This window comes from Brevibacillus sp. HB2.2, assembly GCF_013284275.1.
Lineage (GTDB): Bacteria > Bacillota > Bacilli > Brevibacillales > Brevibacillaceae > Brevibacillus > Brevibacillus brevis_D.
This window is the reverse complement of record NZ_JABSUV010000035.1, coordinates 1-55622: the sequence shown is the minus strand read 5'-3', so window position 1 is coordinate 55622 and position 55622 is coordinate 1. Positions and strand designations below refer to the sequence as shown.

The following is a 55622-nucleotide window of genomic DNA, read 5'->3' as shown; positions in this document are numbered from 1 at the left end:
AGTGGCGAATCCATCCGAGATATTTTTGGCAGAGCGTCCATTTGGTGTTGCGGGTTCCACAGTCGTAGCCAGTATGGAGGGCACACGTCCTGTTTTGGTTGAGCTGCAAGCTCTCGTTGCCCCGACCAGCTTTGTAACCCCACGGAGAACGGCAACAGGGGTCGATCATCAGCGTGTGGCGATGATCATGGCGGTGTTGGAAAAGCGCATGGGCATGATGCTACAAAATCAGGATGCTTATGTAAACGTAGCAGGTGGGGTCAGATTGGATGAGCCAGCGGTTGATTTGGCGATTGCCGTAAGCATTGCAAGCAGTTTCCGTGACCACGCTACCAATCCGCATGATGTCGTTATCGGAGAAATTGGCTTGACTGGTGAGGTGCGCGGTGTCTCTCGTATTGAGCAACGAGTACGAGAAGCCCATAAATTAGGCTTTAAGCGTGTCATCATACCGGAGAAAAACATCCGCGGGCTGGATGCGCCAGCAGATATTCAAGTAATTGGTGTGAGCAATATCGCCGATGCGTTGAACGAGGTGATAAGGAGGTAGGAGTGGGCATGCAGGGGAACATCAAAAGAACTCCGCAAATCGGTGATGTGCTTCGTCTCGTGGCACCCGGCACACAGCTTCGTGAAGGGTTGGAAAATGTTTTACGGGCCAAAACAGGGGGCTTGATCGTTATTGGGTGCGGTCCGGAGATGAAGTCGATTGTCGATGGCGGTTTTTCCATCAATTGTGATTTTTCTCCTGCCCATTTGTATGAATTAGCGAAGATGGATGGGGCGATTATAGTAAGTGAAGACGCAAAACGCATCCTGTACGCGAATACGCAAATCTTCCCACCCTCCTCAATCCCCACGAGCGAGACGGGCACACGGCATCGTACAGCACAACGTACGGCCATTCAAACGAATCATCTGGTCATTGCTATCTCCCAGCGTCGCAATGTGATCACGCTGTATCAGGGGAGTTTCCGGTATGTCTTAAGCGAAATCAGCGTCATTCTGGCCAAGGCGAATCAAGCTGTATCTACCCTTGAGAAATACAAGGCCGTCCTTGATCAAACTTTGACGAATCTCGGTGCGTTAGAATTTGAGGAGCTCGTTACTTTGCATGAAGTTGCCTCGGTTTTGCAACGGATTGAGATGGTGTTACGTATTAAGACTGAGGTCTCCAAGTACATATGTGAGCTAGGGGTAGAAGGAAGGCTCGTCAGTATGCAGTTGGAGGAACTGGTTTCAAACATTGAGGAAGAGGCCCATATGCTTATTCGGGATTATTCCCGAGATCCATCCTATTCACCTGATCTTGTACTGCGGGACATGAAAAAATTGAACTCAGAGGAAATGCTGGAGCTCACTTCTTTTTTACGAACGCTGGGGTATTCCTCTAATGCCAGTATGCTCGATGAATCCGTTTCCCCTAGAGGTTATCGGATCCTGTACAAGATCAGGCGTCTGCCCGTTACAATCATCTCGAATCTGGTAGAGCATTTTCATCATCTGCCACGAATCATGATGGCAACGATTCAGGAATTAGACGAAGTGGAAGGCATTGGTGAGGTTCGAGCGAGAGCGATTAAAGAGGGACTGAAACGGATTCAAGAACAAGTGTTCATTGACAGGCACATTTAAAGTAGAATAGGATAAAGGCATTATTTGTATTCAGCATTTGCCTAAGGGACTTGGATGAAAACAAGGTCAACAGGGTAACCTGCTCCTTACGCAAAAGAAATCAGGAGGTAGTCTATGTTCGTGAAATCGTTACCGAACATACTAACCGTAAGCAACTTGTTTCTGGGAGTTTTAGCAATTATTCTTGCGTTTCGAGGCGATCAATACGTCGAATATGCAGCGATCACAGTGATCATTGGTATGCTGGCAGACGGGCTGGATGGACGTGTAGCTCGTATGTTGAACGCCCAAAGTGAGTTCGGGAAGGAATTGGATTCCCTTTCTGACGTTATTACTTTTGGGATTGCGCCGGCGTTCATTATGTATGTTGTCGTCTTGCAACACTTTGATTTGCTTGGGATTCTCATTACAGCCATTTTTCCGATCTGTGGTGCGCTGCGTTTGGCGCGTTTTAACGTACAGGCCGGGGTTCCGGGGTATTTCATCGGTTTGCCGATTACGGCAGCGGGGGGCGTACTGGCTACGCTCGCACTCTATCACCAAGTATTCACTCCGGTATTGCTTGCCGTAAGTATGTTGCTGCTTGCCTTTTTGATGGTATCAAAGGTCAAGTATCCTAACTTTAAAAAAGTGGGGATTCCAAAGTCTGCTTACTGGATCACACCCATTATCATCGCGATTGTGGTTATTGTAGCGATTAAGTATCCGCAGCAGTTTCCAAAAATTGTCTTCTTGCCACTTGCTTTTTATGCACTGTACGGAATAAAAAAAAACGTTGACTTTCTCGTCAAAAAATTACGGAAGCGTAAAAACAAAGAGGAAGAATCCGTTCCGTTTGAATAGTTTCGGCATAAAAAAACCCACACTTCAATGTGCGGGTTTTTCTTTTTTGTATGCAACTTTTTTTAGGGTTCATTCGTAATACGAGTAGCGGACTTTTAAGACAGATTGAAGACACCCAAAGTATTCAATCGGTTGGATTCCTTCTGAAGGACATCTTCTAGCTTAATGTCAGTAATATTGCACAAGGCAGTGAGGTAAAAGAGGTTCTTGCCAAGCTCAGCAGTAACTACATCGCGACAATGCTCGCACAGCGGTCCGTTAAAGTGGGTGTCCAAATGGGACTTGTTGTCCTCCAGGTTCTTGTTTGAATCGTATGTCTGTTTTTTGGCAACCACTTCGACACAGCCGCATTCGGTGATGGCTTTTGTCAGTGAACGGTTAATGCGGGATGCCGTTTCCTGAACTTTGGACATGACGTCCAGTACGCTACGATGTCTAATCAAAAGCTCGGATACTTGCGTTTGAAAGTCGTCTATGTTTCGATTGTCCATCTGGTTCACCTCTGCTTTAGGCTGTTGGTATCGTCATAATTTTCTCTCATTACGATACTGACATTATAAGAAGGGAGTCAGCTCCCTGTCAATTTAACATCGAAGGAAACGAGTGTTCCCGGGTTGACGAGAAAATGACAACTGTGTTAAAATTTTTGGCTATTTGACATGGCAAAATCTTTTTTGCTATAGTGAGGGAAAGTAAGATGAAGCATTATAATGATTTGGAAAAAAATAGGTTTTTACTCTTAAGCTTCTGTCTATATTAGTAAAAGGAGGTGAAGGCATGTTACGCCGAGTAGGAAAATTCATTTTTGTTTTGATTGGTGCCGGATTGGGGTATCGATTTGGTGACGAATTGTTCTCGTTGCTCGACCCACTGTTAAACTTTGGTGTAGTAGCCGGATCGCAATATATTGGGGCTGTACTAGGTGCCATCTTGTTTTTCTTTTTAGCGAATTGGGTTGTGGATTATGTTCTGCGCATCGTTCGATGGGGTGAAGAGACACTCGTCAAAATGCCGGTTGTCGATGTGATGTTCGGAGCGATGGGGTTGATTAGTGGTCTTATTGTTGCATTCTTATTATTCCTGCCCATCAGTAAAATTCCGATTCCATTTGTGGGAGATCTTTTGCCGTTAATTGTTTCCGGGTTGCTCGGTTATTTGGGCTTCCAGGTAGGGTTTCGCAAGCGGGACGAGATTATGTCGGTATTTTCAATTGGACGTAAGGATAAGAAAAAGGATAGCGCAACAACTACCGTTAACCTGGAAAATAAAATCCTCGATACCAGTGTCATCATTGACGGACGCATCGCAGATATTTGCCGTACCGGCTTTCTGGAAGGGGTTCTGGTTATTCCGGGATTTGTGCTAGAGGAGTTGCAGCATATCGCCGATTCCTCCGATGTACTGAAGAGAAACCGCGGTCGTCGGGGTCTGGATATCTTGAACAAGATTCAAAAAGAAATGAAGGTAAAGGTTCAGATTTGGGAAGGCGATTTTGAAGAAGTATCCGAGGTGGACAGCAAGCTGATCAAGCTCGCAAAGCTCATTAACGGAAAGGTCGTAACAAACGACTTCAACCTGAACAAGGTATGTGAGCTGCAAGGTGTTGCGGTATTGAACATCAATGATTTAGCGAATGCAGTCAAGCCTGTAGTTTTACCTGGAGAAGAGATGAACGTCCAAGTCATCAAGGATGGGAAAGAGCACGGTCAGGGTGTCGCTTACCTGGACGATGGCACGATGATTGTTGTAGAGGGCGGACGAGAATACATCGGAAACGACGTCGATGTTCTCGTAACGAGTGTGCTACAAACTTCAGCAGGACGAATGATCTTCGCCAAACCAAAGTTGCTGGAACGAGCGTTATAGAAAAGACAACAGGAGAGGGATGAATCAGTGAGTACGGGTGTCGTGATCGTTGCAGCCGGTTCGGGAAAACGAATGGGTGGGCAACGGAACAAGTTGTGGTTACCGCTTGCGGGCGAGCCGATCCTGGCTCATACGGTACGTCTATTTGCTACTCATCCCGACATTGATGAAGTCGTGCTGGTGGTGAGTGAAGCAGACCACGCAGAAGTAATGACCTTGATCTCGGCTGAAAAGCTGACGGTTGTGGTTACTATGGGTGGAGCAGAGCGACAGGACAGTGTGAGAAATGGCTTGGCTTCCCTATCCGCAAATTGCGATTACGTACTGGTTCACGATGCTGCCCGTCCTTTCGTCACTCGCAAACAGATCAGTGACATGATCAAACAGGTACAACAAGATCAGGCAACGATCATGGCAGTACCTGTCAAAGATACGATTAAAGTGGTGGGGGTAAATGGACTTGTAGAGTCAACCCCGGCACGGGAAAGCTTGTGGGCGGTTCAAACCCCACAAGCTTTTCGTATGTCTTTACTGCGAGAGGCACATCAGGCAGCAGGGGAAGCAGGGAAGCTGGGCACAGATGATGCGATGCTGGTTGAGTGGCTGGGTCATCCGGTATCGATTATGCAGGGAAGCTATGAGAACATTAAGATTACGACGCCAGACGATCTGTGGTTTGGTGAAGAGATATTGCGGAAACGAAAGGGAGAGTAGCTCATGCGTATTGGACAAGGTTTTGACGTGCATCAATTAGTAGAGGGGCGTCCATGCATTATTGGAGGCGTCACCATCCCGTATGAAAAAGGCTTGCTAGGGCATTCTGACGCGGATGTTCTCCTCCATGCGATTAGTGACGCGATTCTTGGAGCGATTGGTGAGGGGGATATTGGCCGTCATTTTCCAGATACAGACCCGGCTTTTAAGGATGCCGATAGCGTAAAGCTGCTGGAGCATGTATGGAAGTTGGTTCGGGAGCGTGGCTACCGATTAGGTAACGTAGATGCAACGATCATTGCTCAAGCGCCGAAAATGGCACCGTACATTCCGCAAATGTGTGAAGTCATTGCACGCGTGCTGGAGGCAGACGATCTCTCGCAAGTGAATGTGAAGGCGACGACATCCGAGAAACTCGGTTTTACAGGCAGAGGGGAAGGAATCGCTGCGCAGGCGGTATGCTTGCTTGTCAAGTAGAGGGGCAAGGTGTAACATAAAGCCTTAGATACGTTTTTACTTAGGTCAAGGTTATAGCCTTTTACATTCATAAGGATGGTGCTACCAATGGCGAAAGAAATTCGCACTCGTTATGCGCCGAGTCCTACGGGGCATTTACACATCGGCGGTGCGCGAACAGCGCTCTTTAATTATCTTTTTGCGAAACATCACGGTGGTTCGTTCATCGTTCGGATTGAAGATACGGACCAAACGCGCAATAAGGAAAATGCGGACGAAGAGCAAATGAAAAACCTGAAATGGCTCGGCGTAACATGGGAAGAAGGTACAGACGTTGGGGGACCATATGGACCGTACCGTCAAACAGAGCGCCTGGACATTTATCGGAAATATATCGATCAACTGCTAGCAGAAGGCAAAGCATACTACTGCTACGCGACAAAAGAAGAGCTGGATGCAGAACGTGAAGAACAGCTCGCGCGTGGAGAAACACCACGCATTCTGGAAAAGCACCGCCATGTAACGGACGAGCAGCGTGCTCAGTACGAAGCAGAAGGTCGAGTGCCATCCATTCACTTCCTCGTTCAGGATGATCGCGAATATGTCGTGAACGACCTGATTCGCGGCCAGGTAACATTCAACTCCAACGAGATGGGCGATTTCGTTATTTGCCGACCGGATGGGATTCCTACATACAACTTCGCTGTTGTAGTGGACGACTATTTGATGAAAATTAGCCACGTTATTCGTGGAGAAGAGCATCTGTCCAACACGCCTCGTCAATTGATGATTTACGAAGCGTTTGGATGGGAAGCGCCTGACTTTGCTCACTTGGCACTGATCCTCAACCAAGATGGCAAAAAGATGTCCAAGCGCGATGAGAGCATTCTTCAGTTCATTGAACAGTACCGTGACCTGGGCTTCTTGCCAGAGGCAATCGTGAACTTCCTTGTTCTCTTGGGATGGTCTCCAGGTGGCGAAGAAGAGATTTTCTTAATGGAAGATCTGATCAAGCTGTTCTCAATGGATCGCGTGAACAAGTCTCCAGCTGTGTTTGATGCAACGAAGATGAACTGGATGAACAACTTTTATTTGAAGCGTCAACCGCTGGATATGATTACAGACATGTGTATCCCGCATCTGCAAAAAGCTGGCTTCATCGAAGAGACTTTGTCTGCTGAGAAGCGCGAATGGGTTCGCAGTATCGTAGGCCTGTACCAAGAGCAAATGTCCTACTGTGCGCAAATCGTTCCGTTGGCAGCCCTTTTCTTCCTCGACGAAGTGGTGTACGATGAAGAAGCAACTCTGGTGCTGAAAGAACCGCAATTGCCGGAAGTACTTGCTTCCTTTGTGAAACACCTTTCTGCCCAGGATGCATATAATGTGGATGTTATTAAAGCGGTACTCAAGGACGTGCAAAAGGAAACGGGTCACAAAGGCAAGGCGTTGTTTATGCCGGTTCGCGTAGGAGCAACTGGCCAGGCGCATGGTCGTGATTTGGCAGAGACGTTGTATCTGCTTGGACGCGACAAGGTGATTGCACGTGCACAACAAGTAATTGCAAACGGTCAGTAAGTATTGGCTGGCTATCTTTTATAAATAAGGAATGCGACGATCAGGAGAAGTACAACAGTCTGCACATCTACAGAGAGGATGGATAGGTGAGAGCCATCTGATGTGTCCTGTATGGAAATGCCCCTGTGAGCAATGAGCTGAACCTATCTTTTTGAAAAGATATCAGTAGGCGTCATCGGCCTCCCGCCGTTATCGGGATATGAGCGAGATCGTTCGAGGTTGTTTGTTATGTCTTTGCAGCCAAGAGGATCTAAGCAGAGTGGAACCACGGTAAACCCGTCTCTGTCCCTTCGTAATGGAGGGGATAGGGACGTTTTTTTATTTTAGAGGAAGTTGAACACTCGGCAGGTAAATCAGGCAGGAGGTGCCACCCAAAAATGTTAGCACAGATGAGAGATGACATTCATGCTGTTTTTGAACGAGACCCGGCTGCGCGCAGTACGCTGGAAGTCGTCATGACCTATTCCGGATTGCACGCGATATGGGGGCACCGGATTGCCCACAGGCTCTGGAAAGCTGAGCTGTGTACACTCGCCCGAATTGTCTCTCAACTATCCCGCTTTTTCACGGGAATTGAGATTCACCCGGGCGCGACAATTGGCCGCGGCCTGTTTATTGACCATGGCATGGGTGTTGTGATCGGAGAGACGTGCGAAATCGGAGACAATGTAACGATTTATCAAGGGGTTACACTCGGGGGAACAGGTAAGGAAAAAGGAAAGCGTCACCCTACGATCGGCAATGATGTCATTATTGCTACGGGAGCAAAGGTGTTGGGCTCCTTCAAAATTGGCGATAATTCAAAGATAGGGGCTGGTGCCGTTGTTTTGCAGGAGGTACCGCCGAACTCGACCGTAGTAGGAATCAAGGGGCGTATCGTCATCCAGGATGGCAAGCGGGTCAAAAATGACCTGGACCATGTAAACATGCCAGACCCGGTAGCGGATACGATTCGCATGATGCAAAAGGAAATTGATCAATTACGCAAAGAATTGGAGCTTTTGAGGGAGGATAAAAAGAACGATGGGCATTCAGCTAACTAACACGATGACGCGGCGAAAGGAACCGTTTCACACATTGGAGCCAGGAAAGGTAAAAATGTACGTGTGCGGCCCGACCGTGTACAATTACATTCACATTGGAAATGCGCGCCCTGCCATTGTATTTGATACACTGCGTCGTTACTTGAAATATCGTGGCTACGAAGTGACATTCGTGCAAAATATTACGGACGTAGATGACAAACTGATTCGTGTGGCGAATCAGGAAGGTGTCACAGTCAAAGAAGTGGCGGATCGATACACAGATGCGTACAATGCTGATCTGAAATCACTGAACGTATCGCCACCGGATATTCAACCGCGAGTGATGCAGACCATTCCGGAGATCATTGAATTCGTTCAAGGGCTGATTGAAAAAGGCTTTGCCTACGAGAGTGAAGGTGACGTCTATTTCCGCACGGGGCGTTTTCAGGAATACGGAAAGCTTTCGCATCAACCATTGGATGATTTGCAGGCAGGTGCTCGTGTAGAAATCAACGAGAAAAAGGAACATCCCCTGGACTTTGTGCTTTGGAAAGCGGCCAAGACTGGAGAAGTTACTTGGGATAGTCCGTGGGGCGAAGGAAGACCGGGATGGCATATTGAGTGCTCGGCAATGGCCCTGAAGTTTTTAGGAGAGGAAATCGATATTCATGCAGGCGGAACAGACCTTGTGTTCCCTCACCACGAGAACGAAATTGCCCAATCGGAGTGCTTTACGGGTAAAGTTTTTGCTCGCTACTGGCTACACAACGGCATGCTCAATATCGATAACGAAAAAATGTCCAAATCGCTCGGGAATTTCTTGCTTGCACGCGATCTTTCGGAGAAATTCGGCGGTCAATTAATTCGCTTCTTTATGCTTCAGGGACACTATCGCAATCCGATCAATTTTAGCGAAGAGTTGATCGAACAAGCGGCCAATGGTTTGGATCGAATCACGACGGCGTATACGAATCTTTCCCATCGTCTGGATACCGCGCGAGCTGAAGAGCCGAATGATCAGGCACAGGAGCAGGCACGAATCATTGGAGAGCTTCGCGAGCGCTTCATTGCCGAGATGGATGATGATATCAATACAGCGAATGCTATTACCGTTATTTTTGATGTGGTGAAGGAAGCCAACCTTTACTTGCGTCATCAAAATGTAGGCGAAACCGAAGTTCGTGCATACATGGATTTATTGGTGGAGTTGACGGAGGTTCTTGGTCTTGACATTGCAGAAGAGCAGGAGCTGTTGGATAGTGAGATTGATGCGTTGATCGAAGAGCGCACAGAAGCTCGCAAAGCAAGAAATTTTGCGCGTTCTGACGAAATCCGCGATCTGCTTGCTGCAAAAGGAATCGTGCTTGAGGACACGCCACAAGGTGTTCGCTGGCGTCGAAAATAAGGGGCCGAAGAAAATAGATGCAAAAAGAAGAACTGACCCGAGATCCTAATCTGACAAATCCACTCGTGCTTGCCTTCCTCGGGGATGCTACCTATTCGCATTGTGTCAGGTATCATTTGATCGCCAAGGGGCTGGTTAAACCAAACCAGCTCCACAAGGCGGCCAACCGCTATGTTTCAGCGAAAGCACAGGCCAATGTGTTGTTGACGTTAATGCCCACATTGCCGGAGGAAGAATTGAATGTAGTGAAGCGGGGGCGGAATGCCAAATCCGGCTCCAGTGCCAAAAACGCCGATATTATCGACTACCGTCATGCAACGGCTTTTGAAGCATTGATCGGGTACCTGTACTTGAGTGGAAAAGAAGAGCGGATCGCTGAAATTGTGCAGCAGGCTTTTGCCATAGTGGAAGGAGAATCATGAAATGAGTGAAGAATGGATTCTGGGGAAAAACCCCGTCATCGAGGCTTTGCGATCAGGCCGTACGATCAATAAGATTTGGGTTGCAGAGGGAACGAATAAAAATCTGATGGGACCTGTCTTTGCCTTGGCAAAAGAACAGGGTGTCATTGTGACGACAGCGAACCGCAAAAAGCTGGATCAGCTCGTTTCGACGGACAACCACCAGGGTGTAGTGGCTTCTGTTGCTGCTTACGATTACGTAGAAGTAGACGATATTTTGAAGCGGGCAGAGGAGAAAAACGAGGCGCCGTTTATTTTGCTGCTGGACGAGCTGGAGGATCCGCATAACCTCGGTTCTATTATGCGGACAGCCGATGCAGTCGGGGCTCATGGTGTCATCATTCCAAAACGACGTTCAGTCAGTCTTACAGCAACAGTGGCAAAAGCTTCGGCAGGGGCGATCAACTACGTACCAGTAGCGCGAGTGACGAACTTGGTTCGTACCATGGAAGAGCTCAAAGAACGCGGTGTTTGGATCGCGGGAACAGACGCGAGTGCCAAGCAAGATTTCCGCCAGGGTGATTATACGATGCCGCTTGCAATTGTCATTGGCAGCGAAGGAAAAGGCATGAGTCGTCTCGTCCGGGAAAACTGTGATTTTCTGTACAGCCTTCCGATGGCGGGCAATGTTACCTCTCTCAATGCTTCTGTAGCAGCTGCCTTGCTGATGTATGAAGTCTATCGCTCCAGGAGTCCAATTCCGACGCGGGTGAAATAACATGGCGAAACGAAAAGCCAAGCAGCTGTTGATCGTAGATGGATACAATATCATCGGCGCCTGGCCCGATCTGCGCCTGTTGAAGGATCAAGAGCGGATGGACGAGGCGCGTGATCAATTAATCGCAAAAATGGCTGAGTACCAGAGCTACACTGGTGTGAAGGTCATCATTGTCTTTGATGCGTACAACGTACCTGGTATTGGCCGTCAAATGGAAGACTTCCAGGTTGAAGTTTATTTCACGAAAAAAAAGGAGACGGCAGACGAGAAAATTGAGCAATTAGTCTCCCAATTTCACAATAAAAATCGACAAATTTATGTGGCAACTTCTGACTATACCTCTCAACGTGTCATATTTGGGCAGGGTGCTTTGCGCAAATCAGCGCGGGAGTTGTTGCTCGATATGGAAAATGCGGGCAAGGAAATCAAGAAACAAGTCGAAAAAACGCAAGAAGAACGTTTCTCCACGCGGATTACGCTGAATGATGAAATAGCGAAAATATTCGAAAAATGGAGAAGGGAATAACTTGGATTCGGTTGACGCTTTTTTACGGCATCATGTATAATAACGCTATCTATTGGAGAAACCGGTTGGCGGAGGGATCATTTGTGAGTGTTGACCTCAAGGAGTTAAAACATGCCCAATATGAACTAATGACCGACGAAGAAGTAGTCGACCTGGTTCGCGATAATGACGCCGAAGCTTTGGAGTATTTGATCAACAAATACAAGAACTTCGTTCGTGCCAAAGCGAGATCCTATTTTCTTATTGGGGCTGACCGCGAAGACATCGTGCAGGAAGGGATGATCGGACTGTACAAGTCTATTCGCGACTTCCGAGGAGACAAGCTCACGTCGTTCAAGGCATTTGCCGAGCTGTGTATTACCCGTCAGATCATTACCGCGATCAAGACAGCGACACGCCAAAAGCACATCCCGCTCAATTCTTACGTCTCACTGGACAAGCCTATCTACGATGAAGATTCTGACCGCACACTCCTCGATGTGATCTCGGGAACAAAAGTGACCGATCCAGAGGAATTGTTTATCAATCGGGAAGAGTTCGATGATATCGAGGGCAAAATGAGTGAAATTTTGAGTGACTTGGAGCGTCAGGTTCTCATGCTCTATTTGGATGGGCGATCCTATCAGCAGATTGCCGTCGAGCTGAAGCGTCACGTCAAGTCTATTGATAATGCATTGCAGCGAGTAAAGCGCAAGCTAGAGCGCTATTTGGAAGGAAGAGAGATTCATCTGTAGAGAATCTCTCTTTTTATTTTGGAAGCAAAAGGACTATCTCTTGTCAAGTCATTTTGTTTGACATGGGTATTTCGGTATGATAAATTTATTTAGGTAGCCATAGACTCTTATCTCTCTGTTCTATGGTTACTTAGGTGAATGAAATGGTCTGGAAAAAGTAGCGGTTTTCCCGTACTATTTATCATCGGGGTACTTTTAACTAATAGCAGGTTTGAAATGAGATGGAGGTGGCAATAAATGCGAGTAAACATCACGTTGGCGTGCACCGAGTGTGGCGAGCGTAACTATATCTCCACAAAGAACAAGCGCACCACTACTGAACGTGTTGAACTGAAAAAGTATTGCTCCCGTGACAAGAAGCAAACCCTTCATCGCGAGACGAAGTAATGGTTGATGCGACGAAGTCAGGGGGTGGCAAAGTGGGTTTTTTATCACGAATTGGAGCCAGTTTTCGCCGTACCGGTGGTTTTTTTAGTGACGTAATGTCCGAGCTAAAGAAAGTCCGTTGGCCCAACCGTAAAGAATTGACGACCTATACACTCGTTGTTCTCGTCACGGTTGTGCTCCTGGCAATATTCTTCTTCGTCGTTGATTTGGGTATCTCGCGCTTGATCGATTTGATTCTAGGAACGTAATTATGCAAGTCTTAGGAGGGACGGACGGTTATCGTCCTGTTGGATATGGAAAAAGCATGGTATGTACTTCATACGTACTCAGGTTACGAAAACAAGGTAAAAACAAATCTGGAGAAGCGACTCGAGTCGATGGGCATGGAAGACAAGATCTTTCGCGTTCTTGTTCCCACTGAAGAAGAGGTGGAAACCAAGGATGGTAAAAAGCGCACCGTCACGAAAAAAGTGTTTCCTGGATACGTCCTTGTTGAAATGGTGATGACGGACGACTCTTGGTATGTCGTGCGCAACACCCCTGGGGTTACCGGCTTTGTCGGATCCACGGGTGCTGGCTCTAAACCGACAGCGCTGCGTCCTGAAGAGGCCGATACGATTCTCAAGCAAATGGGAATCGAAATTCCCAAGATCAGAGTCGATTTTGCTCTCCGCGATATGGTGCGCGTCACAGATGGTCCGTTTTCCAATCGCACCGGGGAGATTATCGAGATTTACCCGGACAGGCAGAAGGTTCGCGTGTTGGTGGACATCTTCGGTCGCGAAACACCGGTAGAGCTAGACTTTACACAAGTTCAACAATTGGATTAGGATTCAACTTGAAAAGTATCGCGCTATGTGGTACATTTCATTTTGTTTTAACAATCCCACAAAACTAATTTGGGGTTTCTTGCACTCTCACTATAGATCGAAAGTCTGTTACATACAGACTTTCAAAAAACGGTGGGAGGGGGCATTCCCCCGTAATAACCACATGTGAAGTAAGGAGGTGTGTTACGTGGCTAAGAAGGTTATCCGCGTAATTAAATTACAAATCCCAGCAGGTAAAGCGAATCCTGCACCTCCAGTAGGTCCGGCTCTCGGTCAAGCTGGTGTAAACATCATGGGATTCTGTAAAGAATTCAATGCTCGCACTGAAAGCGAAGTAGGTATGATCATTCCGGTGGAAATCACCGTGTTTGAAGACCGTTCTTTCACTTTTATCACAAAAACTCCTCCAGCTGCAGTTCTGTTGAAGAAAGCTGCTGGTATTGAGTCCGGTTCTGGCGTACCAAACAAAACAAAGGTTGCTACGCTGAAGCGTGATAAAGTTCGTGAAATCGCAGAACTGAAGCGTCCTGACCTGAATGCTGCATCCGTTGAAGCGGCTATGCGCATGGTAGAAGGTACAGCTCGTTCTATGGGTATCGTAATCGAAGACTAATTGTCTTGAGTGCAAGGGGGCACAGACGTTGTGCCCCCCTGTCTGTGGGAGGATCAACCGCTACGACCACATTGAAGGGAGATTTAATCATGGCGAAAAAAGGTAAGAAATATCAAGATGCTGTAAAGCTCGTTGATAAAAACAAAGTATACGAAGTAGTTGAAGGCGTTGAGCTGGTTAAAAAAGCAGCTACAGCTAAATTCGACGAAACCGTTGAAGTAGCTTTCCGTTTGGGCGTAGATCCTAAGCGTGCTGACCAACAAATTCGTGGCGCAGTTGTATTGCCACATGGTACTGGTAAAGTACAACGTGTTCTCGTATTCGCAAAAGGCGAAAAAGCAAAAGATGCGGAAGCAGCTGGCGCAGACTTCGTAGGCGATGCAGACATGATCGCAAAAATTCAAGGTGGCTGGTTCGACTTTGACGTTGTAGTAGCTACTCCTGATATGATGGGTGAAGTAGGTAAATTGGGTCGTGTACTCGGTCCAAAAGGCCTGATGCCAAACCCTAAAACCGGTACAGTTACTTTCGATGTAACCAAAGCGGTTAACGAAATCAAAGCAGGTAAAATTGAGTATCGTGTAGACAAAGCGGGTAACATCCACGCTCCTATCGGAAAAGCATCCTTCGATGCTGACAAACTGGTAGAAAACCTGGCTGCTCTGACTGAAGCACTGAACCGTGCGAAACCAGCTGCTGCTAAAGGTGTTTACATGAGAAACGTAACCCTGAGCTCCACTATGGGCCCTGGCGTACGTGTAGCTGTAAAATAATGACACTTGACTTCCTTTACGGGAGTTGTTAAGATAGTCCCTGTTGATGAAAAGAATATGCCGTAGACAGAAGGTGCGGTGCTTGTGAGAGTAACGCTTAATACCCCTCCGAGGCGTGTAATGTACGAATGAGGAAACGCTGTTTTCCTTTGACGATATAGCATTATGCCCTCGTGAGTCTGCGAGGGCATTCTTCATTTTCTAGGATTAGAGCACGGGAGGTGTAATCAATGGCAGAAATTCGTCCAACCGTTATTCGTGAAGAAAAGGTACAAGCGATCAACGAAATCGCAGCTAAGCTTCGCGAAAGCCAAACTACAGTGGTAGCTGACTACCGCGGTCTGACAGTAGCACAAGTAACTGAGCTCCGTAAGCAATTGCGTGAAGCTGGTGTTGAGTTCCAGGTGTTGAAAAACTCCCTGACTCGTTTGGCTACTGAGAAGGAAAGCCTGACTGAACTGGATCAATATCTGACTGGACCAAACGCTCTGGCGTTCTCCAAAGACGATATCATCGCTCCAGCGAAAGTTATCGCTGAATTCGCTAAGAAAAACGACAAGCTGGAAATCAAGGGTGGCGTTATCGAGGGTAAAGTAGTTGATGCTGAGCAAATTAAAGCTCTGGCTTCCCTGCCGAACCGCGAAGGTCTCTTGTCCATGCTTCTTTCCGTCCTGCAAGCTCCAATGCGCAACGTTGCACTGGCAGTCAAAGCAGTGGCAGAACAAAAAGAAGGTCAAGGCGCGTAATCGTCTGATCGGTTAATGTTTTACAAATACTATTCCTTGAATGGAGGATTTACAAATGTCTAAAGACCAAATCTTGGAAGCCATTAAAGGCATGTCCGTTCTCGAACTGAACGATCTGGTAAAAGCAATTGAAGAAGAATTCGGTGTAACTGCTGCTGCTCCTGTAGCTGTAGTTGCTGGTGGCGGAGCAGAAGCTGCTGCTGAGCAAACTGAGTTCACTGTTAACCTGGTAAGCGGCGGCGCTTCCAAAATCAACGTAATCAAAGTTGTTCGCGAGCTGACTGGCTTGGGTCTGAAAGAAGCAAAAGACCTGGTAGACAACGCTCCAAAAACACTCAAAGAGGGCGTTTCCAAAGACGAAGCAGAAGCCCTCAAAGCAAAACTCGAAGAAGCTGGCGCACAAGTAGAAGTAAAGTAAGTTAGCTTCCTTTAGGATATCCCCTTGCCTGCGGCAGGGGGATTTTCTGTAAGCTTTTGGTGTTAGATGTTTTCTTAAACGATGAGGAAGGGTGAATCACACGTGGCAGACCATTACTATACCAATCAACCGGGCGCTGCACATGATGAACAGCAATTTACGTTCAAACTCCGTGGTAATGAATTTCGTTTCATAACGGATGCTGGCGTTTTTTCCCGAGACCGGATTGACTTTGGAAGTGTATTGCTCATCGAGAACATGGAAATTAACAGTCATGCACGTGTACTCGATGTGGGATGCGGGTATGGTCCGATGGGATTGACGGCTGCCAAGCTTGCTGATCATGGTCGGGTGACGATGATCGACGTGAACGAGCGTGCGGTTAACCTGGCTCGTCGTAATGCAGAAGCAAATGGAATAAAAAATGTTGAGGTTCGAGTGAGTGATGTCTACAGCGGCGTGCAAGGTGAGCAGTTTGATGTCATTCTAACCAATCCGCCGATTCGTGCGGGTAAGGAAATCGTTCATCGCATTTTTGTTGAGGGATACGACCTGTTGGTAGAAGGCGGAGAAATGTGGGTTGTCATTCAGAAGAAGCAAGGCGCCCCATCTGCATTAAAGAAGCTGCAGGAAGTGTACCGCGAAGTAATAGAGGTAGATCGGGAAAAAGGCTATCACATATTCAGGGCTATCAAATAAGCAAGAAGAAATCATTAGAAAAGTTTTCTTGACGTGAATAATTGATTGTGATAGTATTATAAAATGTCAATATGGGATAAATGTCTATTTTTCAGCAATTCCCTGTCCATCAAGCGTTTCTACTTTTTTCCTGAGATAGGAATGTTTGGATGAAAACATGGGAATTCTTTTAAAATAGAGTTTCTCTGGGTTAAAAATGGTTGAAGCTGCTTTAACCCATTTTTATTTTTAGGCATTCGAATGCGACTGAAAGAAGTTGCCGAATGCCGAGTTTCTATGTGTGAAAACACAACCTGAGGGGTGAATAAGTTGGCAGGTAAAGTGATTCAAAGTGGCCGACACCGCCAGCGTCGTACGTATTCACGTATTAACGAAGTGCTGGGCCTTCCAAATCTCATCGAGATTCAACAAAAGTCCTACCAATGGTTCCTTGATGAGGGGCTCCGTGAGATGTTCCAAGACATTTCGCCAATCCAGGACTTCACAGGTAATCTCGTGCTGGAGTTTATCGACTACAGCTTGGGAGAGCCGAAGTACGATGTTGACGAGTCGAAAGAACGTGACGTCACCTATGCGGCGCCTCTGCGTGTGAAGGTACGTTTGTTGAACAAAGAGACGGGTGAAGTGAAGGAACAAGAAGTATTCATGGGGGATTTCCCGCTCATGACCGAAACGGGAACCTTCATTATTAATGGTGCTGAGCGCGTAATTGTCAGCCAGCTTGTTCGTTCCCCCAGTGTATATTACAACACCAAAGTGGACAAAAACGGCAAGCAGACGTTTACAGCTACAGTAATCCCGAACCGGGGTGCTTGGCTGGAGCTGGAGACCGATGCGAAGGACGTTATTTATGTCCGCATCGACCGTACGCGAAAAATCCCGGTAACGGTTCTTTTGCGTGCGTTGGGCTTTGGTTCCGACATCGAGATTCTCAACTTGCTGGGTGAAGATGAATACATCAAGAACACGCTGGAAAAAGACAATACGGATTCTACGGAAAAAGCGCTCATCGAAATCTACGAGCGTCTTCGTCCAGGTGAGCCACCAACAGTCGAAAATGCGAAGAGCCTCTTGATCTCTCGTTTCTTCGACCCTAAGCGCTATGATTTGGCTTCTGTTGGTCGATATAAAATGAACAAAAAGCTTCATTTGAAAAACCGTCTGTACAACCAACGTCTGGCTGAAACGTTGATCGATACGACAACAGGTGAAATTTTTGCCGAAGCAGGTCAAATGATTGACCGTCGTGTGTTGGAACGTATTGTGCCAGCTCTGGAAGGCAGCATCGGATTTATCGACGTTCGCACGCATGGCGGCGTTCTGGAAGATGAAGCAATCCATCTGCAATCTATCAATATTTTTTCTCCGATTGAAGATGGCAAGATCATCAAAGTAATCGGAAACGGAAATGTAGATAAGTCCTTCAAACATATTACGCCGGCGGACATCGTATCGGCGATCAACTATTTCATGAACCTGCTGCACAGTGTAGGCTCCACAGATGATATCGACCACTTGGGTAACCGTCGTCTGCGTTCCGTAGGTGAACTGTTGCAGAACCAGTTCCGTATTGGTCTGTCCCGTATGGAGCGTGTGGTTCGTGAGCGCATGTCCATCCAGGATCAAAACCAAATTACACCGCAAGCTCTCATTAACATCCGTCCAGTGATTGCCTCGCTGAAGGAGTTCTTTGGTAGCTCGCAGTTGTCCCAGTTCATGGATCAAACGAATCCATTGGCTGAGCTGACGCACAAACGCCGTCTGTCCGCACTCGGACCTGGTGGTTTGACGCGTGAGCGCGCGGGCTTCGAAGTGCGCGACGTTCACCATTCCCACTACGGTCGTATGTGTCCAATTGAGACGCCAGAGGGACCAAACATTGGTTTGATCAACTCCCTGTCGTCCTTTGCACGCATTAACGATTACGGATTCATCGAAACGCCGCGTCGTAAAGTAGATCCAGAAACAGGCTTCGTGTTGACTGATATCAGCTACTTGACTGCTGATGAGGAAGACGTGTTCAACGTGGCACAGGCGAATCAGCCACTTGATGAAGATGGCCGTTTCGTAAACGACATGGTAATCTGCCGTCGTAAAGGTGAGATCTTGAGCGTACCGCGCGACAAGGTAGACTTCATGGACGTATCGCCGAAGCAGGTTGTATCCGTTGCGACAGCGCTGATTCCGTTCCTCGAGAACGATGACGCCAACCGCGCACTGATGGGTTCAAACATGCAGCGGCAGGCCGTTCCGCTTTTGATTCCACAAGCACCGTTTGTTGGTACGGGTATGGAACATAAAGCAGCGCAAGACTCCGGGGTGGCGATCGTTGCCAAGCATCCGGGTCAAGTTGAGCGCGTAACGGCTCGCGAAATCTGGATTCGTCGTTACCAAGAAATCGACGGCAGAAAAGTTGCTGGCGATCTCGATAAATACAAAATGCACAAGTTTATCCGTTCCAACCAAGGTACCTGCATCAACCAGCGTCCAATTGTAAGCACTGGAGACTGGATTGAAAAAGGCGATATCGTTGGGGACGGCCCATCCACTGAAAAAGGTGAATTGGCTCTCGGTCGTAACGTAATCGTTGCGTTTATGACGTGGGAAGGATACAACTACGAAGACGCGATTCTTCTAAGTGAAAAACTTGTAAAAGATGACGTGTATACGTCTATTCATATTGAAGAATACGAGTCCGAAGCTCGCGACACCAAGCTGGGTCCAGAGGAAATCACTCGCGATATTCCAAACGTCGGGGAAGATGCTCTGAAAAACCTGGACGAACGCGGTATCATCCGTGTTGGTGCGGAGATTCAGGACGGCGACATTCTCGTTGGTAAGGTTACACCTAAAGGGGTTACTGAGCTGACAGCAGAAGAACGCCTCCTGCATGCCATCTTCGGTGAAAAAGCTCGTGAAGTTCGTGATACATCCCTGCGCGTACCGCATGGTGGTTCCGGTATCATCGTAGACGTAAAAGTATTTACGCGTGAGAATGGCGACGAATTGCCACCAGGCGTAAACCAACTCGTTCGCGTTTACATCGCCCAGAAACGGAAAATCTCCGTGGGTGACAAAATGGCCGGTCGACATGGTAACAAAGGGGTTATCGCCCGCATCATGGCGGAAGAAGATATGCCGTTCCTGCCAGATGGTTCTCCAGTAGAGATCGTACTTAACCCGTTGGGCGTACCTTCGCGTATGAACATCGGTCAGGTATTGGAGACTCACTTGGGTATGGCAGCGAAGCTTCTGGGTATCCACGTAGCAACGCCGGTATTCGACGGTGCACGTCAGGCAGAAGTATTCGAAACGTTGGAAGAAGCAGGTCTGGATCGTGACGGAAAAACGATCTTGTTTGATGGTCGTACTGGTGAACCGTTTGATCGCCGTGTAACAGTTGGTTGTGTATACATGCTGAAACTGGCTCACTTGGTTGACGATAAAATCCATGCTCGTTCTACTGGTCCTTACTCTCTTGTTACGCAGCAACCATTGGGTGGTAAAGCTCAATTCGGTGGACAGCGTTTCGGGGAGATGGAGGTTTGGGCATTGGAAGCATACGGTGCTGCCTACACCTTGCAAGAAATTCTTACTGTCAAGTCGGATGACGTCGTGGGCCGCGTGAAAACGTACGAAGCGATCGTTAAGGGCGAAAACGTTCCAGAACCAGGTGTTCCAGAGTCCTTCAAGGTATTGATCAAGGAACTGCAGAGCTTGGGTATGGACGTGAAGATTCTGTCCGGTGACGAGCAGGAGATTGAAATGCGTGAAATGGAAGATGAGGATGAAGGTAACGGTGAAAAACTGAACCTCGTTCTCGAAGGCGGAAGCTTGAACGAAGAGTAAGATTCCGGTACCAAGGGAGGTAACGCCCTGTGATTGACGTGAACAACTTCGAATATATGAAGATCGGCTTGGCTTCCCCCGATAAGATCCGTTCGTGGTCTTTCGGGGAAGTGAAGAAGCCAGAGACGATCAACTACCGCACACTGAAACCGGAAAAAGACGGCTTGTTCTGTGAACGCATCTTTGGACCAACCAAGGACTGGGAATGCCATTGCGGTAAATACAAGCGTGTTCGTTATAAAGGTGTAGTGTGCGACCGTTGTGGCGTGGAAGTAACCCGCGCCAAAGTACGGCGTGAGCGTATGGGGCACATTGAACTGGCTGCCCCAGTATCTCACATCTGGTACTTCAAAGGGATTCCAAGCCGTATGGGCTTGGTGCTCGACATGTCCCCTCGTTCCCTGGAGGAAGTAATCTACTTTGCTTCTTACGTAGTTACCGATCCAGGTGACACTCCTCTCGATAAAAAGCAATTGCTCTCCGAAAAAGAGTATCGCAATTATCGTGAGAAATACGGCCACTCCTTCCAAGCGATGATGGGAGCAGAAGCGATCAAACGCCTGCTTGCAGAAATCGATCTGGATAAAGATGTGGAAACGTTAAAAGAAGATTTGAAAACGGCACAAGGCCAGCGCCGCAACCGTGCGATCAAGCGTCTGGAAGTGCTCGAGGCATTCCGCAACTCCGGTAACCACCCGGATTGGATGGTTCTCGACGTATTACCGGTTATCCCGCCAGAGCTTCGTCCAATGGTTCAGTTGGATGGTGGACGTTTTGCCACTTCCGACCTGAATGACCTGTACCGCCGTGTAATCAACCGTAATAACCGTCTGAAGCGCTTGCTCGAACTGGGTGCGCCTGACATTATCGTACAAAACGAGAAACGCATGCTGCAGGAAGCAGTAGACGCGCTCATCGACAACGGTCGTCGTGGACGTCCGGTAACAGGACCAGGTAACCGTCCTTTGAAATCTCTCAGCCACATGCTGAAAGGTAAACAAGGTCGTTTCCGTCAAAACCTGCTCGGTAAGCGTGTTGACTACTCCGGTCGTTCCGTTATCGTTGTAGGACCTAACCTGAAGATGTATCAGTGCGGTTTGCCTAAAGAAATGGCACTGGAGCTCTTCAAGCCGTTCGTGATGAAAGAGCTGGTTTCCAAAGGCCTTGCTCACAACATCAAGAGCGCAAAGCGCAAGGTTGAGCGCGTTCAGCCAGAGGTATGGGATGTTCTCGAGGACGTTATTCGTGAGCACCCGGTACTGTTGAACCGTGCCCCCACCTTGCACCGTTTGGGTATCCAGGCGTTCGAACCAGTTCTGGTTGAAGGCCGTGCGATCCGTCTGCATCCACTCGTTTGTACAGCGTACAACGCGGACTTTGACGGTGACCAAATGGCGGTTCACGTTCCGTTGTCTGCTGAAGCGCAGGCGGAAGCCCGTATCCTCATGCTGGCAGCGCAGAACATCCTGAACCCGAAAGACGGTAAACCAGTAGTAACACCATCCCAGGATATGGTGCTTGGTTCTTACTACCTGACGCTAGAGCGCGAAGGCGACAAAGGCGAGGGTACGATTTATCGCGATCCTCACGATGCGATTGCCGCTTATCAGCAAGGCTTTATCAGCTTGCATACGCGTATCGTTCTGCCAGCGAAACGCCTGAACAAAATCAGCTTTACTGAGCGTCAAGAGAACGCGCTGATCGTAACGACAGTTGGGAAAGTGATTTTCAACGAGATTTTCCCTGCTGATTTGCCGTTCATTAATGCGCCAACTCGAGCTAACCTGCAAACGATGGTTCCAGATGAGTGCTTTATTTTTGATAAAGGTACGAATGTTTCTGAGTTCATTAAGAACCTCCCTGATCCAGGGGCTGTAAAAAAAGGCTTCCTAGGTACCATTATTTCCGAGTGCTTCCGCCGCTTCGGTACGATGAAAACGTCCATGATTCTCGACAGAATCAAGGAACTGGGCTTCACGTACTCGACGAAAGCAGGTATCACGATTGCCGTAGCGGACATCGCGGTACCAGGAAAGAAAAAAGACATCCTTGACGCTGCAGATGAGAAGGTAGCAACTGTTATGACGCAATTCCGTCGCGGTTTGATCACCGAGGACGAGCGCTATGACCGCGTTATTTCCATCTGGTCCAAAGCGAAGGATGAGGTAACAGAAGTTTTGATGAAGTCCATGGATAAGTTTAACGCGATCTTCATGATGGCGAACTCCGGTGCCCGTGGTAACGTATCCCAGATCACTCAGCTGGCTGGTATGCGCGGTCTGATGGCGAACCCATCCGGTCGAATCATCGAGTTGCCGATTAAATCCAACTTCCGTGAAGGTCTGACGGTATTGGAGTACTTTATCTCTACGCACGGTGCGCGTAAAGGTCTCGCCGATACGGCCTTGCGTACAGCGGACTCGGGTTACCTGACTCGTCGTCTGGTGGACGTTGCTCAAGACGTGATTGTACGCGAAACCGATTGTGGAACAGATAAAGGTATCCGTGTAACAGCGATCAAGGATGGTAAAGAAGAAATCGAGAAGCTATCTGACCGTCTGACAGGACGTACTTGCTTCGAGACTTTACGCCACCCTGAGACAAAAGAAATCATCGTGCACCGCAATGAGGAGATCTCTGAAGAGGTTGCCGAGTATATCGAAAAAGTTGGAATCACTGACGTTTACATCCGTAACGTACTTGCTTGCCGCACCAGCCACGGTGTCTGCAAACTGTGCTACGGACGCAACCTGGCTACAGGAGCCGAGGTGGAAGTGGGAGAAGCAGTCGGTATTATCGCTGCACAATCCATTGGTGAGCCGGGTACCCAGCTGACCATGCGTACCTTCCATACCGGTGGGGTTGCGGGAGACGATATTACCCAAGGTTTGCCGCGTATTCAAGAGTTGTTTGAGGCGCGCAATCCGAAAGGGCAAGCAGTCATCTCCGAAATCGATGGTGAAGTTATTGATATTCGCGAAGGGAAAGATCGTCGCGAGATCGAAGTACGTGGAGAAGCGGAGAACAAAGTGTATGCAGCACCGTATGGCTCGCGCATCAAGGTTTCTGTTGGTGTCAAGCTGAATGCTGGTGACGAGCTCACAGAGGGTTCCGTAGACCCGAAAGAAATGCTCAAAGTTCGCGGTATGCGCGGCGTTTCGAACTACATCTTGCAAGAGGTACAAAAAGTTTACCGTATGCAAGGGGTAGAAATTAACGACAAGCACGTAGAGGTTATGATTCGTCAGATGCTGCGCAAACTGCGCGTTATCGACAGCGGAGATACAGACCTCTTGCCAGGTTCCTATGTTGAGGTTCCTGAATTTGAGCAAGCGAACGCAAAAGTTCTCATGGAAGGCAGAAATCCAGCAGTGGGTCGTCCGGTTCTTTTGGGGATCACCAAAGCATCCCTCGAAACCGACTCCTTCCTGTCGGCAGCATCCTTCCAGGAAACGACTCGCGTTCTTACCGATGCAGCAATCAAAGGAAAAGTCGATCGCTTGCTAGGTTTGAAAGAGAACGTTATTATCGGGAAGCTGGTTCCAGCAGGTACTGGTATGTCACGTTACCGCAATGTAAAAGTTGCTAGTCAAGTAGATTACGAAGCAGAGCTGGAAGCAGCGAAAGCTGAGCAAGAAGCAGTTTCTGTAGAGTAATGGCGGGAAAAGCGCCCATCACCGATTGGTGGGCGCTTTCCTAAATAAAAAATATCAAAAGGGCGTTGACAATAACTAGCCCACCTGATATTATATTCAAGTGTGCCTGACATCTGTACTTTGGAGGATATGAGAATCATGTCTTATGAAAAAGTCGAGCGGGCCAAGGACTTGACAATCGGCATTAAGCAGACGATCAAAGCTGTTGAAAGCCAACAGGTAGAAGCAGTGTATATCGCTGTTGATGCAGATAAGCGTTTGACCCAAAAAGTCGAGCTCCTTTGCAAAGAGAAGGGTGTTCCAGTCATCCATGTAGATTCCATGTATCGCTTAGGCAAAGCGTGCGGAATTGAAGTGGGAGCGGCTACTGCTGCGATTAAAAAAAGTGGTTAACGATGTTTTTGTCCGTGGCTTACACGTTGCGTAATGATGGACAAGGACTTTCTATTTGACCTAAAAATGACTCACCTGGATCTGTGGTCTTGAAGATTGGGTATTAAGAAGGGAGGTAACATCATGCCTACAATTAACCAATTGGTGCGTAAAGGTCGCGAGGATAAGGTAGTGAAGTCGAAGTCCCCAGCTCTTCAAAAGGGGTACAACAGCTTCAAGAAAAGCCAAACTAACCAAAGTTCTCCTCAAAAACGTGGTGTTTGCACTCGTGTAGGTACCATGACTCCGAAAAAACCGAACTCCGCGTTGCGTAAATACGCTCGTGTGCGTTTGACTAACGGAATCGAGGTAACAGCTTACATCGGTGGTATTGGCCACAACCTGCAAGAGCATAGCGTCGTGCTGGTGCGCGGCGGTCGTGTAAAAGACTTGCCAGGGGTACGCTACCATATCGTTCGTGGTGCTCTTGACACTGCTGGTGTGAACAACCGTAAACAAGGTCGTTCCAAATACGGTACTAAGCGTCCGAAGCCAGGTCAAGCAGCAGCGAAAAAGTAATAAAAAAACGCCTGTGAAGTGGCGTGAATTTATAACGAAAAGAAGGAGGGAATACGATGCCTCGTAAAGGTCCTGTAACCCGTCGTGACGTGCTGCCTGATCCTATTCACAACAGCAAGTTGGTTACTCGCTTGATTAACCGCCTGATGTTGGATGGTAAGCGTGGTGTAGCTCAGAACATTCTCTACAACGCATTTGACATCATCCAGGAGCGCACAGGTCGCAACCCGATGGAAGTGTTTGAAGAAGCACTGAAAAACGTAATGCCAGTACTGGAAGTTAAAGCTCGCCGTGTAGGTGGTGCTAACTACCAAGTACCAATCGAAGTAAAACCGGAGCGCCGTACCACTCTTGGCCTGCGTTGGATGGTTAACTACTCCCGTAACCGTGGAGAGAAAACCATGGAACAACGTCTTGCTAACGAGATCATGGACGCTGCTAACAACACCGGTGCAGCAGTTAAAAAGCGTGAAGACACGCACAAGATGGCTGAAGCGAACAAAGCGTTTGCTCACTATCGCTGGTAGGAATTGAATCGGGTGTCCGTATTGGATACCCGTTTATTCTCAAACTCGAGTATGGAAGGAGCATACCTAATGGCTCGCGAGTTCTCTTTGCCGAATACGCGTAATATCGGTATCATGGCTCACATCGATGCTGGTAAGACGACGACTACTGAGCGTATTCTGTTCTACACTGGTCGCGTTCATAAAATTGGTGAGGTGCACGAAGGTGCAGCAACCATGGACTGGATGGAACAAGAGCAAGAGCGTGGTATCACGATCACTTCGGCTGCTACTACTGCTCAATGGAATGGCCATCGAATCAACATTATCGATACGCCAGGCCACGTAGACTTCACTGTTGAAGTTGAGCGCTCCCTCCGCGTTCTTGACGGTGCTGTAACCGTTTTTGACGCAAAAGGTGGCGTTGAGCCGCAAACCGAAACCGTATGGCGCCAAGCTGACCGCTATGGCGTACCACGCATGTGCTACATCAACAAAATGGATATCATGGGTGCTAACTTTGATATGTGCTTGGGTCAGATCAAATCTCGCCTGGGTGCAAATCCAGTAGCGATCCAATATCCAATCGGTGCAGAAGATCAATTCAAAGGTATGGTTGACCTGATTGAAATGAAGGCAATCGTATATACTGATGACTTGGGTAAAACTTCTGACTCCGCTGAAATCCCTGCTGACCTGCTCGCTCGTTGCGAAGAACTTCGTATGGCGATGGTTGAGGCAGCTGCAGAACAAGACGAAGAGCTCATGATGAAGTACTTGGAAGGCGAAGAGCTGACCAACGACGAAATCCGTGCTGCTCTGCGTAAGGGTACTATCGACTGCAAACTGACGCCGGTAATGTGCGGTTCTTCTTATAAGAACAAAGGTGTTCAGCCTATGCTGGACAACGTAGTTGCTTACCTGCCGTCTCCAGTAGATATCCCTGCAATTAAAGGTACATTGCCAGATACTGAAGATGAAGTTGATCGTCCAGCTGACGACAACGGTCCGTTCTCTGCTCTTGCGTTCAAGATCATGACTGACCCGTATGTTGGTCGTTTGACTTTCTTCCGCGTATACTCCGGTGTACTGAACTCCGGTTCTTACGTTCTCAACTCTACCAAGGGTAAACGTGAGCGCGTAGGCCGTATCCTGCAAATGCACGCAAACCACCGTGAAGAGATCACAACGGTTTACTCCGGGGACATTGCTGCAGCTGTAGGTTTGAAAGATACAACAACTGGTGATACTCTGTGTGATGAAAAGGCTCCAGTAATCCTTGAGTCTATGGACTTCCCAGAGCCAGTTATTTCTGTTGCGATCGAACCAAAATCCAAAGCAGACCAAGACAAGATGGGTATCGGCCTGTCCAAGCTTGCTGAAGAGGATCCAACGTTCAGAACTCGCACAGATGAAGAGACTGGTCAAACAATCATCTCCGGTATGGGTGAGCTTCACCTGGAGATTATCGTAGACCGTCTGAAACGCGAATTTAAAGTCGAGTCGAACGTAGGTGCTCCACAGGTTGCTTACCGTGAAACATTCCGTAACGCAGCAAAAGTGGAAGGTAAATTCGTTCGTCAGTCCGGTGGTCGTGGTCAATACGGTCACGTTTGGGTGGAATTCGCTCCACTCGAAGCTGGTCAAGGCTTCCAATTCGAAAACAAAATCGTTGGTGGTGTAGTACCACGCGAATACATCCCTGCTGTTCAAGCGGGTATCGAAGAGTCCATGAAAAATGGTGTTATCGCCGGCTTCCCGCTGGTTGATATCAAAGCTACTATCGTAGACGGTAGCTACCATGATGTTGACTCCAACGAGATGGCATTTAAAGTAGCAGGTTCCCTCGCATTGAAGGAAGCTGCGAAAAAATGTGGCGCTGTACTGCTCGAGCCAATCATGAAAGTAGAAGTTACAATGCCAGAAGAGTACATGGGCGACGTTATGGGCGACCTGAACTCCCGCCGCGGTCGTATCGAAGGTATGGAAGCTCGTGCAAATGCACAAGTAATCCGTGCAATGGTACCACTGTCCGAGATGTTTGGTTACTCCACAATTCTTCGTTCCCGTACCCAAGGCCGTGGCGTTTACTCCATGGTGATCGACCACTACGAAGAAGTACCTAAATTTATCGCTGAAGAGATCATCAAGAAATCTAAAGGCGAATAATTACAGGTTACAGCTTTATCTTGCAATCAGAAAGGTTTACAATATGGAAGGGACAACCATTCGTAAGGTAAACCTTTCTTCAAACCATAAAACCCTTATCTATAAGGAGGCTTTTCTCTCATGGCAAAAGCGAAATTTGAGCGTAATAAACCACACGTTAACATTGGTACTATCGGTCACGTTGACCATGGTAAAACTACCCTGACTGCTGCTATCACAACTGTTTTGGCACAAACAGGTCAAGCACAAGCAATGAACTATGCATCTATCGACGCTGCTCCAGAAGAAAAAGAGCGCGGTATCACTATCAACACTGCTCACGTTGAGTATGAAACTGAAAACCGTCACTATGCTCACGTTGACTGCCCTGGTCACGCGGACTATGTGAAAAACATGATTACTGGTGCTGCTCAAATGGACGGCGCAATCCTGGTTGTATCCGCAGCTGATGGCCCTATGCCACAAACTCGCGAGCACATCCTGCTCTCTAAACAAGTAGGCGTACCTTACATCGTAGTATTCATGAACAAATGCGACATGGTAGACGATGAAGAGTTGTTGGAACTGGTTGAAATGGAAATCCGTGACCTGTTGTCTCAATATGAGTTCCCAGGTGACGACACTCCAGTAATCAAAGGTTCTGCTAAAGAAGCTTTGGATAACCCAACTGGTGAGTGGGCTAAGAAAATTGGCGAACTGATGGAAGCTGTTGACAGCTACATCCCAACTCCTGAGCGTGCAACTGACAAGCCGTTCCTGATGCCTGTAGAGGACGTGTTCACGATCACTGGTCGTGGTACTGTTGCTACTGGTCGTGTAGAGCGCGGTATCGTTAAAGTTGGTGACCAAGTAGAAATCATTGGTCTGGCTGAAGAAACTAAAAACACAACTGTAACTGGTGTTGAGATGTTCCGCAAATTGCTGGATCAAGCTCAAGCTGGTGACAACATCGGTGCTCTGCTGCGCGGTGTAGACCGTAACGACATCGAGCGTGGACAATGCTTGGCGAAACCAGGTTCCGTTAAGCCTTACACTAAGTTCAAAGCAGAAGTTTACGTTCTGTCCAAAGAAGAAGGCGGACGTCACACTCCTTTCTTTGCTAACTACCGTCCACAATTCTACTTCCGTACAACTGACGTAACAGGAATCATCCAACTGCCAGAAGGCGTTGAAATGATCATGCCTGGCGACAACACTGAGTTCACTGTAGAGCTGATCGCTCCAGTAGCGATGGAACAAGGTACTCGCTTCGCGATCCGCGAAGGTGGCCGTACAGTAGGCGCTGGCGTTGTAGCTTCTATCGACGCGTAAGATATACGGATACACAAAACCCGACAACTTTGGTTGTCGGGTTTTTTTATGTGCATTTATCGAACTTTTAAATAACTCCCATCAAAATCATTCAATTTGCCTCTCGTAGCAATATGCTACAATACCATCAGGATTGGATGGGGGATAGTAGAGATGAAAAATAATGAGCGATTATTGTTTCTTATGCTTGCGGGTGTTGTCACACTGTGGGGCTTGAATGTCGTCATGGTCAAGTATTTAACCACGTTTCCTCCATTATATGTCGCGGCTATACGCATGACTGTTGGTGGAATCTGTTTATCACCACTCATCTTCATATACAGAAAAAGTTTGCGATTTAGCAAAACGGATTGGTTCTTGTTAGCTGGAGTCGGAGCTAGTTCTATCGCCCTTCATCAAATAACGCTTGCAGCAGGTGTTCAATACACGACAGCAGGAAATGCATCGCTTATACTTGGATTAAATCCGTTGGCAACTGCTCTCTTGGCGATGCTATTCTTAGGGGAAGGCATGTCTTTGAAAAAAGGGCTTGGCATTGGAATGGGGTTTGCAGGAGTGTTGATTGTCGTCATCTCTCAGCACGGTGGCCTTCATATGAATGGCTGGGGAGATGCCATTATGTTTTTCTCCATGCTCATGTATGTAACGGGTGGTTTACTCATTCGAAAGTTGGTCGTAAGAGGTGTACCAGTACTCTTAATTACGGCTTTATCGCAAACGTTTGGGGTCATCTTCTTGTGGGGAGTCGCATTGACTGTTCAACCAGCTTCCTATTATATTTCTTTGGACGTTTCCTCCTTCCAGTGGCTTGTAATTTTTGCTTCAGGTGCGCTGTCAACTGCGCTCGGCTCAATCGGTTGGAATTATGGGATACGTCAGCTCGGGGCGAGTCGAACAGCTGTATTCCTAAATGGAATGCCAATGGCCAGCTTGGTATTTGCGGCGATATTCCTGGGAGAAAGCCTTCAACTCGTACACCTATTAGCACTGTGCATGATCGTAGGCGGTGTATACTTGGGATCACGTAGCTTGGTAAGACCGAAAGCTACACATGCAGCAGCACCCTCTGATATAACAACAAAAGCGTAGGACGGTAAATTGTCCTACGCTTTTTCTTATTGATCCCACTTATTGACCATATGGTGAGCAGTTAAACGCAAGCGATCAAAGATTTGCTTCCGAATTTCGCCTTCCAGTCCAGTCAGGTTCATGGCTTTGTCCATACAAGATAACCAAGCCTCTGCCTGTACAGGTCCAATGGGGAAAGGCATGTGTCGTGCCCGTAGCATCGGATGACCATGGGCGTCCGAATAAAGGCTTGGGCCACCGAGAAACTGCGTCAAAAACTGATATTGACGCTCCTTCACGTGGGTTAAATCTTCAGGGAAGAGGTCGTTAATATCGGGATGCTGCTTTACCAGATTGTAAAAGGTATCGACAAGACGGGCCAAAGTATCTGCACCGCCAATGATTTCATAAGGGGTTTGATTCACATCAGACATTGAGGAAAACCTCCATTTCATAACGACTACAATCCTAAGTATAACGTCTTCCTTCTATTATAGATAGATGACTTGGCAGGTTGGCAGGTAATCCCGCTTGCCTTTCTTCCTTGAAATCTGTATGATGGTCAAGGTGAGCCCTTCAGTAGGCACACCATGTACAAAAAAATATACGGAAACCCAAGAAAAAACTTGCGTTGCCCAAATCTTTTTAGTACAATATTGAATGTTGGTCATGGACTTGCGATGATGTGGGAGGTTGCTGACACACCCGGCCCCTTTGCCATGACCGGGGTGCAGGATATTTCCACGGAGAAATGTCTGTTTAAAAAATGGGCGAAAAAGGAGGGACTTCAATGGCAAAGCAAAAGATTCGTATTCGTTTGAAGGCGTATGATCACAAAATCCTGGATCAGTCCGCAGAAAAAATTGTGGACACTGCGAAGCGTTCCGGTGCTAACGTATCCGGTCCAATTCCACTCCCAACGGAGAAAGCAGTTTACACGATCCTGCGTGCGGTTCATAAGTACAAAGATTCTCGCGAGCAATTCGAGATGCGTACACACAAACGTTTGATCGACATCTTGAACCCAACACCACAAACAGTAGATGCTTTGATGCGTCTGGATCTGCCATCTGGTGTGGATATCGAGATTAAACTGTAAGGTCCCAAAAAGCGATACACGCGCAGACGTTGTCTTGATAAGCGTGTTACACCAAGCAACAAACCCTTAAAATGGCACCCCTGCGCATCGATGGGGACTTGATACAACATAAAAAGCGTTTTACTGAAATAAGCACAGGAGGTGGCACAAATGACCAAAGGAATCTTAGGGAAAAAACTTGGTATGACTCAAGTTTTTGGTCCAAACGGAACAGCGACTGCTGTAACGGTCATCGAGGTTGGTTCCAACGTAGTTCTTCAGAAGAAAGACGTTGAGACTGACGGTTATGAAGCGATTCAAATCGGCTTCGAAGACAAAAAAGAACAGCGCGCTAACAAGCCGGAAAAAGGACATGCAGCGAAAGCTAACACTGCTCCTAAGCGCTTCATTCGCGAAATTCGCGGAGTTAACCTCGCTGATTACGAGGTTGGTCAAGAGTTGAAGGCTGACATTTTTGCCGAGGGAGAAATGGTGGACGTAGCTGGCGTATCCAAGGGTAAAGGTTTCCAAGGTGCGATCAAACGTCACAATCAATCCCGCGGTCCTATGGCTCACGGTTCGCGTTACCATCGCGGTCCAGGTTCCATGGGTGCTGTAGCTCCGAACCGCGTATTTAAAGGTCAAACACTGCCAGGTCAAATGGGTGGCGACAACGTTACTATTCAAAACCTGGAAGTAATTAAAGTAGATACAGAACGTAACCTGGTTCTCGTAAAAGGCTCCGTGCCTGGTCCGAAAAACAGCTGCGTACTGGTATCCACGGCAGTCAAGAAGAACTAGTAAGGAAAGGAGGAACTGACATGCCGAAAGTAGCTCTTTATAACCAAACCGGTTCTCAAGTTGGCGAAATCGATCTGGCAGACAGCGTATTTGGTATTGAGCCTAACAGCGCAGTTCTGTACGATGCGATCGTGATGCAACAAGCATCCCAACGCCAAGGTACACATGATGTAAAGAACCGTTCTGAAGTACGTGGTGGTGGCCGCAAGCCATGGCGCCAAAAAGGTACAGGTCGTGCACGCCAAGGTTCCATTCGCTCTCCGCAATGGAAAGGTGGCGGTGTTGTATTCGGTCCAACTCCGCGCAAATACGGTTACAAACTGAACCGTAAAGTTCGCCGTTTGGCTCTGAAATCTGCACTTTCCACGAAAGTACAAAACAACGAACTCCTGGTATTGGAAGCTTTGAACTTCGCAGCTCCAAAAACTAAGGAAATGACAGCTGTTCTGAGCAGCTTGAAAGTAGATCGCAAAGTTCTGATCGTTACTTCCGAGTACGACCAAAACGTAGCGCTCGCTTCCCGCAATATCCCAGGTACAAAAATCGTAGATGCTGCAGGCATTAACGTTCTTGATCTGGTAGCGCATGACAAAGTAATCGTGACGAAAGAAGCGGTTGCGAAAGTAGAGGAGGTGCTCGCATAATGAAGAGCCTTCATGATGTCCTTAAACGCCCTGTCATTACCGAGCGCACCACTGATATGATGGCTGAGAAGAAGTACGTTTTCGAAGTACCTCTCAAAGCTAACAAAACAGAAATCAAACAAGCTGTTGAAAAAGTATTTGGCGTAAAAGTAGAAGCAGTTAACACAGTTCGTGTACCTGCGAAACCAAAACGCTACGGAAAATACTCCGGTTACACGTCCGAGTGGAAGAAAGCAATCGTTAAGCTGACTGATGACAGCAAAGAATTGGCCTTCTACGAGGGAGTATAACCTCGACGACTACCGAAAAGGAGGGTATTAACATGGGTATCAAAAAGTTTAAACCGACTTCTCCTGGTCGTCGCCAAATGACGGTTTCTACTTTCGAGGAGATCACCACGTCGACTCCCGAAAAATCCTTGTTGGCGCCTCTCAGCAAAAAAGCTGGTCGCAACAACCAAGGTAGAATTACCGTTCGTCATCAAGGTGGCGGTCATAAACGTAAATACCGTATTATCGACTTCAAACGTAACAAAGATGGTATCATTGGTCGCGTAGCAACCATTGAATACGATCCAAACCGTTCCGCTAACATCGCGCTGATTAACTATGCAGACGGTGAAAAGCGTTACATTATCGCTCCACACAACCTGAAAGTGGGCGACCAGATCGTATCCGGAGCAGATGCCGACATCAAAATCGGTAACGCACTGCCAATGGAGAAAATCCCGGTAGGTACTACCATCCACAACATCGAGCTGAAACCTGGTAAAGGCGGCCAATTGGTGCGCGCTGCTGGTACATCTGCTCAATTGCTTGGTCGTGATGGTGAGTTCGTAATCGTTCGCCTGTCTTCCGGTGAAACTCGCCGCATCCACAACGTATGCCGCGCTACTATCGGTCAAGTAGGTAACTTGGATCACGAACTGCTGAACATCGGTAAAGCAGGACGTTCCCGCTGGTTGGGTATCCGTCCAACTGTTCGCGGTAGCGTAATGAACCCTAACGATCACCCACACGGTGGTGGTGAAGGTCGCGCTCCAATCGGTCGTAAGGCTCCTGTTACTCCTTGGGGTAAACCAACCCTGGGTCTCAAGACTCGTAAGAAGAAGAACAAGTCCGACCAATACATCATCCGCCGCCGCAAGAAGTAAGGTAGGCTGATACTATAACCGAACGCCTTTGGCGAAGGGAGGTTCACTAATGGGACGTAGTTTAAAAAAGGGTCCTTTCGTGGATGACCACTTGATGAAAAAAGTTGACGAGCAAAATGAAAAGAACGAGAAACGCGTGATCAAAACTTGGTCTCGCCGTTCCACCATCTTCCCTGATTTCGTAGGACACACGTTTGCAGTTTACGATGGCCGCAAACATGTACCAGTATACGTATCGGAAGACATGGTTGGTCATAAATTGGGTGAATTCGCACCAACTCGTACCTTCAAGGGTCACGTCGACAACGACAAGAAGTCCAAGAAGCGCTAATTTTCTCTTGACAGAGAGGAGGTACAAAGATGGAAGCAAAAGCAGTTGCACGCAACATTCGCATCGCGTCTCGTAAAGTTCGCCTGGTGGTAGACTTGATCAGAGGCAAGCAAGTAGGTGAAGCTTTGGCGATCTTGAAACACACGCCAAAGGCAGCTTCTCCAGTTGTTGAAAAACTCCTGAAGTCGGCTATTGCAAACGCTGAGCACAACTATGAGATGGATCCAAACAGCCTCGTAGTGGGTAAAGTCTTCGTAGACCAAGGTCCTACGTTGAAGCGTTTCCGTCCGCGCGCTATGGGTCGCGCTAGCCGCATCCATAAACGCACGAGCCACATCACAGTGGTACTAAACGAGAAATAAGGAGGGATTACGTGTGGGTCAAAAGGTAAGCCCGGTAGGTCTTCGGATCGGTGTCATTCGTGACTGGGAGTCCAAATGGTACGCTGACAAGGACTTCGCAACTCTGTTGCACGAAGACTTGAAAATCCGCAAGTATGTAAAAGGGCGTCTGAAAGATGCTGCTGTATCCACGATCGAAATCGAGCGCGCAGCTAATCGCGTGAACGTTACGATTCACACCGCTAAGCCTGGTATGGTAATTGGTAAAGGTGGTTCAGAGGTTGAAACTCTGCGCAAAACCCTGACTGATCTGACTGGCAAACGCGTTCATATCAATATCAACGAAATCAAACGTCCGGATCTGGATGCTACTCTGGTAGCTGAAAATATTGCACGCCAATTGGAAAACCGCATTTCTTTCCGCCGTGCGCAAAAGCAATCGATTACTCGTACGCTGCGCTCTGGTGCTAAAGGTATCAAAACCTTGGTAAGCGGTCGTCTTGGCGGCGCGGACATCGCACGTTCTGAAGGTTACAGCGAAGGTACTGTTCCACTTCACACATTGCGCGCTGACATCGACTACGGTACTGCTGAAGCACATACCACTTATGGTCGCATCGGTGTTAAAGTGTGGATCTATCGTGGAGAAGTCCTTCCAGCGAGAAAGAACGTCGCTACTGAGGAAGGAGGCAAGTAATCATGTTGACGCCAAAACGCGTGAAACACCGTAAACAACACCGCGGGAAAATGGCTGGTAACGCAAAAGGCGGTACTACTGTTGCGTTCGGTGAATACGGATTGCAAGCAATGGAACCATCTTGGGTAACTAACCGTCAGATCGAGGCAGCTCGTATCGCGATGACTCGTTACATCAAACGTGGTGGTAAAGTTTGGATCAAAATTTTCCCAGATAAACCAGTAACACAAAAACCGCTCGAAGTCCGCATGGGTTCCGGTAAAGGTTCTCCTGAGAAATGGGTAGCGGTAGTGAAGCCAGGCAAGATCATGTTCGAACTTGCTGGTGTTCCTGAAGAAGTCGCTCGCGAAGCTATGCGTCTGGCTATGCACAAACTGCCAATCAAGTGCAAGTTCGTGAAGCGTGAAGAAGTGGGTGGTGACGCACATGAAGGCTAATGAGTACCGTAATTTGACCACTGCCGAGATCGAACAAAACGTTACTTCTTTGAAAGAAGAGTTGTTCAACCTTCGTTTCCAGCTGGCTACGGGTCAACTCGAAACCACATCTCGTATTAAACAAGTGCGTAAGGATATTGCTCGTGCGAAAACCGTCCTGCGCCAGAGAGAATTGGGAATCGGTTAATTATAGGAAGGAGGTTTGAACGATGACCGCAGATCGCAATATGCGTCGAACAGTTGTAGGTCGCGTTGTTTCCGACAAGATGGATAAAACCATTGTTGTTCTTGTTGAAACTTACAAGACACATCCTTTGTACGGCAAACGCATGAAATTCTCGAAAAAGTTCAAGGCTCACGACGAGAACAACACGGCAAAAGTGGGCGACATCGTAGAAATCATGGAAACTCGTCCATTGTCTAAAGACAAGCGTTTCCGTTTGGTACGTATCGTCGAAGAGGCAGTAATCGTATAAGTCAGATTTTCGGATATTAATTCCGAAAGGAGGAACAGTAAATGATCCAAACTCAGACGAGATTGGCTGTTGCTGACAACTCCGGTGCAAAGGAACTCATGTGCATCAAGGTTCTGGGTGGTTCCGGTCGTAAAACGGCGAACATCGGTGATGTTATCGTGTGCTCCGTAAAATCCGCTACACCCGGCGGCGTTGTCAAGAAAGGTCAAGTAGTTAAAGCGGTAGTAGTACGCACAGTAAGTGGCGTTCGTCGTAACGATGGTTCTTACATCCGTTTCGATGAAAATGCAGCTGTAGTTATCAAAGACGATCAATCCCCACGTGGTACTCGTATCTTTGGACCTGTGGCTCGTGAGCTCCGCGATAAGGATTTCATGAAGATCATCTCTCTGGCTCCAGAGGTTATCTAATTGAACGGCAAAACTCAGGCAGTTTGTTCGATAGGAGGTGCACCAAGCGATGCACGTTAAAAAAGGCGACACTGTTATCGTAAATGCGGGCAAAGATAAAGGCAAAAAAGGTCGCGTTCTCGCTGCTTATCCAAAGAAAGAACGCGTTCTGGTTGAAGGTATCAACCTCGTGAAGAAACATAGCCGTCCGTCCCAAGCTAACCCGCAAGGTGGCATTGTGACTCAAGAAGCAGCTATTCACGTATCCAACGTATCTTTGATCGATCCGAAGTCCGGAAAAGCTACTCGCATCGGTTACAAAGTTTTGGATAACGGCAAGAAAGTTCGGTACGCGAAAAAGTCTGGCGAAGTACTCGACAAGTAGTCAGGTTGGAAAGGAGGATATCCTAGATGGCAACAAGATTGAAAGAAAAGTATACGAGCGAAATCGTGCCTAGCTTGATGAGCAAGTTCAACTACACTTCCATCATGCAAGTGCCGAAAGTAGAAAAGATCATCATCAATATGGGTGTTGGCGAAGCGGTAGCGAACGCTAAGTCCTTGGATACTGCAATTGAAGACCTGCAAATCATCGCTGGTCAAAAGCCTGTAGTAACAAAGGCTAAGAAATCCATCGCGGGTTTCAAATTGCGTGAAGGTATGCCGATCGGTGCGAAGGTTACTCTGCGCGGCGAGCGTATGTACCACTTCCTCGACAAATTGATGAACGTATCTCTCCCACGTGTTCGTGACTTCCGTGGAATTTCTTCCAAGGCTTTTGACGGACGCGGTAACTACACACTTGGTCTGAAGGAACAACTGATCTTCCCTGAGATCGAGTACGATAAAATTGATAAAGTTCGCGGTATGGACATCGTTGTTGTTACTTCCGCGAAAACGGATGAGGAAGCTCGTGAGTTGCTGACTCAAATGGGTATGCCATTCCGTAAATAAACCCACTCGTAAGGAGGGAAGAATGTGGCAAAGAAATCAATGATCATCAAGCAACAGCGGGAGCCGAAGTTTGCAGTACGCGCGTACACACGTTGCGAGCGTTGCGGACGTCCTCACTCCGTATTGCGCAAATTTAAACTCTGCCGTATTTGCTTCCGTGAACTTGCTTATAAAGGTCAAATTCCAGGCGTGAAAAAAGCAAGCTGGTAATTTGAAACGGGAAGGAGGTTTTCTCTCATGGTTATGACTGATCCAATCGCAGATATGTTGACACGAATTCGTAACGCCAACATGGTTCGCCACGAGAAAGTGGAAATCCCGGCGTCCACCATCAAGAAGGAAATCGCGCGCATTCTTAAAGAAGAAGGCTTCATCCGCGATGCGGAGTTTGTTGAAGACAACAAACAAGGAATCATCCGCGTATTCCTGAAATATGGTGCAGGCAACGAGCGTGTTATCACAGGTCTGAAACGCATCTCCAAGCCAGGACTTCGTGTTTATGCAAAGAACAATGAAGTACCTAAGGTTTTGGGTGGTCTCGGTTGCGCGATCATCTCTACATCCACTGGTGTAATGACTGACAAGCAAGCTCGTCAAGCTCACGTAGGTGGAGAGGTTCTCGCATACATTTGGTAATTAACAGATTGTAAATAGCACAGGAGGTGCACCACATGTCTCGTGTCGGTAGAAAACCGATCGTGGTCCCTGCAGGCGTTACCCTCACTCTGAACGGTACTGAGCTGACGGTAAAAGGCCCTAAGGGTCAACTCGTTCGTAGCTTCCATGAAGATATCAAAATCAACATCGCTGAAAACGAAGTAATCGTTGAGCGTCCAAGCGATAACAAACTTCACCGTTCCCTGCATGGTACGACTCGTGCGCTGGTATCCAACATGGTAACTGGCGTATCTGAAGGCTTCACTCGTACCCTGGAACTGGTCGGTGTAGGTTACCGTGCTGCTAAGTCCGGCAACGGTGTTACTCTCTCTCTTGGTTTCTCCCACCCAGTGGAAGTTACTCCAGAAGAGGGTATCGAAATTGATGTACCAAACCAAACCACTTTGGTGGTAAAAGGTATCAACAAAGAGCGCGTAGGCCAAATTGCTGCTGAAATCCGTTCTCTGCGTAAACCTGAGCCATACAAAGGTAAAGGTATCAAGTACAGCAATGAAGTTGTTCGTCGTAAAGAAGGTAAAAAAGGTAAATAAGCTTCTAGCTTCATGAGAAAGGAGGCCGCTTAATGTTTACGAAAGCTGATAAAAACAAAGCTCGGAAAAAACGTCACCTGCGAATCCGCAAACGTGTGATTGGTACTACCATTCGCCCACGTCTGAACGTATTCCGTTCTTCTAAGCACATCTACGCTCAATTGATTGACGATGCAACTGGAGTAACACTGGTATCTGCATCTTCTTTGGATAAAGAGCTGGGCCTGAATAATGGCGCTAACGTGGAAGCTGCTACAGCTGTTGGCACACTGATCGCTAAGCGTGCACAAGAAAAAGGTGCGACTGAAGTGATTTTTGACCGCGGTGGTTACATCTATCATGGACGTATTAAAGCACTGGCAGAAGCAGCTCGTGAAGCTGGTCTGCAATTCTAACAACAAGGAGGGTAAGGAATGCGTATCGACCCTAGCAAATTAGAGCTCGAAGAAAAAGTAGTCGCAGTTAACCGTGTAGCAAAAACGGTTAAAGGTGGACGTCGTATGAGCTTCAGCGCCTTGGTTGTTGTGGGAGACCGTAACGGCCACGTAGGTGCTGGTATGGGTAAAGCTCAAGAAGTTCCAGACGCCATTCGCAAAGCGATTGACGATGCTAAGAAAAAATTGATCCGTGTACCGATGAGAGGAACAACTGTTCCGCACCAAGTACTGTGCCAATTCGGCGCTGGTAAGGTTCTCATCAAGCCTGCTGCCCCTGGTACAGGTGTTATCGCTGGTGGACCTGTTCGTGCCGTACTCGAACTGGCTGGTGTAGGCGATATCTTGAGTAAGTCTCTTGGTTCCAACAATCCTATCAACATGGTCAACGCTACGCTGGAAGGCCTCGGTCGTCTGAAAACAGCGGAAGATGTCGCGAAATTGCGCGGTAAGACTGTTGACGAGTTGTTGGGTTAATAAGGAGGGAATGAACATGGCAAAATTGCAAATCACCCTCAAACGCAGCCTGATCGGTCGTACTGTAGATCAGCAAGACACTGTAAAAGCTCTGGGTCTTCGCAAAATCAACTCCACTGTAGTGAAGGAAGATAATCCTGCAATTCGTGGAATGGTTTTCAAAGTGAAGCACTTGGTAGAAGTGAAAGAAGTAGAAGCTTAATTGAACATCTCAATTAGTTAGGAGGTGCAACGTATGAAATTGCATGAACTGCAACCTGCAGAAGGATCCCGTCACACTCGTAAGCGCATCGGTCGCGGTATTGGTAGCGGTACTGGCAAAACTGCTGGTAAAGGTCACAAAGGTCAAAACGCTCGTTCCGGTGGCGGCGTACGCCCTGGTTTCGAGGGTGGTCAAAACCCATTGTACCGTCGTCTGCCTAAGCGTGGTTTCACTAACATCAGCCGCAAAGAATTTGCGATTGTTAGCTTGGACGCGCTGAACCGTTTCGAAGAGGGCACTGTAGTAACACCTGAGCTGTTGAAAGAAACTGGTGTTATCAGCGCGCTGCGCGACGGTGTTAAGGTTCTTGCTAACGGTGAACTGACTGTGAAGCTGACTGTAAAAGCTCACAAGTTCTCCGGAGCTGCTGCTGAGAAGATCGCACAAGTCGGTGGAACAACCGAGGTGATCTAATGTTAGCGTCCTTAACTAACATTTTCAAAATTAGCGACCTTCGTCGCAAAATCCTTTTTACGCTCATGATGCTGGTCGTTTTCCGGATCGGAAGCTATGTGCCAGTTCCTAACGTAAATGTCGCGTTGTTTCAGCAGAATACAAACCAATTACTGGGCTTGTTGAACACCTTCTCAGGTGGTGCACTGCATAACTTCTCGATTTTTGCCATGGGTATCATGCCGTACATTACGGCATCGATTATCATGCAGCTGATGTCCATGGATGTTGTGCCTAAGCTTACGCAATGGGCTCGTGAAGGGGAAGTTGGTCGTCGCAAGATTGCCACCGTTACCCGTTACGCTACAATTATCCTTGGTTTGATTCAGTCTGTAGGGATGACGATTGGATTCAACAATATGGCGCCTGGTTTGCTAAACGACACGTCGGCTAGCAGCTATGCACTCATTGCGTTGACTTTGACAGCTGGGACCGCATTCATGATGTGGATGGGGGAACAGATTACGGAGAAGGGTATCGGTAACGGGATTTCGATCCTGATCGTTGGTGGGATCGTCGCTAACATTCCGCAAGGGATTACGACGATTTACACAACACAGTTCGCTGACCCATCTCAAAACGTATTCTTCAGCGTCGTCAAAGTTCTGCTTATCCTATTGGTGATCCTCGCCATCATTGTCGGGGTTATCTTTATGCAGCAAGGCCTTCGTAAGATTCCAGTGCAATATGCGAAACGAGTGGTTGGACGAAAAATGTACGGTGGTCAATCTACCCACATTCCGCTGAAAATCAACTCTGCTGGTGTTATTCCTGTTATCTTTGCGGTATCGCTGGTAATGTTCCCGTCAACGATTGCTCAGTTCTGGGTGGATGCATCCGGACAAGGATTTGCTAACTGGATTTATCAGAACTTCCAAGTCAATAAACCATTAGGAATGACGCTTTACGCTATCTTGATTCTCGGATTCACCTACTTCTACACATTCGTACAGATCAACCCTGTACAAATGGCAGAAAACATGAGAAAAAATGGCGGTTACATTCCTGGTATCCGACCTGGTAAAAACACTGAGGTATTCATTACTCGTACATTAAACCGGTTAACATTGGCGGGCGCTTTGTTCTTGATGATTATTGCGATATTGCCATTCTTCTTCGGTAGTCTTGCAAACTTGCCACAATCCATTTACATCGGTGGTACATCGCTGTTGATCGTGGTTGGGGTAAGCTTGGATACAATGAAGCAGATTGAAAGTCAAATGATCAAACGCCACTACCAAGGGTTTATCAAGTAATGACTTAGATGTTTACAGAAAAGCTTCTGTAGCTTTTTTGATGGGACGGAGGGAATGGACGTGAATATAATTCTGATGGGACTGCCTGGAGCCGGTAAAGGGACACAGGCAGAACGTATCGTAAAAGAGTTTGACATCCCGCACATTTCGACTGGCGACATGTTCCGAGCTGCGGTCAAAAACGAAACGCCGCTCGGACTAGAGGCAAAATCCTACATGGATAAAGGTCATCTCGTCCCAGACGAGGTTGTCATTGGTATTGTGCGGGAGCGCCTTTCGATGGATGATTGCGCAAAGGGATTCCTCTTAGATGGTTTTCCGCGCACAGTTCCTCAGGCGGAAGCGTTGACAGCTACAGTAAAAGAGCTGGGACGCGAAATTGACCATGTAATTAACATCAACGTTCAACGCGAGCAATTGATTGAACGTCTGACCGGTCGCTGGATCTGCCCTGTTTGCGGTGCTAGCTATCACACGATGTTCAATCCTCCAAAAGAGGCTGGCGTATGTGATAAAGATGGTGGTAAGCTGTATCAGCGTGAAGACGACAAGATCGAAGTGGTAACACAACGCCTTGACGTGAATATCGCTCAAACACAGCCACTTATCGACTACTACTCCGCACAGGAACTTCTGCGAGATATCGATGGAGAACAAGATATCCAGGTAGTGTTTGCGGAAATTAAGTCTTTGTTGCGAGGGTAATTGCGAATGATTATCCTAAAGTCGAAAGCAGAACTTGAGGTTATGCGCGAAGCTGGTCGTATCGTCGCACTCACCCATCAAGAACTGGCCAAGGCGATCAAGCCTGGTGTCACGACGAAGCAGCTAGACGAAATTGCCGAGACCTTTATTCGAAGCATGGGAGCAATTCCATCGTTTAAAGGCTATGGTGGCTTTCCAGGAAGTATCTGTGCTTCAGTCAATGAAGAACTCGTACACGGGATCCCAGGTAAACGGGCGTTACAAGAAGGAGACATTATCAGTATCGACATTGGTGCCCAGTTTCAGGGTTATCATGGCGACTCCGCTTGGACGTATCCGGTCGGTAAGATTTCAACAGAAAACCAGAAGCTACTCAGAGTAACGGAAGAGTCCTTGTACAAGGGGCTTGAAAAAGCTGTTCCAGGTGGACGCTTATCCGATATCTCTCATGCGATTCAGGTTCATGCAGAAGCTGCCGACTTCACACTCGTTCGCGAGTATGTGGGGCATGGGATCGGGCAAAACTTGCACGAAGATCCGCAGGTTCCTAACTACGGCCCTCCTGATCGAGGACCACGGTTAAAACCAGGCATGGTGTTGGCAATTGAGCCAATGGTAAATGCCGGCGAACGTTATGTCCGCACATTGGAGGACAATTGGACGGTAGTAACAGTGGATCGGAAAACTTGTGCTCATTTTGAACACACCATCGCGATTACGGAAGATGGCTATGAGATTTTTACACGGACATAAAAACGGTAGTTCCGAACGATTCGGGATTGTCGTCCAACGTGTCGACGATAAGTTCGTTGTGTGATCATTTCGCAAAACTCATGGTCCGACTGAAGAGCAGAAGAAAGGAGAGTTTACCATGGCAAAAGATGATGTAATTGAGGTGGAAGGTACGGTAATCGAACCTTTGCCAAATGCTATGTTTCGAGTAGAATTAGAGAATGGACATAAAGTCCTTGCTCACGTCTCAGGAAAAATCCGCATGCACTTTATCCGTATCCTGCCGGGGGATAAAGTAACTGTTGAACTGTCGCCGTACGACTTAACCCGCGGACGTATTACGTACCGCTATAAATAGTAAGCAAAACCCCTAGAAAAGGGAGGCAAGAACCATGAAAGTGAGACCTTCGGTTAAACCGATCTGCGAGAAATGCAAGGTTATCCGTCGCAAAGGTAACGTAATGGTTATTTGTGAAAATCCGAAGCATAAGCAAAAACAAGGGTAAACAAGGAGGTGCTTTTGACACATGGCACGTATTGCAGGCGTAGACTTGCCGCGCGAAAAACGCGTTGAAGTTGCTCTTACCTACATTTTTGGTATTGGCCGCCCCACGTCTCAAAAAATTCTGTCCGCTACTGGCGTAGATATGAACACTCGTGTTCGCGATCTGACAGAAGATGAAGTGAACAAACTTCGTGAGTACATCGACAAAACTGTGAAGGTAGAAGGTGACCTCCGTCGTGAGATCTCCCTCAACATCAAGCGTCTGATGGAAATCGGTTGCTTCCGTGGCATCCGCCATCGTCGTGGACTTCCAGTTCGCGGTCAACGTTCTAAAACAAATGCTCGTACGCGTAAAGGTCCACGCCGTACAGTAGCAAACAAGAAGAAGTAAAGGAGGGTAATCTGACATGGCGAAAAGAAAACAAGCTACAGCAACACGTACCCGTCGTCGTGACCGTAAGAATGTTGAAGTCGGCGTAGCACACATCCGTTCTACTTTCAACAATACGATCGTCACAATCACGGATCCACACGGTAACGCGATCTCTTGGTCCAGTGCTGGTTCCCTCGGCTTCAAAGGCTCCCGTAAAAGCACTCCATTTGCTGCGCAAATGGCTGCTGAAGCGGCTGCACGCGTTGCTATGGAGCACGGCATGCGTTCCCTTGAAGTATCGGTAAAAGGCCCAGGTGCTGGTCGTGAAGCTGCGATCCGTTCCCTGCAAGCAACTGGTCTTGAAGTGAACATGATTAAAGACGTGACGCCAATTCCGCACAACGGTTGCCGTCCACCAAAACGTCGCCGCGTGTAACTGGTTTATATCGTTCAGAACATGTCCATACTAGAATGGTAAATTCTGATTTATAGCTTGTCATGCACGCAAACGGTAAACCGCCGGGGAAATTCCTGAGTGGGCACGTATGCGGCCCACCCAAGGATTTCGACGTTTTGAAGGAGGGTTTGTTTAATGATAGAAATAGAAAAACCAAAAATCGAGGTTGTGGAAGTTAGCGACGACAACTCGTATGGAAAGTTTGTTGTAGAACCTCTAGAGCGCGGATACGGAACTACCCTTGGCAACTCGCTGAGACGAATTCTTCTTTCGTCCTTGCCAGGCGCGGCAGTTCGTACTGTTCAAATCGATGGGGTTCTTCACGAATTCTCTACGGTTGAAGGCGTCGTTGAAGATGTAACCGAGATCATCCTGAACATCAAAGGCTTGGCGCTGAAGATCCATTCCGATGAAGAAAAAGTAATCGAGATCGATGCAGAAGGCGAAGGCGTTGTCAAAGCGGGAGATATCCGTGCTGACAGTGATGTGGAGGTCTTAAACCCTGATCTTCATATTGCAACGTTGGCCAATGGCGGTCGTCTGCATATCCGCATGACAGCTGGACGTGGTCGTGGTTATGTTCAATCTGATGGAAACAAATCTGAGGATCTGCCTATTGGTGTGATTCCGATTGATTCGATCTACACGCCGATCAAGCGCGTTAACTATCAAGTGGAAAATACCCGTGTAGGGCAAATGACCAACTATGACAAGTTAACACTTGAGGTTTGGACTAACGGTAGCATCAGTCCGGAAGAAGCCGTGAGTCTCGGCGCAAAAATCATGACGGAGCACCTGAACCTGTTCGTCGGTCTGACTGACGAGGCGAAGGATGCAGAAATCATGGTAGAGAAGGAAGAGGACAAGAAAGAGAAAGTCTTGGAGATGACTATCGAAGAGCTCGATCTATCTGTTCGTTCCTACAACTGCTTGAAGCGTGCCGGTATTAATACCGTGCAAGAGCTGACGCAGAAGACCGAAGAGGACATGATGAAAGTACGCAATCTGGGGCGCAAATCTCTTGAAGAAGTTCAAGAAAAGTTAGCTGAACTGGGTCTGTCCCTGCGCAGCGACGATTAGAGTAGCAAACCAAGAAGCAAACTTTTGTTCTCTCGATTAAGAGGGAGGTAAACCACATGGCACAACGTAAATTGGGTCGTCGTAGCTCAGCTCGTAAAGCGCTGTTCCGCGACTTGGTAACAGACCTGATCATCAACGAGCGCATCGAAACTACAGAGATGAAGGCAAAAGAATTGCGCCCAATCGCTGAAAAAATGATCACGCTCGCGAAACGTGGCGATCTGCATGCTCGCCGTCAAGTTGCTGCTTTCGTTCGCAAAGAAGTTGCGAATGCTGAAGGCCGCGATGCTGTTCAAAAACTGTTCGATGAAATCGCTCCTCGCTTCAAAGAGCGCAACGGTGGATACACTCGTATCCTGAAAGCCGGCCCTCGCCGTGGCGACGCTGCTCCAATGGCGTACATCGAATTCGTTTAATACATGTAAACTGGTCATTTACTCAGGTTGTAAGCCTGGTAGATTACCGCGAAAAGGGTGGGGGCAGATCTGGTCATAGGCTGGACTCTGATTCAACCCTTTTTTCCTTTCTCTTCGAAATCCTGCTAGTCAGTTCCCTGTGAAGGCTGGGGAGGTTGTGATTGCCTCATGAATGAAGATAACCTGCTGGCATTGCGAGATGTTTCTTATACCTACGATGGTGAGGATGGCCAACGGGTTCCGGTATTACAAGGTGTTGACCTTACCATTCAAAAGGGTTCCTTTGTATCCGTATTGGGTCACAACGGTTCCGGCAAATCAACGATGGCAAAGCTGATGAATGCTCTGTTGCTTCCAGAAGGCGGCACTGTACTTATCAGTGGAATGGATACGAAAGATGGGGAGCAGCTTTGGGAAATTCGACGACATGTTGGCATGGTCTTTCAGAATCCGGACAATCAGATTGTTGGGGCTACTGTGGAAGATGATGTCGCCTTTGGCCTAGAGAACATGGGTGTGGACCCCAAAGAGATGCGAGATCGTATCGATGAGGCGCTCGTTTCTGTAGGGATGGAGTCTTATTTACAAGCACAACCACATCGTCTGTCTGGTGGTCAAAAGCAACGAGTGGCGATTGCAGGGATTATGGCAATGCGTCCATCTGTCATCATTTTGGATGAAGCGACAGCGATGCTTGATCCACAAGGGAGAATGGAAGTGCTGAATCTGGCTCGTCAACTGAATCGTGATGAGGGACTCACGATCATAAACATTACCCACTTTCCGGAAGAAGCCATCTATTCGGATAAGGTCATCGTCATGAATGCGGGTGAAGTCCTGATGGAAGGTAAGCCGAGTGAAGTGTTTAATGAGGTAGATCGTTTGAAACAGGTGGGACTGGATGTGCCATTTGCCGTACGACTGCGACACGCACTTCAGTCCAAAGGGATTGATTTACCGTTTGTCCTGCATCAAGAGGAGCTGGTGGAGCACGTATGCAAATTACTTTTGACCAAGTAAGCCATATCTACGCAAAGGGAACACCGTTCGAGCGAGTTGCCTTACACAATATTTCGCTGACGATTCCATCTGGTTCGTTTGTCGGAATTATTGGCCACACGGGCTCAGGTAAGTCAACGCTGATTCAGCACTTGAACGGGTTGCTGATGCCTAGTTCAGGGCAGATTACCCTGGGTGATGCGGTCATTACTCCAAAGCGGCGATTACCCCATGCTCAGAGGCGCGATATTGGGCTCGTCTTTCAATATCCTGAACATCAGTTGTTTGAAGAAACGGTTGCGAAGGATGTTGCTTTTGGACCGCTCAATTTTGACTTGCCAACGGAAATGGTGGAAGCGCGCGTAAAGGAGTCCCTTGAAATTGTTGGCCTGGATTATGCCACGATCAAGGATCGTTCGCCATTTCATTTGAGTGGCGGACAAATGCGACGTGTTGCTTTGGCTGGTGTTCTTGCCATGCAGCCGAAGGTTCTGGTATTGGATGAACCAACTGCGGGTCTTGATCCTGCGGGACGAGTCACGATTCTTGAAGGGATCTACCGGATTCATCGGGAACAAAACCTCACGACACTATTGGTTACGCACAGCATGGAAGAGGCAGCCCGCTATGCAGACTATTTGCTTGTGATGGCACAAGGTCAAGTGGCTTTGCAGGGGAAGCCGGAGGAAGTATTCATGCATGTGGATCGTCTCCGAGAGCTGTCTTTGGATGTACCGGAAACGGTGGCTCTCGTATCGCAAATGAATCAAATGCTGCCGGACAAGGCTAGTCTGCCGCGCTCCCTTTATCGGGAGGAAGAGCTGATTGCCCATCTGCTGGAACGACTGTCCGTACCAAAGGAGGGCTAGGCATGCTGCAGAATATCGCAATTGGTCAATACGTACCAGGGCAATCTTTTTTACATCGTGCAGATCCGCGAAGCAAGCTTCTCTTCATCATTCTTTTTGCTACCTTGATTTTTCTGGCTAACAATACGGTTACGTACGCCATACTCATTGGTTTTACCTTGTATGCTGCACTTCTTTCTAGGCTTTCCTTGTCCTATATATTAAAAAGCTTAAAACCTGTCTGGATCCTGATTTTGTTTACCGTAGTCTTGCATATTTTTATCACAAAAGGCGGAACGGTTTACTTTCAGTGGGGATGGTTTACAGTAGAAGAACAGGGAGTTCGCCAGGCGATCTTCATTTCTTTGCGGTTGGGACTTTTGATTCTCATTAGCTCCCTACTAACACTGACAACCTCTCCAATCGATTTGACGGAAGGTTTGGAGCGTTTACTAGGACCACTAGGGAAGATCGGCATACCAGTTCATGATATAGCCCTGATGATGTCTATTGCACTCCGGTTCATTCCGACCCTGATGGAAGAAACGGATAAAATCATCAAGGCACAGACCGCCAGAGGAGCCAATTTCACCAGTGGAAGTCTCCTGCGCAGAGCCAAGAACCTGATTCCGATCGCTATTCCTTTATTTGTTAGTGCGTTTCGGCGTGCTGAAGAACTGGCTTTGGCGATGGAAGCGCGTGGCTATCGCGGGGGAGTGGGGAGAACGCGGCTGAATAAGCTGACGTTCACTTGGCGTGATGGAATCGTAGCTGTTGTGAGTGTGATCTTGGTAATCGTGATTGGATGGTGGCGTACATGAAGCGACTGCGATGTGTATTGGCATATGACGGAACTGACTTCAGCGGTTTTCAGGTACAGCCAGATCAAGTAACGGTCCAGGGGGAAATTGAAGCCGCATTGAATCGGGTTACCGGAGAGGATATCCAAGTCTTCGGTTCAGGCCGGACAGATGCGGGTGTTCATGCACGCGGTCAAGTGATTCACTTTGACACGGCGAGCAACATTCCGATGGATAAATGGCGGTTTGTGTTGAACAATCAATTGCCTGATTCTATTGTCATTCGGACAGTCGAAGAGGTCGATGCCTCTTTTCATGCGCGTTTTGACGTGCAAGTAAAAGAATATCGATATTGTATCGACAACAATCCAGTGGCAGATGTATTCCGGCATCGTTACGCTGACCATGTCCGGTTTCCGTTAGATGTAGACGCAATGCAGCAGGCTGCTCATTATTTGGTGGGTGAACATGATTTTACTTCCTTTTGCTCGGCAAAGACATACGTCGAGGACAAGGTTCGGACTGTGTACGGGCTCTCCGTGGAAAAAATCGGAGACGAGGTTTGGGTGACATGCCGAGGCAACGGTTTTTTGTACAACATGGTTCGAATTATTGTGGGGACTTTGGTTGAAGTAGGGCAAGGAAAAAGAAACCCTGCTGAACTGAGGGAAATCCTCGCCGCATGTGATCGGGAAAAGGCAGGTAAGACAGCACCAGCCAAGGGTCTGACCATGTGGGAAGTTGTCTACTAGTTTTCAGATTTCCAACTATTAGACGCACGAGCAGCACTTGACTATGGAGCGTCTATGTAGTACGATATTCCTTGGTATTTTAACCCCGCCTAGCCCCACTCTAGCCCCGGGATTGAAAGACAAGATCGTGATTACATGGAACACCTGGAAGAGTTGCTCACCCGTAACAGCAATTATCTTCCATTGCAAGTTTCGGTTGTTTTGGTTATAAGTAGATGGATATGTGTTAGGTAAGATATTTAGGAGGGACAAAAATGCGTACCACATATATGGCGAAACCGCTCGAAGTTGAGCGCAAATGGTACATCGTTGACGCTGAAGGCCAAACGCTGGGTCGTCTGGCGAGCGAAGTAGCTTCTATCCTGCGCGGAAAATTGAAACCAGAATTCACTCCTCACGTTGACGCTGGCGATTTCGTAATCGTAATCAACGCTGACAAAGTGAAATTGACTGGTAACAAACTGAATGACAAAATTTACTACACTCACTCCCTGTATCCAGGTGGTTTGAAAAAGACCACTGCTGGCGCAATGCTGAACAAGCGACCAGATCGTATGTTCGAACTGGCGGTAAAAGGCATGCTGCCTAAAAACAGCCTGGGACGTCAAATGTTCACCAAGCTGAAAGTATACGCTGGAACTGAGCATCCACATGCAGCACAAAAACCAGAAGTTTGGCAAATTCGCGGTTAAGGTAAAGGGAGGAAATATACGTGGCACAAGTACAATACTACGGTACAGGTCGTCGTAAGCACTCCGTAGCACGCGTTCGCCTGGTTCCAGGTGAAGGTCGCATCGTGATCAACAAGCGTGAAATGGATACTTACTTTGGTTTGGAAACACTGAAATTGATCGTAAAACAACCACTCGTTCTGACTGAAACTCTTGGTCGTTACGATGTATTGGTTAACGTAAACGGCGGCGGAACCACTGGTCAAGCTGGTGCAATCCGTCACGGCGTTGCTCGCGCTCTGCTGAAAGCAGATCCGGAACTGCGCGGCGCTCTGAAACGCGCTGGCTTCCTGACTCGCGACCCTCGTATGAAAGAGCGTAAGAAATACGGCTTGAAAGCAGCTCGTCGCGCACCTCAATTCTCCAAGCGCTAATTGCTGTTCGATACAACCCCCTTGTCTGTTCGCAGGCAGGGGGGTTTTTCCTTTTCACAAACGGGTATATTTGTCCATGTTTGTCCATAAGATGGAACGAGAATGGGACAAAGGGGACGATACACTGTGACACGAAAAGGAGTAGGCTGGATATTAGCTTTCGCCGTGCTTATGCTGTTGTTCACCTACGAAGCGCCTGATCGTTCTTCCTGGCAGGCATGGTCGCTGCCACTGACGGGAACGGTCATAGCCATTGACCCTGGGCATGGGGGAATAGACGGCGGTGCCGTTTCCAAAGCCGGGAATGTAGTTGAGAAAGAAGTGACTTTGGCCATTAGCATGTACTTGCGGGATTTCCTTCAGCAGTCAGGAGCGTTTGTAGTTATGACGAGGGAGGAAGACAAGGATTTGGCGAGTCCAGATGCGGCGCAGGCACGCAAACGAAAATCTGAGGATATTCGAAACCGAGTAAGGCTGGTCAATGATAGTACACCGGATTTTTTGGTCAGCATACACGTTAATTCCATCCCTTCTCCGAAATGGTCAGGAGCACAGACTTTTTATTCCCCTAGCTTCAAAAAGAGTGCAGAAGTTTCTTATTTGATACAAGATGAAATCAAACGGGTGATCGGTCATACAGATCGGGTTCCGAGTAAGACGAACAATGTGTTTTTGATTCGGGAAGTTAACTGCCCGGCCGTTTTGGTAGAAGTAGGCTTTGTCAGCAATACGGAGGAGGCAAAGCGACTTCAGAGCGTTGAATACCAAAAGGCTATGGCAAATGCCATTTATCAAGGGATACTGCGTCAGTACTCGGGAGAAAAAGCGCCAATTACACCTTAAGAGGGCGGTGGTCGTGTTCCGCCCGCCCGAATATGCTATAATGAACGCGCATACGCTGTCGTTATACCAGCATGGAAATGTTTGAAAAGATCATAGATGAGGTGAACCAGAATGTTGACCAGAGAACAGGTTCTCGAAGCACTACGCGATGTAAAAGACCCCGAAATTAATCGTAGCTTGGTCGAGCTCAACATGATTCGGGATATCCATATTGAAGGCAAGACAGTAAGTCTCACGGTCGTTCTGACGATTTCGGGTTGTCCGCTCAAAGCCAAGATCGAGGATGATGTCATCGCAGCTGTGAAAGCGCTAGGAGCCGAAGAAGTCCACCTGCAATTCGGTTCAATGACAGATGAGGAACGTGCGGCTCTGTCTGCCCAATTACGTAAGAACCAAGGTGGGCAAACACATAACATGACACCGGGACAAGCTCCCGTCTTGAATCCGATCTTGGCGAAGGATTCGAATACGACCTTTATCGCGGTCACTTCCGGAAAAGGTGGCGTCGGAAAATCGACGGTGACAGTGAACCTGGCTGTTGCGCTCGCGCGTTTAGGAAAAAAAGTGGGCATTATCGACGCAGACATTTACGGCTTTAGCGTGCCCGATATGATGAATATTGAACAACGTCCAACCGTGATTGGCGAAACCATCCTGCCTGTTGAAAAGCAAAACGTAAAAGTTATGTCCATGGGCTTTTTTGTGGAGGACAACTCTCCGATCATTTGGCGTGGTCCTATGCTGGGGAAAATGCTGCGTAACTTTTTCACGGAAGTACACTGGGGAGAAGAATTGGACTACCTCTTGCTGGATTTGCCTCCAGGAACGGGGGACATGGCCCTTGACGTGCACACCATGATTCCGCAAAGCATGGAGATTGTGGTAACGACTCCTCATGCTACCGCGGCGTTTGTAGCAGCACGGGCAGGCGCTATGGCAAAGCGGACCGGTCATGAAATCCTCGGTATTGTAGAAAATATGGCATGGTACGAAGCAAAGGATGGTTCGAAAGAATACGTATTCGGGCGTGGTGGAGGAGCTAAGCTTGCCGAGACATTGACATGTGAGCTGCTCGCTCAAATTCCGCTGGGACAACCGGATAATCATCCATCTGAACCTGATTATTCCCCATCCATCTATGGAGAAAAGACCGAAATTGGTCAGCTTTACATCGATATGGCCAAACGTGTCATAGAAAAATGCGGGGAAGCCGTCAAACAGTAAGATCCAAGAAGATGAAAAAGGTGGGCTCTACAATAGAGCTCACCTTTTCGTTTTAAGAAGATTTACCGCTGCCTCCGCCAGAAGAACCTCCGCCGGAGCCTCCACCTTTACCTTCTTTTCCTTTTCCTTTTTTCTTCGGCTTCAGTTCCTTTGGCTTTGTCAGGTCCTCGGATACTTTGGTCATGATCTTCATGAGTTCAGCCTGGAACAAAGGACTTTGCAAGGAATCCTTCATCACTTGCATGGTTTGCTGTCGATAAGCAGAGCTTTTCATCAGGTCCATCAAATTTTTCTCAAACTCAGGGTCTTTCATTACGCTTATGAGCTCTTTTTGGTATTCAGGGTCCTTCATTAGGTCCTTCATTAGCGTTTTTTGTTCGTTTTTCATTGATTTTGCCATGGCGCTTGCGAACTTAGGGTCTTTAAACGCTTCTTTGATGTGCGTGTTATTGGGATTCGTCATGCTTTGAATCAAAGTTGTCCGCACTGTCGACTCGTCCAGCATCAGGTTTTGTTTGAACTTATCATCCTTCATCATTTTCCCTACAGATTGCTTCGCTTCGTCCGTCTGCAATATGTCCAGCACCATGTCTTTGACGCTTTTATAATCAGGCTGAGACGAACTTTGCGCTTGTCCGCCACCCCCGCAACTGGTAAGAACCAGACAGACAAGAGCGGTTAACCAAAAAGACATCGTCTTTTTTCTCATGGGGTGGACACCTCCTTCTTTACTCTGCCTACAAGTAACGTGTGCATTTTGTTTTGTTCTTACGCTAGTATTTTCTTGTATCCATTGGTACAATCATATTCGATGTGGATGGGAGGGAATACTTGGTGAGTTTGCGTAAGTATGGATGGCTTTTTATTACCACGCTCTTGCTTGGGGGATTAGGTGGGATCCTGGTTGCCCTTATTTTTGACCTGGATAAGCTGCTCGAAGGAAGCACAGGTAACTTTTTTGTCGGCTTGTTCATGTATCTACTGTATGGAATGACCATTAGTATTGTGGCTCAGATGGGTTTTTTTGCGTATATGACGATTAATTATTTCGCCAAAACAATATTCAAAACGGCTTCCCTATGGAAAAGCGTCCAAGTATTTCTTATATTGTTTGTCTTTTTCGATATGATTTATCTTCGCTATACGTCCTTCGGTGAAGGAAAAGGATTTGGCCTATACTTTATTGAGCCAACGCTATTATTGATTGTTGCTATTGTTACCGCATATGGAAAAGTAAGTCTGACCAATAAATCTGCATGGATACCGACGACCTTCTTTATGTTTGTTGTTACGGCACTGGAATGGATTCCAGCATTGAAGGAAGATAATGTGCGTGCAACACTGTCCATGCTCGTCCCACTATTGTTTTGTAACGTCTGGCAAGTCATGCAATTGCATCGTCTGGTAAAAAGAGAAAGCTGACCCAATGAAGGTCAGCTTTTTTGGTTTTAGTGAACTTCTTTGCTTTCTACACTTGTACCCGAAATGAGTTCGGATACTGTAACGAATTCATAGCCATCCTTGCGAAGTTGATCAATGATCACTGGGAGGGCAAGATGTGTATCTTTTGCAGAATCGCTCGCGTGCATCAGGACGATGTCGCCTGGATGAGCTTTGGATAATACATTATTGATGATCACATCTGTTCCCGGATTGGTCCAATCTTTTGAGTCCGTATCCCATTGGATGACGGAATACCCCATACGATTCGCGATTTCCAGCACTCGTTTGTCAAAATCACCATTGGGCATCCGAATGAGTGTTGGTTTTTTTCCAGTCATTTCGGTTAAAATGGAGTCCGCTTTGCCCATTTGGGAGCGAATTTCTTCATCGGAGTATTTGGTGTAGTTATCATGCTTGTGACCGTGCGAACCAATTTCTAGACCATCCTCTTTGATTCGTTTCAAGATGTCCGGATGTCGTTGACTCCAAGGAGAGGAGAGGAAAAAGGTCGCTTTGTTTACCTTTTTTTCTTTCAGCACATCCAGTATAGGTAATGCTCGTGTCTCTCCCCAGCTGATATCAAAGGTAAGGGCGATTCTCTTTTCTTTGGTGTCGACCTTATAAATAGCTTGGGGGGCTTGCATGCTGGCACCTTCAGCAAAGGCAGCAATTGAGTCGCGTTCCGCATAACCAAATCCGGCTGTTAGCACGATGGCCGCAACGATAATTAAGATTTGCTTTAATCGTTTCGCGCTGATCACGTAAATGAATTTCATGGATAGTACCTCCTTTGTCCGATAACAGTTTATGCAGGGAAGACAAGGATATTCTTTGGCCTGTTGGCTATTGTTGAGGTACAATGCATATAGTGAATTATGAGGCAGTAAAGGGGTGTGGTGCATGGGCAATCGATTGCGGCATTTATGGCTTGATAACCGAAACTATTTCTTCGCCGCATGCTTACTATTTTTGGGTGGCGCCTTGATTGGGTATTTTCAAGCACCGCTCGTTGAAGAGATGGTCGGTAAAATGATGGGCCAATTAAAGGAAATTGCTGAACGGATAAAGGATAACGGCGGCGGACCTTTAGCGGTATTCTGGACGATTTTTTCCAATAATGTTTTTAGTGCATTGATGATGATGGCGCTAGGAATATTGTTTGCGTTATTTCCTATAATTGGAATGCTCACGAATGGAGTGCTGCTTGGATTTATCTTTTTCAAATACAGCGGCGTTGGAGTAAGTCCATGGCTTATTTTTAGTGCAGGAATTTTGCCACATGGAATTTTTGAGCTCCCAGCTATCCTGTTTGCAGCAGGAGTGGGTATTCGTTTAGGGGTGCTGAGTTTACGCTCAGTGGGAGTTCTAATCCAACCGCAAAAGCTGGCACGATTGAAAAATGACTGGTACGATACACTCAAGCAATTTCCATTAGCGGTTCTTACGGTGGTCGTTCTGTTATTCGTCGCTGCCATTGTGGAGAGCACGATAACTCCAACCCTTCTCAAGGAAACGGTGGGCCAACAACTGCAGCAATTGAACTTACTGAAATAATTCAGATTTGCAAACAAATTGAAGCCTTCCTAAACGGAGGGCTTTTTATTTTGAATAGGGCTGAATTTTGATGGAAAGGATAGAGGAGAGACTCGTAAGGCGGAGGGCGATATCGTTGCTAGGGTTTTTGTTTAATACGAAAGAAGTACAGGAACTAGAATACTTGTTAAAACGTGAGCTGGAAGAGATGCTCCTTGATTTTAGCGATAAACGAATTGATCATCTAGTGAAGCGGGCCATGGAGGAGAGGTACTCCATCATGTTTCGCATGTACGCAAGAATCGCTTCTCCCAATGAGTTATCTAAGTATGTCAGACGTAGAAAACTCGGGGAGGAGCATTATACTTAAAAACTTTTTTAAAAAACATATTGACTCAAAGATAGGTCACGTGATAGATTAGTTCTTGTCCTTAAGACGCCATCACAAATAACGATGAACACTGAGGACAGGAAATTGCTCC

74 protein-coding genes and 2 other annotated features (1 of these 76 running past the window's edge) are annotated in these 55622 nt (G+C 47.5%); of the genes, 70 read left to right on the top strand and 4 right to left on the bottom strand.

Annotated features, from left to right (window positions below; translation table 11 throughout):
• From radA to pssA, 3 genes are all read left to right on the top strand, one after another.
• Positions 1-550 carry the final stretch of a DNA repair protein RadA gene (radA, locus tag HP401_RS33155; protein ID WP_012683958.1) on the top strand. The gene continues 818 nt to the left of window position 1, outside the view, so the window shows 550 of its 1368 coding nt (coding positions 819-1368); the start codon falls outside the window, past its left edge; it ends in the stop codon at positions 548-550.
• Positions 551-558: 8 nt separating this feature from the next.
• Positions 559-1635, top strand: a complete 1077-nt coding sequence (gene disA, locus HP401_RS33150; protein ID WP_012683959.1) for a DNA integrity scanning diadenylate cyclase DisA — start codon at positions 559-561, stop codon at positions 1633-1635.
• 114 nt (positions 1636-1749) lie between these two features.
• Positions 1750-2478, top strand: coding sequence for a CDP-diacylglycerol--serine O-phosphatidyltransferase (pssA, locus tag HP401_RS33145; RefSeq protein WP_016742861.1), 729 nt, complete (start codon positions 1750-1752; stop codon positions 2476-2478).
• Positions 2479-2573: 95 nt separating this feature from the next.
• On the opposite strand, the gene HP401_RS33140 is transcribed toward pssA, so the two are convergent.
• Positions 2574-2969: a nucleoside triphosphate pyrophosphohydrolase family protein gene (locus HP401_RS33140; protein WP_007716195.1), complete on the bottom strand. Its 396-nt coding sequence runs from the start codon at positions 2967-2969 to the stop codon at positions 2574-2576.
• Positions 2970-3255: 286 nt separating this feature from the next.
• On the opposite strand from HP401_RS33140, the gene HP401_RS33135 reads away from it, so the two are divergent.
• From HP401_RS33135 to HP401_RS33010, 26 genes are all read left to right on the top strand, one after another.
• Positions 3256-4344 (top strand): PIN/TRAM domain-containing protein, encoded by a 1089-nt coding sequence (locus HP401_RS33135; RefSeq protein ID WP_012683961.1) that lies wholly within the window; start codon positions 3256-3258, stop codon positions 4342-4344.
• Between the two features lie 27 nt (positions 4345-4371).
• On the top strand, positions 4372-5058 hold the full coding sequence (gene ispD, locus HP401_RS33130; RefSeq protein ID WP_234126151.1) for a 2-C-methyl-D-erythritol 4-phosphate cytidylyltransferase: 687 nt from the start codon (positions 4372-4374) through the stop codon (positions 5056-5058).
• A 3-nt stretch (positions 5059-5061) separates the two neighbouring features.
• Positions 5062-5535 (top strand): 2-C-methyl-D-erythritol 2,4-cyclodiphosphate synthase, encoded by a 474-nt coding sequence (ispF, locus tag HP401_RS33125; RefSeq protein WP_048035642.1) that lies wholly within the window; start codon positions 5062-5064, stop codon positions 5533-5535.
• 87 nt (positions 5536-5622) lie between these two features.
• Positions 5623-7089 (top strand): glutamate--tRNA ligase, encoded by a 1467-nt coding sequence (gene gltX / locus HP401_RS33120; protein WP_012683964.1) that lies wholly within the window; start codon positions 5623-5625, stop codon positions 7087-7089.
• 27 nt (positions 7090-7116) lie between these two features.
• Positions 7117-7376: a binding site (T-box leader), on the top strand.
• A 90-nt stretch (positions 7377-7466) separates the two neighbouring features.
• Positions 7467-8132, top strand: coding sequence for a serine O-acetyltransferase (gene cysE, locus HP401_RS33115; RefSeq protein WP_064202937.1), 666 nt, complete (start codon positions 7467-7469; stop codon positions 8130-8132).
• A complete protein-coding gene (cysS, locus tag HP401_RS33110; protein ID WP_012683966.1) occupies positions 8113-9519 on the top strand; it encodes a cysteine--tRNA ligase in 1407 nt (468 codons plus the stop codon). The genes cysE and cysS overlap by 20 nt, the downstream gene beginning before the upstream one ends.
• A gap of 17 nt (positions 9520-9536) precedes the next feature.
• Entirely contained in the window at positions 9537-9941 is a 405-nt protein-coding gene (locus tag HP401_RS33105) for a Mini-ribonuclease 3 (RefSeq protein ID WP_007716204.1), read from the top strand.
• Position 9942: 1 nt separating this feature from the next.
• Positions 9943-10698: a 23S rRNA (guanosine(2251)-2'-O)-methyltransferase RlmB gene (gene rlmB, locus HP401_RS33100; RefSeq protein WP_012683967.1), complete on the top strand. Its 756-nt coding sequence runs from the start codon at positions 9943-9945 to the stop codon at positions 10696-10698.
• A 1-nt stretch (position 10699) separates the two neighbouring features.
• Positions 10700-11224, top strand: coding sequence for an NYN domain-containing protein (locus tag HP401_RS33095; RefSeq protein ID WP_047074734.1), 525 nt, complete (start codon positions 10700-10702; stop codon positions 11222-11224).
• An 83-nt stretch (positions 11225-11307) separates the two neighbouring features.
• Positions 11308-11958 carry an RNA polymerase sporulation sigma factor SigH gene (gene sigH / locus HP401_RS33090; protein WP_005828894.1) on the top strand — a complete coding sequence of 217 codons (651 nt, stop codon included), beginning with the start codon at positions 11308-11310 and terminating at the stop codon, positions 11956-11958.
• Between the two features lie 237 nt (positions 11959-12195).
• Positions 12196-12345 carry a 50S ribosomal protein L33 gene (gene rpmG, locus HP401_RS33085; protein WP_003392018.1) on the top strand — a complete coding sequence of 50 codons (150 nt, stop codon included), beginning with the start codon at positions 12196-12198 and terminating at the stop codon, positions 12343-12345.
• On the top strand, positions 12345-12593 hold the full coding sequence (secE, locus tag HP401_RS33080) for a preprotein translocase subunit SecE (protein WP_012683970.1): 249 nt from the start codon (positions 12345-12347) through the stop codon (positions 12591-12593). Before rpmG ends, secE begins: the two co-directional genes overlap by 1 nt.
• Before the next feature lie 45 nt (positions 12594-12638).
• A complete protein-coding gene (nusG, locus tag HP401_RS33075; protein WP_012683971.1) occupies positions 12639-13175 on the top strand; it encodes a transcription termination/antitermination protein NusG in 537 nt (178 codons plus the stop codon).
• A 187-nt stretch (positions 13176-13362) separates the two neighbouring features.
• Positions 13363-13788 (top strand): 50S ribosomal protein L11, encoded by a 426-nt coding sequence (rplK, locus tag HP401_RS33070; RefSeq protein ID WP_005828886.1) that lies wholly within the window; start codon positions 13363-13365, stop codon positions 13786-13788.
• Between the two features lie 89 nt (positions 13789-13877).
• On the top strand, positions 13878-14561 hold the full coding sequence (gene rplA / locus HP401_RS33065; RefSeq protein ID WP_012683972.1) for a 50S ribosomal protein L1: 684 nt from the start codon (positions 13878-13880) through the stop codon (positions 14559-14561).
• A 42-nt stretch (positions 14562-14603) separates the two neighbouring features.
• Positions 14604-14767 (top strand) — a sequence feature (ribosomal protein L10 leader region).
• A gap of 24 nt (positions 14768-14791) precedes the next feature.
• On the top strand, positions 14792-15307 hold the full coding sequence (rplJ, locus tag HP401_RS33060; protein WP_012683973.1) for a 50S ribosomal protein L10: 516 nt from the start codon (positions 14792-14794) through the stop codon (positions 15305-15307).
• A 55-nt stretch (positions 15308-15362) separates the two neighbouring features.
• Entirely contained in the window at positions 15363-15725 is a 363-nt protein-coding gene (rplL, locus tag HP401_RS33055; RefSeq protein WP_007716218.1) for a 50S ribosomal protein L7/L12, read from the top strand.
• 102 nt (positions 15726-15827) lie between these two features.
• On the top strand, positions 15828-16424 hold the full coding sequence (locus tag HP401_RS33050) for a class I SAM-dependent methyltransferase (RefSeq protein ID WP_173606576.1): 597 nt from the start codon (positions 15828-15830) through the stop codon (positions 16422-16424).
• Positions 16425-16733: 309 nt separating this feature from the next.
• Positions 16734-20273, top strand: coding sequence for a DNA-directed RNA polymerase subunit beta (gene rpoB / locus HP401_RS33045; protein ID WP_172143225.1), 3540 nt, complete (start codon positions 16734-16736; stop codon positions 20271-20273).
• 29 nt (positions 20274-20302) lie between these two features.
• Positions 20303-23929, top strand: coding sequence for a DNA-directed RNA polymerase subunit beta' (rpoC, locus tag HP401_RS33040; RefSeq protein WP_173606575.1), 3627 nt, complete (start codon positions 20303-20305; stop codon positions 23927-23929).
• A gap of 138 nt (positions 23930-24067) precedes the next feature.
• A complete protein-coding gene (locus HP401_RS33035; protein WP_012683977.1) occupies positions 24068-24322 on the top strand; it encodes a 50S ribosomal protein L7ae-like protein in 255 nt (84 codons plus the stop codon).
• A 123-nt stretch (positions 24323-24445) separates the two neighbouring features.
• Positions 24446-24880 carry a 30S ribosomal protein S12 gene (gene rpsL / locus HP401_RS33030; protein WP_012683978.1) on the top strand — a complete coding sequence of 145 codons (435 nt, stop codon included), beginning with the start codon at positions 24446-24448 and terminating at the stop codon, positions 24878-24880.
• Positions 24881-24936: 56 nt separating this feature from the next.
• Positions 24937-25407 carry a 30S ribosomal protein S7 gene (gene rpsG / locus HP401_RS33025; protein WP_007716226.1) on the top strand — a complete coding sequence of 157 codons (471 nt, stop codon included), beginning with the start codon at positions 24937-24939 and terminating at the stop codon, positions 25405-25407.
• Positions 25408-25476: 69 nt separating this feature from the next.
• Positions 25477-27555 carry an elongation factor G gene (gene fusA / locus HP401_RS33020; RefSeq protein ID WP_012683979.1) on the top strand — a complete coding sequence of 693 codons (2079 nt, stop codon included), beginning with the start codon at positions 25477-25479 and terminating at the stop codon, positions 27553-27555.
• 120 nt (positions 27556-27675) lie between these two features.
• Complete coding sequence (gene tuf, locus HP401_RS33015) at positions 27676-28866, top strand: elongation factor Tu (protein ID WP_012683980.1); 1191 nt, start codon at positions 27676-27678, stop codon at positions 28864-28866.
• A 153-nt stretch (positions 28867-29019) separates the two neighbouring features.
• A complete protein-coding gene (locus HP401_RS33010; RefSeq protein WP_173606574.1) occupies positions 29020-29955 on the top strand; it encodes a DMT family transporter in 936 nt (311 codons plus the stop codon).
• A gap of 26 nt (positions 29956-29981) precedes the next feature.
• Here HP401_RS33010 and HP401_RS33005 read toward each other — a convergent pair whose 3' ends face one another.
• Positions 29982-30368 carry a globin domain-containing protein gene (locus HP401_RS33005; RefSeq protein ID WP_173606573.1) on the bottom strand — a complete coding sequence of 129 codons (387 nt, stop codon included), beginning with the start codon at positions 30366-30368 and terminating at the stop codon, positions 29982-29984.
• Between the two features lie 356 nt (positions 30369-30724).
• Between HP401_RS33005 and rpsJ the strand changes: the two genes are divergently transcribed.
• The 38 genes from rpsJ to HP401_RS32815 all read left to right on the top strand — a co-directional run bounded on the left by rpsJ (position 30725) and on the right by HP401_RS32815 (position 52164).
• Positions 30725-31033, top strand: coding sequence for a 30S ribosomal protein S10 (rpsJ, locus tag HP401_RS33000; protein ID WP_005828858.1), 309 nt, complete (start codon positions 30725-30727; stop codon positions 31031-31033).
• A gap of 150 nt (positions 31034-31183) precedes the next feature.
• Complete coding sequence (rplC, locus tag HP401_RS32995; RefSeq protein ID WP_012683983.1) at positions 31184-31813, top strand: 50S ribosomal protein L3; 630 nt, start codon at positions 31184-31186, stop codon at positions 31811-31813.
• Positions 31814-31833: 20 nt separating this feature from the next.
• The gene (gene rplD / locus HP401_RS32990) at positions 31834-32457 is read left to right on the top strand and encodes a 50S ribosomal protein L4 (protein ID WP_173606572.1); all 624 of its coding nucleotides are present in this window, start codon (positions 31834-31836) and stop codon (positions 32455-32457) included.
• Positions 32457-32747: a 50S ribosomal protein L23 gene (gene rplW, locus HP401_RS32985; protein ID WP_007716243.1), complete on the top strand. Its 291-nt coding sequence runs from the start codon at positions 32457-32459 to the stop codon at positions 32745-32747. Before rplD ends, rplW begins: the two co-directional genes overlap by 1 nt.
• Positions 32748-32779: 32 nt before the next feature.
• Positions 32780-33610, top strand: a complete 831-nt coding sequence (gene rplB, locus HP401_RS32980; protein WP_012683985.1) for a 50S ribosomal protein L2 — start codon at positions 32780-32782, stop codon at positions 33608-33610.
• A gap of 49 nt (positions 33611-33659) precedes the next feature.
• On the top strand, positions 33660-33941 hold the full coding sequence (gene rpsS / locus HP401_RS32975; RefSeq protein WP_007716246.1) for a 30S ribosomal protein S19: 282 nt from the start codon (positions 33660-33662) through the stop codon (positions 33939-33941).
• 29 nt (positions 33942-33970) lie between these two features.
• Positions 33971-34303: a 50S ribosomal protein L22 gene (rplV, locus tag HP401_RS32970; RefSeq protein WP_012683986.1), complete on the top strand. Its 333-nt coding sequence runs from the start codon at positions 33971-33973 to the stop codon at positions 34301-34303.
• A 13-nt stretch (positions 34304-34316) separates the two neighbouring features.
• A complete protein-coding gene (gene rpsC, locus HP401_RS32965) occupies positions 34317-34979 on the top strand; it encodes a 30S ribosomal protein S3 (RefSeq protein ID WP_012683987.1) in 663 nt (220 codons plus the stop codon).
• A 2-nt stretch (positions 34980-34981) separates the two neighbouring features.
• Complete coding sequence (gene rplP, locus HP401_RS32960) at positions 34982-35416, top strand: 50S ribosomal protein L16 (RefSeq protein WP_007716249.1); 435 nt, start codon at positions 34982-34984, stop codon at positions 35414-35416.
• Positions 35406-35603 carry a 50S ribosomal protein L29 gene (rpmC, locus tag HP401_RS32955; RefSeq protein ID WP_012683988.1) on the top strand — a complete coding sequence of 66 codons (198 nt, stop codon included), beginning with the start codon at positions 35406-35408 and terminating at the stop codon, positions 35601-35603. The genes rplP and rpmC overlap by 11 nt, the downstream gene beginning before the upstream one ends.
• A 22-nt stretch (positions 35604-35625) precedes the next feature.
• Positions 35626-35892: a 30S ribosomal protein S17 gene (gene rpsQ / locus HP401_RS32950; protein ID WP_012683989.1), complete on the top strand. Its 267-nt coding sequence runs from the start codon at positions 35626-35628 to the stop codon at positions 35890-35892.
• 41 nt (positions 35893-35933) lie between these two features.
• A complete protein-coding gene (rplN, locus tag HP401_RS32945) occupies positions 35934-36302 on the top strand; it encodes a 50S ribosomal protein L14 (RefSeq protein ID WP_012683990.1) in 369 nt (122 codons plus the stop codon).
• A gap of 49 nt (positions 36303-36351) precedes the next feature.
• Positions 36352-36666 carry a 50S ribosomal protein L24 gene (gene rplX / locus HP401_RS32940; RefSeq protein ID WP_007716253.1) on the top strand — a complete coding sequence of 105 codons (315 nt, stop codon included), beginning with the start codon at positions 36352-36354 and terminating at the stop codon, positions 36664-36666.
• A 26-nt stretch (positions 36667-36692) separates the two neighbouring features.
• Complete coding sequence (gene rplE / locus HP401_RS32935) at positions 36693-37235, top strand: 50S ribosomal protein L5 (RefSeq protein ID WP_012683991.1); 543 nt, start codon at positions 36693-36695, stop codon at positions 37233-37235.
• A 24-nt stretch (positions 37236-37259) separates the two neighbouring features.
• Positions 37260-37445, top strand: a complete 186-nt coding sequence (locus tag HP401_RS32930; protein WP_007716256.1) for a type Z 30S ribosomal protein S14 — start codon at positions 37260-37262, stop codon at positions 37443-37445.
• A 27-nt stretch (positions 37446-37472) separates the two neighbouring features.
• Positions 37473-37871, top strand: a complete 399-nt coding sequence (rpsH, locus tag HP401_RS32925) for a 30S ribosomal protein S8 (RefSeq protein WP_012683992.1) — start codon at positions 37473-37475, stop codon at positions 37869-37871.
• A 35-nt stretch (positions 37872-37906) separates the two neighbouring features.
• A complete protein-coding gene (gene rplF, locus HP401_RS32920) occupies positions 37907-38443 on the top strand; it encodes a 50S ribosomal protein L6 (protein ID WP_012683993.1) in 537 nt (178 codons plus the stop codon).
• 32 nt (positions 38444-38475) lie between these two features.
• Positions 38476-38838, top strand: coding sequence for a 50S ribosomal protein L18 (rplR, locus tag HP401_RS32915; protein WP_012683994.1), 363 nt, complete (start codon positions 38476-38478; stop codon positions 38836-38838).
• 18 nt (positions 38839-38856) lie between these two features.
• Positions 38857-39354, top strand: a complete 498-nt coding sequence (gene rpsE, locus HP401_RS32910; RefSeq protein WP_007716268.1) for a 30S ribosomal protein S5 — start codon at positions 38857-38859, stop codon at positions 39352-39354.
• A 16-nt stretch (positions 39355-39370) separates the two neighbouring features.
• Entirely contained in the window at positions 39371-39556 is a 186-nt protein-coding gene (rpmD, locus tag HP401_RS32905) for a 50S ribosomal protein L30 (RefSeq protein WP_012683995.1), read from the top strand.
• Between the two features lie 33 nt (positions 39557-39589).
• The gene (rplO, locus tag HP401_RS32900; RefSeq protein WP_007716272.1) at positions 39590-40030 is read left to right on the top strand and encodes a 50S ribosomal protein L15; all 441 of its coding nucleotides are present in this window, start codon (positions 39590-39592) and stop codon (positions 40028-40030) included.
• Positions 40030-41325 carry a preprotein translocase subunit SecY gene (gene secY / locus HP401_RS32895; RefSeq protein ID WP_016742841.1) on the top strand — a complete coding sequence of 432 codons (1296 nt, stop codon included), beginning with the start codon at positions 40030-40032 and terminating at the stop codon, positions 41323-41325. Before rplO ends, secY begins: the two co-directional genes overlap by 1 nt.
• 60 nt (positions 41326-41385) lie before the next feature.
• Positions 41386-42030, top strand: a complete 645-nt coding sequence (locus HP401_RS32890; RefSeq protein WP_012683997.1) for an adenylate kinase — start codon at positions 41386-41388, stop codon at positions 42028-42030.
• 6 nt (positions 42031-42036) lie between these two features.
• The gene (gene map, locus HP401_RS32885; RefSeq protein ID WP_012683998.1) at positions 42037-42783 is read left to right on the top strand and encodes a type I methionyl aminopeptidase; all 747 of its coding nucleotides are present in this window, start codon (positions 42037-42039) and stop codon (positions 42781-42783) included.
• A 118-nt stretch (positions 42784-42901) separates the two neighbouring features.
• Positions 42902-43120 (top strand): translation initiation factor IF-1, encoded by a 219-nt coding sequence (gene infA / locus HP401_RS32880; protein ID WP_003333772.1) that lies wholly within the window; start codon positions 42902-42904, stop codon positions 43118-43120.
• A gap of 34 nt (positions 43121-43154) precedes the next feature.
• A complete protein-coding gene (gene rpmJ / locus HP401_RS32875; RefSeq protein ID WP_003333770.1) occupies positions 43155-43268 on the top strand; it encodes a 50S ribosomal protein L36 in 114 nt (37 codons plus the stop codon).
• 21 nt (positions 43269-43289) lie between these two features.
• Positions 43290-43658 (top strand): 30S ribosomal protein S13, encoded by a 369-nt coding sequence (gene rpsM, locus HP401_RS32870; RefSeq protein WP_012683999.1) that lies wholly within the window; start codon positions 43290-43292, stop codon positions 43656-43658.
• Between the two features lie 16 nt (positions 43659-43674).
• Positions 43675-44076: a 30S ribosomal protein S11 gene (rpsK, locus tag HP401_RS32865; protein ID WP_005828803.1), complete on the top strand. Its 402-nt coding sequence runs from the start codon at positions 43675-43677 to the stop codon at positions 44074-44076.
• Positions 44077-44232: 156 nt separating this feature from the next.
• Positions 44233-45177 (top strand): DNA-directed RNA polymerase subunit alpha, encoded by a 945-nt coding sequence (locus HP401_RS32860; RefSeq protein ID WP_005828801.1) that lies wholly within the window; start codon positions 44233-44235, stop codon positions 45175-45177.
• Positions 45178-45233: 56 nt separating this feature from the next.
• A complete protein-coding gene (gene rplQ, locus HP401_RS32855; RefSeq protein WP_012684000.1) occupies positions 45234-45593 on the top strand; it encodes a 50S ribosomal protein L17 in 360 nt (119 codons plus the stop codon).
• A gap of 168 nt (positions 45594-45761) precedes the next feature.
• Positions 45762-46613 (top strand): energy-coupling factor transporter ATPase, encoded by an 852-nt coding sequence (locus tag HP401_RS32850; protein WP_012684001.1) that lies wholly within the window; start codon positions 45762-45764, stop codon positions 46611-46613.
• Positions 46589-47461 (top strand): energy-coupling factor transporter ATPase, encoded by an 873-nt coding sequence (locus HP401_RS32845; RefSeq protein ID WP_142498882.1) that lies wholly within the window; start codon positions 46589-46591, stop codon positions 47459-47461. The genes HP401_RS32850 and HP401_RS32845 overlap by 25 nt, the downstream gene beginning before the upstream one ends.
• Positions 47462-47463: 2 nt before the next feature.
• Complete coding sequence (locus tag HP401_RS32840; protein ID WP_173606571.1) at positions 47464-48261, top strand: energy-coupling factor transporter transmembrane component T family protein; 798 nt, start codon at positions 47464-47466, stop codon at positions 48259-48261.
• On the top strand, positions 48258-48992 hold the full coding sequence (truA, locus tag HP401_RS32835) for a tRNA pseudouridine(38-40) synthase TruA (protein WP_012684004.1): 735 nt from the start codon (positions 48258-48260) through the stop codon (positions 48990-48992). The genes HP401_RS32840 and truA overlap by 4 nt, the downstream gene beginning before the upstream one ends.
• Before the next feature lie 254 nt (positions 48993-49246).
• Entirely contained in the window at positions 49247-49684 is a 438-nt protein-coding gene (rplM, locus tag HP401_RS32830; protein ID WP_012684005.1) for a 50S ribosomal protein L13, read from the top strand.
• A gap of 20 nt (positions 49685-49704) precedes the next feature.
• Positions 49705-50097: a 30S ribosomal protein S9 gene (gene rpsI, locus HP401_RS32825; protein WP_005828788.1), complete on the top strand. Its 393-nt coding sequence runs from the start codon at positions 49705-49707 to the stop codon at positions 50095-50097.
• Positions 50098-50223: 126 nt separating this feature from the next.
• Entirely contained in the window at positions 50224-50940 is a 717-nt protein-coding gene (gene cwlD / locus HP401_RS32820) for an N-acetylmuramoyl-L-alanine amidase CwlD (protein WP_267969428.1), read from the top strand.
• Positions 50941-51051: 111 nt separating this feature from the next.
• The gene (locus tag HP401_RS32815; RefSeq protein WP_087351557.1) at positions 51052-52164 is read left to right on the top strand and encodes a P-loop NTPase; all 1113 of its coding nucleotides are present in this window, start codon (positions 51052-51054) and stop codon (positions 52162-52164) included.
• A gap of 52 nt (positions 52165-52216) precedes the next feature.
• Here the strand turns inward: HP401_RS32815 and gerD are convergent, their stop codons facing one another.
• Positions 52217-52873, bottom strand: coding sequence for a spore germination lipoprotein GerD (gene gerD / locus HP401_RS32810; protein WP_012684008.1), 657 nt, complete (start codon positions 52871-52873; stop codon positions 52217-52219).
• A 125-nt stretch (positions 52874-52998) separates the two neighbouring features.
• Between gerD and HP401_RS32805 the strand changes: the two genes are divergently transcribed.
• The gene (locus tag HP401_RS32805) at positions 52999-53586 is read left to right on the top strand and encodes a KinB-signaling pathway activation protein (RefSeq protein WP_173606570.1); all 588 of its coding nucleotides are present in this window, start codon (positions 52999-53001) and stop codon (positions 53584-53586) included.
• Between the two features lie 26 nt (positions 53587-53612).
• On the opposite strand, the gene pdaB is transcribed toward HP401_RS32805, so the two are convergent.
• Positions 53613-54383: a polysaccharide deacetylase family sporulation protein PdaB gene (gene pdaB / locus HP401_RS32800; protein ID WP_173606569.1), complete on the bottom strand. Its 771-nt coding sequence runs from the start codon at positions 54381-54383 to the stop codon at positions 53613-53615.
• A 124-nt stretch (positions 54384-54507) separates the two neighbouring features.
• Here pdaB and HP401_RS32795 point away from each other — a divergent pair, with 124 nt between their 5' ends.
• Both HP401_RS32795 and HP401_RS32790 read left to right on the top strand, forming a co-directional pair.
• Positions 54508-55161, top strand: coding sequence for a stage II sporulation protein M (locus HP401_RS32795; protein WP_087351544.1), 654 nt, complete (start codon positions 54508-54510; stop codon positions 55159-55161).
• 115 nt (positions 55162-55276) lie between these two features.
• Positions 55277-55510 carry a hypothetical protein gene (locus HP401_RS32790; protein ID WP_012684012.1) on the top strand — a complete coding sequence of 78 codons (234 nt, stop codon included), beginning with the start codon at positions 55277-55279 and terminating at the stop codon, positions 55508-55510.
• Positions 55511-55622: the final 112 nt, after the last annotated feature.

Coding starts and splice junctions, on each gene's coding strand:
- disA (WP_012683959.1), top strand. CDS start 559: ATGCAGGGGAACATCAAAAGAACTCCGCAAATCGGTGATGTGCTTCGT.
- pssA (WP_016742861.1), top strand. CDS start 1,750: ATGTTCGTGAAATCGTTACCGAACATACTAACCGTAAGCAACTTGTTT.
- HP401_RS33140 (WP_007716195.1), bottom strand. CDS start 2,969: ATGGACAATCGAAACATAGACGACTTTCAAACGCAAGTATCCGAGCTT.
- HP401_RS33135 (WP_012683961.1), top strand. CDS start 3,256: ATGTTACGCCGAGTAGGAAAATTCATTTTTGTTTTGATTGGTGCCGGA.
- ispF (WP_048035642.1), top strand. CDS start 5,062: ATGCGTATTGGACAAGGTTTTGACGTGCATCAATTAGTAGAGGGGCGT.
- gltX (WP_012683964.1), top strand. CDS start 5,623: ATGGCGAAAGAAATTCGCACTCGTTATGCGCCGAGTCCTACGGGGCAT.
- cysE (WP_064202937.1), top strand. CDS start 7,467: ATGTTAGCACAGATGAGAGATGACATTCATGCTGTTTTTGAACGAGAC.
- cysS (WP_012683966.1), top strand. CDS start 8,113: ATGGGCATTCAGCTAACTAACACGATGACGCGGCGAAAGGAACCGTTT.
- HP401_RS33105 (WP_007716204.1), top strand. CDS start 9,537: ATGCAAAAAGAAGAACTGACCCGAGATCCTAATCTGACAAATCCACTC.
- rlmB (WP_012683967.1), top strand. CDS start 9,943: ATGAGTGAAGAATGGATTCTGGGGAAAAACCCCGTCATCGAGGCTTTG.
- HP401_RS33095 (WP_047074734.1), top strand. CDS start 10,700: ATGGCGAAACGAAAAGCCAAGCAGCTGTTGATCGTAGATGGATACAAT.
- rpmG (WP_003392018.1), top strand. CDS start 12,196: ATGCGAGTAAACATCACGTTGGCGTGCACCGAGTGTGGCGAGCGTAAC.
- secE (WP_012683970.1), top strand. CDS start 12,345: ATGGTTGATGCGACGAAGTCAGGGGGTGGCAAAGTGGGTTTTTTATCA.
- nusG (WP_012683971.1), top strand. CDS start 12,639: ATGGAAAAAGCATGGTATGTACTTCATACGTACTCAGGTTACGAAAAC.
- rplA (WP_012683972.1), top strand. CDS start 13,878: ATGGCGAAAAAAGGTAAGAAATATCAAGATGCTGTAAAGCTCGTTGAT.
- rplJ (WP_012683973.1), top strand. CDS start 14,792: ATGGCAGAAATTCGTCCAACCGTTATTCGTGAAGAAAAGGTACAAGCG.
- rplL (WP_007716218.1), top strand. CDS start 15,363: ATGTCTAAAGACCAAATCTTGGAAGCCATTAAAGGCATGTCCGTTCTC.
- HP401_RS33035 (WP_012683977.1), top strand. CDS start 24,068: ATGTCTTATGAAAAAGTCGAGCGGGCCAAGGACTTGACAATCGGCATT.
- rpsL (WP_012683978.1), top strand. CDS start 24,446: ATGCCTACAATTAACCAATTGGTGCGTAAAGGTCGCGAGGATAAGGTA.
- rpsG (WP_007716226.1), top strand. CDS start 24,937: ATGCCTCGTAAAGGTCCTGTAACCCGTCGTGACGTGCTGCCTGATCCT.
- fusA (WP_012683979.1), top strand. CDS start 25,477: ATGGCTCGCGAGTTCTCTTTGCCGAATACGCGTAATATCGGTATCATG.
- tuf (WP_012683980.1), top strand. CDS start 27,676: ATGGCAAAAGCGAAATTTGAGCGTAATAAACCACACGTTAACATTGGT.
- HP401_RS33010 (WP_173606574.1), top strand. CDS start 29,020: ATGAAAAATAATGAGCGATTATTGTTTCTTATGCTTGCGGGTGTTGTC.
- HP401_RS33005 (WP_173606573.1), bottom strand. CDS start 30,368: ATGTCTGATGTGAATCAAACCCCTTATGAAATCATTGGCGGTGCAGAT.
- rpsJ (WP_005828858.1), top strand. CDS start 30,725: ATGGCAAAGCAAAAGATTCGTATTCGTTTGAAGGCGTATGATCACAAA.
- rplC (WP_012683983.1), top strand. CDS start 31,184: ATGACCAAAGGAATCTTAGGGAAAAAACTTGGTATGACTCAAGTTTTT.
- rplD (WP_173606572.1), top strand. CDS start 31,834: ATGCCGAAAGTAGCTCTTTATAACCAAACCGGTTCTCAAGTTGGCGAA.
- rplW (WP_007716243.1), top strand. CDS start 32,457: ATGAAGAGCCTTCATGATGTCCTTAAACGCCCTGTCATTACCGAGCGC.
- rplB (WP_012683985.1), top strand. CDS start 32,780: ATGGGTATCAAAAAGTTTAAACCGACTTCTCCTGGTCGTCGCCAAATG.
- rpsS (WP_007716246.1), top strand. CDS start 33,660: ATGGGACGTAGTTTAAAAAAGGGTCCTTTCGTGGATGACCACTTGATG.
- rplV (WP_012683986.1), top strand. CDS start 33,971: ATGGAAGCAAAAGCAGTTGCACGCAACATTCGCATCGCGTCTCGTAAA.
- rplP (WP_007716249.1), top strand. CDS start 34,982: ATGTTGACGCCAAAACGCGTGAAACACCGTAAACAACACCGCGGGAAA.
- rpmC (WP_012683988.1), top strand. CDS start 35,406: ATGAAGGCTAATGAGTACCGTAATTTGACCACTGCCGAGATCGAACAA.
- rpsQ (WP_012683989.1), top strand. CDS start 35,626: ATGACCGCAGATCGCAATATGCGTCGAACAGTTGTAGGTCGCGTTGTT.
- rplN (WP_012683990.1), top strand. CDS start 35,934: ATGATCCAAACTCAGACGAGATTGGCTGTTGCTGACAACTCCGGTGCA.
- rplX (WP_007716253.1), top strand. CDS start 36,352: ATGCACGTTAAAAAAGGCGACACTGTTATCGTAAATGCGGGCAAAGAT.
- rplE (WP_012683991.1), top strand. CDS start 36,693: ATGGCAACAAGATTGAAAGAAAAGTATACGAGCGAAATCGTGCCTAGC.
- rpsH (WP_012683992.1), top strand. CDS start 37,473: ATGGTTATGACTGATCCAATCGCAGATATGTTGACACGAATTCGTAAC.
- rplF (WP_012683993.1), top strand. CDS start 37,907: ATGTCTCGTGTCGGTAGAAAACCGATCGTGGTCCCTGCAGGCGTTACC.
- rplR (WP_012683994.1), top strand. CDS start 38,476: ATGTTTACGAAAGCTGATAAAAACAAAGCTCGGAAAAAACGTCACCTG.
- rpsE (WP_007716268.1), top strand. CDS start 38,857: ATGCGTATCGACCCTAGCAAATTAGAGCTCGAAGAAAAAGTAGTCGCA.
- rpmD (WP_012683995.1), top strand. CDS start 39,371: ATGGCAAAATTGCAAATCACCCTCAAACGCAGCCTGATCGGTCGTACT.
- rplO (WP_007716272.1), top strand. CDS start 39,590: ATGAAATTGCATGAACTGCAACCTGCAGAAGGATCCCGTCACACTCGT.
- secY (WP_016742841.1), top strand. CDS start 40,030: ATGTTAGCGTCCTTAACTAACATTTTCAAAATTAGCGACCTTCGTCGC.
- map (WP_012683998.1), top strand. CDS start 42,037: ATGATTATCCTAAAGTCGAAAGCAGAACTTGAGGTTATGCGCGAAGCT.
- infA (WP_003333772.1), top strand. CDS start 42,902: ATGGCAAAAGATGATGTAATTGAGGTGGAAGGTACGGTAATCGAACCT.
- rpmJ (WP_003333770.1), top strand. CDS start 43,155: ATGAAAGTGAGACCTTCGGTTAAACCGATCTGCGAGAAATGCAAGGTT.
- rpsM (WP_012683999.1), top strand. CDS start 43,290: ATGGCACGTATTGCAGGCGTAGACTTGCCGCGCGAAAAACGCGTTGAA.
- rpsK (WP_005828803.1), top strand. CDS start 43,675: ATGGCGAAAAGAAAACAAGCTACAGCAACACGTACCCGTCGTCGTGAC.
- HP401_RS32860 (WP_005828801.1), top strand. CDS start 44,233: ATGATAGAAATAGAAAAACCAAAAATCGAGGTTGTGGAAGTTAGCGAC.
- rplQ (WP_012684000.1), top strand. CDS start 45,234: ATGGCACAACGTAAATTGGGTCGTCGTAGCTCAGCTCGTAAAGCGCTG.
- HP401_RS32850 (WP_012684001.1), top strand. CDS start 45,762: ATGAATGAAGATAACCTGCTGGCATTGCGAGATGTTTCTTATACCTAC.
- HP401_RS32845 (WP_142498882.1), top strand. CDS start 46,589: ATGCAAATTACTTTTGACCAAGTAAGCCATATCTACGCAAAGGGAACA.
- HP401_RS32840 (WP_173606571.1), top strand. CDS start 47,464: ATGCTGCAGAATATCGCAATTGGTCAATACGTACCAGGGCAATCTTTT.
- truA (WP_012684004.1), top strand. CDS start 48,258: ATGAAGCGACTGCGATGTGTATTGGCATATGACGGAACTGACTTCAGC.
- rplM (WP_012684005.1), top strand. CDS start 49,247: ATGCGTACCACATATATGGCGAAACCGCTCGAAGTTGAGCGCAAATGG.
- HP401_RS32815 (WP_087351557.1), top strand. CDS start 51,052: ATGTTGACCAGAGAACAGGTTCTCGAAGCACTACGCGATGTAAAAGAC.
- gerD (WP_012684008.1), bottom strand. CDS start 52,873: ATGAGAAAAAAGACGATGTCTTTTTGGTTAACCGCTCTTGTCTGTCTG.
- pdaB (WP_173606569.1), bottom strand. CDS start 54,383: ATGAAATTCATTTACGTGATCAGCGCGAAACGATTAAAGCAAATCTTA.
- HP401_RS32795 (WP_087351544.1), top strand. CDS start 54,508: ATGGGCAATCGATTGCGGCATTTATGGCTTGATAACCGAAACTATTTC.